Below are 57671 nucleotides of genomic sequence, written 5' to 3'. Positions count from 1 at the left end.
ACGTCCATATTCTCTGGTCGCCCAGCAAAAATCATCTCCGTGGTAGTCGGGCAACTGACGAATATCTCTTGCTAACTGAACATAATTTTCGAATTCTTTATCTCTTCCTAGACGTTTCAACCACCATTCATTAGGTGTGTAATAACTGGCGAAGGGTATGACGGCCATGCCTTGGATATACTCTACTGCGGCGCCAGGGTTGGTGCCCGCGTAATCGCCATAAATTAAGTTTATTGAGCCATTTAACTGTTTGGCCTCAGCTTGCCAAACAATATCGTGACATATGGCGGTGCTGGAGCTTCCTGATTGAGGTTTTTGACTAGGGAATGATGAGCTGATTAGGGTTGTACTATGAACTTCGTAGTTGTTTATGGTAGATAAAATGTGATCGAGAGTGCCGCCATTGATAGTGGATATTGGAGATCTATCTCCAAAATCCAAAATGACAAGTATGTTTTCTGGGGTTGATATGGCGTCTAGAATATTTATGACCCTGTCCCAGCTTGGGCCAACTATTTCGGTGGGACAAACAACCCTGACTGCGATGACGTTGAAGTCTATTAGCAATAGTCTTGCCAGTTGTATGATGTCTCGGGCGTTGTCAGTATCCAGCCAGGATACGACTGGGATTAATGAGTTGTTTTTTACTTTTACCTCTGCGAACCAATTGCGTTTATTTTCAAAGTGGTTGTTGGAGTTATGCAGGTCTCTTTCACCTATCACGTCGCTGGCAATGTCAAGCGGAGATCTAGATATATCCATCAAATAAGGGTAGTCACCCCAGTTCGCGAGAAAATCATTAAGATGACGCTCCATGCCTCTCATGTTGAGAAGAGGGGATATCAATTCTTTACGTGGATCTTCTAGATTTATCAGAGCTTTTACATCGTTTTGGCCTACCTTCATACACGGTGTATAAAGCATGGGTACCTTCCTTTGGTGGTGTGCTTAACCCGTCTGGGGTTGGATTGAGCGTAGATGCCTTTTCCGCCACCGAGATCCTAGTGATGTATCTGCGTATTTCTGTTCGGCTTCCCTAGCGAGTACATTAAAAAAAGCAATCTCACTGGCATCAGGTTCCGTTATTCATGCCTACGTAAATCCAATTACAATCCTCCGATTACGTCGTGTCCTATCCCCACCCGAGACGGAACCTCAATGCAAACCCCCACCACCCAACACCCCCTCTGGCAAACCTACCTCCTGTTCCTCGCCCCCATGGTCCTTTCCAACTTCCTCCAATCCATGTCGGGCACGATCAACAGCATCTACATCGGCCAAATGCTCGGCACCCAAGCTCTCGCGGCGGTATCAGGCATGTTCCCCGTGGTGTTTTTCTTCATCGCCCTGGTCATCGGCCTCGGCGCTGGCGCTGGGGTGTTGATCGGTCAAGCCTGGGGCGCTCGCGAGTTGCATTTGGTGAAGGCCATTGCCGGATCGACGTTGCTGTTGGGGGCGATGATCGGGTTGGTGGCGGCGGTGTTGGGCAGTGTGTTTGCCCGGCCGGCGTTGCAGGGTTTGGGCACGCCGGTGGATGTGCTGGACGATGCGGTGGCGTATGCGCATGTGATGATGTGGATCTTGCCGTCGCTGTTGGTGTTTGTGTTGTTCACGCAGTTGCTGCGTGGGGTGAGCGATACGGTGTCGCCGTTGTTGGCGCTGGTGGTGTCGACGTGTGTCGGGCTGGCGCTGACGCCGGCGTTGATTCTCGGGTGGTTGGGGTTGCCGCCGATGGGGATTCAGAGTGCGGCGTGGGCGGGGTTGGCGGGTAACTTGGCGGCGATGGGGTGGCTGGCGTGGCGATTGATTCGCAAGGGGCATCCGTTGGCGCCGGATCGGGAGATGTTTGCGTCGATGCGGCTGGATCTGGAGATCCTCGGCAAGGTGTTGCGTATCGGGCTGCCGACCGGGTTGCAGATGGTGGTGCTGTCGTTGTCGGAGCTGGTGATTCTGGCGCTGGTGAATCAGCACGGTTCCCAGGCGACGGCGGCGTACGGGGCGGTGACGCAGATCGTCAATTACGTGCAGTTCCCGGCGCTGTCGATTGCGATCACGGCGTCGATTCTCGGTGCGCAGGCGATTGGGGCAGGGCGCATCGAGCGCATGGGGCCGATTTTGCGCACGGGGCTGTTGATCAACGTGTGCCTGACCGGTGGTTTGGTGGTGTTGGGTTACTTGCTGTCGCACTGGTTGCTGGGGTTGTTCCTCACGGATGATTCCACCCGGGCGATGGCGGAACACCTGTTGCACATCATGCTTTGGAGTCTGCTGGTGTTTGGCTTTCAGGCGATTGTCGGCGGCATCATGCGCGCCAGCGGCACGGTGTTGGTGCCGGTGGTGGTTACGATCGTTTGCGTGGTCGGGGTGCAGTTGCCGGTGGCGTATCTGCTGGATGCGCGCTTTGGGCTGCAAGGTGTGTGGATGGCGTTTCCGGTGGCCTATCTGGGCATGCTGATGCTGCAGACGCTGTATTACAAAATGGTCTGGCAGCATCAGAAGATTGAGCGGTTGGTGTAGGGCGTTCGTTTGAGTGCGAAATTGCACTCCACTTGACCACCTGTTTGCATTCGACCTGACCAATAATTTGCATCGCTTCTGACCACCGGTTGCATGGGATTTGACCGTCATGCTTCGTAACCGTGATCGGCAGAGAATTGCGCATTGCAGCCCTTCTCGACAGGCAGCAATCGGCCGAGGCTGTGTAAAAACGTTTTTGATCGTAATAGGTGGCTGGATTCGACACAAAAATTGCGCTCCTACGCAAATTTCAGGTCTGCTGAGTTGCCGAGTGCCAGCAATCCTAGAACTCCACTTTGTTGTTCGCGGACTGCGTCAAAAACTCGGTAATCAGTGACGTAACCTGCTGTTGGATTACCTCGCGCGGGCGAGCATTGTCGCCATCCCCGCAAATGATGCCATCGCCAGGAATGTCCTCTTCGAGCAATGCCACTGCACCTGGTTTGCAAATCGACAAGAAGCTGAAATGGCTGGCGTCACTGATCTCGACATAGCGGCTGGACGCTTGGGGCAGGCGTGTGGCCAGGTTGGCGGACTCCAACTGAGCAGGCAGTTCCACCGATGGTGCGCCGGCAGCGATAACTAGCACCGGCACCGGCAGTGCCGCAAGGCTCTCATCGGTCATCCCGCGCGAGAGTCCCAGGTCCAAAGAAACCACAGCGGTGACCCGTTGATCGCGCAAATCGCCGGCCAGAGCAGCCTTTAATGCCGGAGTACTCTCAGGGTTGATCTTTTGATAATTGGTGCAACTGGATAACTGCGGATGGAGTTTGCAGTCACGGGCAAACAGGGCCGGGTCGAAACGAGCACCGGCGATCTCCATTGCAGTCCAGCCGCCGAGTGAATGGCCCACTACAGCAATTTGACGCTTTGCGACCACGCCAAATTTTTCAGGTTGAGTGGTGACCGCCTCAATGGCCCGATGCAGGTCAATGGGCCGCTGCCATAACTGCGCCGCCGCTTGCGGGCTGCGATCATGGGTCGTGGTGCCGGGGTGGTTGACCGCTGCGACAATGTAACCCTTATGGGCCAATGCACTCGCCAACCAGTTCTGATTGTTCCAATTGCCTCTGAATCCATGGGAGAGCACCACCAATGGGTGCTCTCCAGCGGAGGGTGGCGCGTTGCGAACCGCAGAAGCACCGACAAACACCACATCGTCGCCGATCAACTGTGGGGTGACGGTCGTTGTACTGGGATACCAGACGACCATCTCCAGCGGACGCTTATTGTGTGGGTCCGGCAGGGTGGAGGATTGGAAGCCGACAGAGTTGACGTCAGCGAGAGCGCTGGTCGTCAGACCGGTTAAAAGCAGAGCGCCGAGAGCTGTTTTCAATGGGGTTTGTCTTCCTTGATTTAGATAGGGGTTCAGAACCTGAAACCCACCGATAGCGTGCATCACATCTCGCAAGTTATAGAAATCCAGCGCCGTGAGCAGGTGAATCTGCACCGACATTAAAGCCGATACTCCGACTGACATGCATAGTTTTCGTTATCTGCATTGACCGGTCAGCAGCCGGGCTTTCGGGGCAAGTCCGAAGGGCCGCGACGGCCAGCAATCGACCAAAGCTGACGGTCGACCAAGCAAGCTCAGAGCCAAAGATACATTCCCAATAGGAATGCATTGCATAAAATTAATGAATTTTTATTATCGCCCTGTATGACCTAACTTGATTCAAGGACATGGAGAAGCGCCTTGAAATCATTACCGCTCAACTCAGCTGAAAAATTTGATACCCATCGGGCCAATGAGTACGGAAGACAGAGTCGTATCGCATTAGCAGGCTATGACGCCTGCCACGATCTTGTTGCGTGCATGCTAGCGGCAAGCCTTGGCGATACAAATCCGGCGAAAGTACTGGTGGTTGGCGCTGGCGGCACTGCGCAGGAAATTGTTGCGATGGCAACGCTGGAGCCTGCCTGGCGCTTCACTGCCGTTGATCCATCCGCGCCCATGCTGGAGGCTGCGAAGCACCAGTTGGAGGCCAACGACTTGCTTGAAAGAACGGACCTGCATCTTGGGCATGTTGAAGACCTGGCAGCAGGCCCGTCCTACGACGCAGCCACCTTGATCGGTGTCCTGCATCATCTCGAAGGTGATGATGCCAAGCACCAGCTTTTACGTTCCATTCGGGCTCGTCTGAAACCCGATGCGCCACTGATTGTCGCGGGAAATCAGTACGCGTATGCCAGCCAACCGCTATTGCTGGCTGCCTGGGGCCAACGGTGGCGGCAGCACGGAGCCAGCCCGGATGAAGTGAAGGTCAAGCAGGGAAAAATCCTCCAGGGCGCTGACCCGCCACATTCTGAGGCGGCGGTTCAAAAACTGTTGAACGACGCCGGGTTCGGGGACGCTACGCGTTTCTTCAGCAGCCTGTTCTGGGGTGCCTGGTTGACGTGCAAAAGGGTTTGAAGGTGGACGCGACAGGCCGCAAATGGCCGTTCTCTACCAGTCGTGTGAGACAGAAAGCGACCCAATATAGATAGTCCGTGTCGAACGCGACAAACCGTCGGGATGAATTACTCCCCGGATTGCAAGCGCTCGATAGCTTCGAGAAGCTGGCCGTCGAAGTACTCGGTTTCATCTCGTTCCTGGTCTTTCATGCGGCGCTTCGCCTCGATGAGCAGGTGTTTGGTCGCGATGTTCTGATTCAAAAAAGTAGCGACCATAAGATCATTCAAACTCTCTAGAGGTGTGTCCCATGCCTCCCTGCAACGCTGAATTAGTCCTGTGGGGGCATCCCCACGCCATGGACCTAAAATATCCGAGACTGCCAGGGTGGAGGTCATGAGCCTGCCTTTGAGAGAAATTGAAGGGCTGGTAATTTCGCACGCTCGGGAGATTGATGAATAGCGAAATCGAATGCCCGCTTCTGGCCGATTTCTGCCTGTCGTGACGGGCAGCAATCGACCTAACGCTGCCCCTCTTGCAAGTGGCGATTTTTACGTTTTACTCATCATATTTATGTGAATTTGGTATTAGTGCTATGTGATTAGCGCGGTTTATCGATTAATCATTGAAAGGTAATTTGCTTCTCGGCGAAATCAAATCGAGAGCAAGTCATGATCCAGAGCTTCATCCGCCAAAACATGCCCGCTGCTGCAAAGGCCGGCAGTCTTTGTTTCGCACTGGGTGCCAGTGCGTTGGTCAGCGCTGACGATCACGCCCCGCTGATCATCAAGGATCAGGGCAGCGTCATAGCCGGCGGTGGATTGATCACCCAACCGGGAACCTTCGACCCCTACAAACCGTTGATGCCTGATGGCCAGACCTATCACGGCGACCATGTGTATGCGTTCTATCAGGTTCCCGTCGACGCTCGTCCGCTACCCATTCTCATGCTGCATGGCGCGGGGCAGTCCGCGAAGTCCTGGGAGACAACGGCCGACGGCCGTGAAGGGTTCCAGAACATTTTCCTGCGGCGAGGGTTCTCCACGTACCTGATCGACCAGCCGCGCCGTGGCGATGCGGGACGCAGCCTGGTTGAAACGACGATCAAACCGGTGCCGGATGAGCAGCTGTGGTTCAACCAGTTCCGCATCGGCCTGTGGCCCGAAAGTTTCAAGGGCAGCCAGTTTCCTCGTGGGCCGGCAGCCCTTGAGCAGTTCTTTCGGTCGATGACGCCCAATACCGGGCCTTACGACATTGATGTCGTATCCAATGGCGTTTCCGCGCTGCTGGAAAAGACCGGGCCGGCCATCTTGTTCACCCATTCTCAGGGTGGCGGCCCCGGTTGGCTGACGGCGATCAAGAGCCGCAACGTGCGAGCCATCGTGGCCTTCGAACCGGGCAGCAGCTTCGTGTTTCCAGAAGGTGAGGTGCCCGCACCGATTGCCAGCGCGTTCGACACGCTCGCGGGTCAGGCCATATCGGCGGAACAGTTCAAAGCACTGACCAAAATCCCCATCGTTATTTTCTACGGCGACAACATCCCCGACCAACCGGTTCGGTTACCGGCCCAGGACAGCTGGCGCGCGCGGCTCGAGATGGCGCGCGTGTGGCGCGATACGGTGAATCGACAGGGCGGTGACGTGAGGCTCGTTCACCTGCCGGAGATCGGTATCAAGGGCAATAGTCACTTTCCCTTTTCGGACATGAATAACGTCGAGATCGCTGATCTGGTTTCGCAGTTTCTCGCTGAAAAAAATCTGGATTGATCAAGGACGCGGCGATATCGGCCAGCCCTCTCACACACTTGAAATATCAGGGGTATTCCTAATGATGCGAACTACGCTGAAGGCCACGTTGATGGCGGCCATGATCGGAATGTCGGGCGTCGAAGCCGAGGCGGCGGACTACAAGCAGAACCCATTCACATTGACCTACGGCGGCGCGCTGACCAAGAACGAACCGGGCAAGGTCAACATCCACCCGGTCACCTACAAACTCAATGGACTGGACATTGCTGCCAACGTTTACACCCCGGCGAACTATGATGCGGCGAAAAATACCCGGTCGTCGTCGTGGCGCACCCCAATGGTGGGGTGAAGGAGCAGGTCGCGGGCCTGTATGCCCAACGCCTGGCAGACCAGGGCTACATCACGATCGCGGCGGATGCGGCGTATCAAGGGGCCAGTGGGGGTGAGCCGCGCAATGTGGACAAACCGACGCATCGCATTGAAGACATCCATGGCATGGCTGATTTCATTGCCAGCTATCCCGGCGTCGACAGCAAGCGTCTGGGCTTGCTCGGTATTTGCGGCGGTGGCGGTTATTCATTGGCGGCGGCGCAAACCGACAAGCGCTTCCAGTCAATTGCGACCTTGAGCATGTTCAACTCTGGGTTGGTTCGCCGTAATGGCTACCAGGATTCGCAGCTGTCGACGATTCAGGAACGCTTGCAGCAGGCGTCCGCGGCCCGCGCCCAGGAAGCGGCGGGTGGAGAAGTCCTCTACGTCGGTGATGCCAGGCTGACTGATGAACAGATCGCCAAGCTGCCGTTTGATCTGTATCGACAGGGCTTCGAGTACTACGGCAAGACCCACGCTCACCCCAACTCGACTTTCCGTTACACCCAGAGCAGCCTGATGGACCTGATGAGCTTCGATGCCACGGATCAGATCGAGCTGATCGACAAGCCGTTGCTGATGATCGCGGGCAGCAAGGCCGACAGCCTGTACATGTCGCAACAAGCCTTTGCCAAAGCCACCGGCACCCAAGATAAAAAACTGTTCACCATCGATGGCGCGACCCATATCGACACCTACTGGGTGCCTGCGTATGTGGACGTCGCCATGGACCAGTTGACCGCGTTTTACGCGAGAACGCTCTGACTAGAAGGGATACGTCCTCATGAAGAACACCTTGATAGGCATCGCGGTGTGCGCCGCCGCGCCCTTCGCCGGCGCCGCAGACAATGCCAGTGAGTCCCGCCGGACCGAGCAGCAGATCAGCCGGGCGGGTACTCAGGCGGCGGTTGCGGGACCTGCGGACTATTTCACCGGGCGGGTACGCGTCGATCCTTTGTTTCCCGCCACGGACGAGATTCATGCTTCCGGCGCTTATGTCAGTTTCGAACCGGGCGCACGCTCGGCCTGGCATACCCACCCCGCAGGACAGCGACTGGTGGTGACTTCCGGCGTGGGGCGGGTCCAGGAATGGGGCAAGCCGATGCAGGAAATCCACCCTGGCGACGTCATCGTCTGCCCTCCGGGCGTCAAGCACTGGCATGGCGCCGCTCCGGCGAGCGCCATGACGCACCTCGCCGTGACGGGCTCGGTGGATGGCAAGAGTGTGCAATGGCTGGAGAAAGTGACCGAGGAGCAATACAACGCCCAAGGTTCGGTGGCACCGAAAGCCGAGCCTGCAAGCCAATCGGTGTCCGAGACGCTGTCTGCCAAGCAACAGGCCATCCCGTTGATGGCCGCCGCCATGGCCACGAGCAACATGTCCGGGCTCAATGCCGCGTTGAATCAGGGGCTTGATGCGGGCCTGACGGTCAGCGAGGCGAAGGAAATCCTGGTGCAACTCTACGCCTACAGCGGTTTTCCACGCAGTCTCAATGCACTTGGCGAACTGATGAAGGTGGTCGAGGCACGCAAGCAACGTGGCATTCAGGACGATCCGGGGCGTGAGCCCGGTCGGGTCATACCCGTCGGCGATGAACTCCTGGCGGCGGGCAAAGCCAATCAGACGCGAATCGCCGGTGCGCCGGTTCAGGGCCCGTTGTTCGACTTCGTTCCGGTCATCAACCAGTACTTGCAGGCGCATCTGTTCGGCGACATCTTCGAGCGCGATAACCTGGACTGGCAAAGTCGTGAGTTGGCCACCGTCGCTGCTTTAGCCGTCACTCCCGGTGTCGAGGCGCAACTGCGCTCGCACATGGCCGCCAGCCTGCGGGTCGGCCTGACGGCTGCGCAGTTACGTCAGCTGGTTCAGCTGCTGGCTGAGCAAGGTGATGCCGCCGCGGCCAAGCGTGCCGGTGAAGCGCTGGATAGCGTCCAGGCCAATCAACCCAAATAGCGCAGGGCTTCGCGCAGCAAGGTGAAGGCCGGTGAACTCTGGCGCCGGCTCGGATAATAGAGGTGGTAGCCAGAGAAGGGTTCGCACCAGTCTTTGAGCACGTGAACCAACCGACCTTGCGCCACATGCTCCAGCACCAGGTCCTCCGGCATGTAGGCCAACCCCAGTCCCTGAAGGGCCGCCTCCAGGCGCATGGCGATGTTGTTGAAAACCAGCTGGCCTTCGACCCGTACTTTCAGTTCTTGCCCGTCTTTTTCGAACTCCCAGAGGAACAGGCCGCCGTAAGTCGGCATACGCAAGGTGATGCAGTTGTGCACCGTGAGATCACTCGGGATGACCGGCTCGGGATATCGGGTGAAATAGGCCGGGGAGCCCACCACTGCCATGCGCATGTCAGGGCCGATGCGCATGGCGATCATGTCCTTGGCCACTTGCTGACCCAGCCGTACGCCAGCGTCGAAACCCTCCGCCACGATGTCGGTAAGGCCGTAATCGACGATGATTTCGATATTCAGATCGGGATTATCGGGCAGCAGCTTCGCCAGCACCGGATGCAACAACGTGATCGCCGCGTGCTCACCGGCCGTGATGCGTAATTTGCCGGCCGGTTTGTCTCGGAACTCGCTGAGCAACGCCAGTTCACTGTCGATTTCTTCAAACCGGGGGGCGATAACCCGCAGCAGATGTTCGCCGGCTTCGGTGGGGGAGACACTTCGAGTGGTGCGAGCAAGCAACCTGACCCCCAATCGCTCCTCCAGCTGGCGCATGGCCCGGCTCAAGGCCGGTTGAGACATGCCGAGCCTGGCCGCCGCGCGGGTGAAACTACGTTCTTGGGCCACGGCCGAGAAGATCGCGAGTTGGTCGTAGCTTTCGACGATCATTTATACGCCCCTGTTATAAACAGTCTGCGATTATGCCATCAATGCGATTTATCGTCCGTTCCCTTAGGGGGCGAAGAATAAAATATACCGATCATGACCGTCCGCTTTTGGCCGTTTTCTGCCGGTCACGAAGGGCTACAATCGGCCAGGAGCGGACGGCTCCCGGAAAACATTGCTAGCATTTTGCTACTATTAGATACTCTTGCCATTGGCTCGGTATAAACACTAGGTTTTTCCATGTTCGACAGAAGCGACTTTGATCAACTCTCCAGCGAGCAACTGATTCACCGGAAAGCGCACAATAATTGTCCCGGTTTCCATTATGTCACCTATCCATCCATCGCTTTTCTATTCTCAGAATCTGAGGAGACCATCAGGGTAACCCGTGCCCACAAGCGGCAAGGCGAGAACGGATTAAACTTCTGGCTTCGCGCGGAATGGATCGATTGGCGGCCTGGAGGAGAAAGTTATTTCGCGGGATACGTTTCCGACGCTAAGTTTGAGGAAATCTCGGAAGCCGTTTTCAATCAAATGGTTGCGGATCAGACGATCGATTTGATCGCTCCGCTCAAACAACCGTTGCATGAGCCCATCGGTTTCGTAGGAGCGCTATTGATGTACTCAATGAAAACCGATTTCATCGTTTCGCTGTTCGCGGAGTATGAAGATGAGTACATCCATTTCCATTGGGACACGACTGCATGAGTGGCAGTTAAGGGGCGTTTTCAGCCGGTGGCGACCGGCAGAAATCGGCCAGAAGCGGACGTGTTGACGCTTGTTACTCTCATTGGAGGTTGTCAACCGACCACGACGCAGGGAAGCTACAGTGACGTTTACCATAAGGACATGCTGAAATGAACGCGCGAAAAATTTTAATCACAGGTGCTGCGGGCCGAATCGGCAGCGCTTTTTGGAAAGCGCATTACGATAAGTCAGATTTGCGTTTAGCCGATATAGATGTATCAACACTTCCGCAATCGGCACAACGTTTCGCTCTCGACATCAGCGTTCAAGCCAGTTGCATTGAAGCTTGCGAAGGCATACATACAGTGATTCATCTAGCTGCTGACCCTCGCCCAGACGCCGATTTCATGACATCCCTGCTCCCTGTGAATATTGTGGGCACCTACAACATGCTATTCGCCGCAAAGGCTCAAGGCTGCGAGCGCTTTATATTTGCGAGCAGCGCTCAGGCTATCGAAGGTTATCCAGAGGATGTCCAGGTACATGAATGTATGGCACCTAAGCCAGGCAATCTATACGGGGTCAGCAAAGCGTTCGGGGAAGCTCTGGCTTCGATGTATGCAAACGATGGTCAAATGACAACAATCGCAGTCCGTATTGCAAACGTAGCTATATTTCACCAAGGGGAAAACCACAGTCACAGGGATGTAGCTGCTTTTATTAGTATCAGGGATGTTGTCACACTACTTAGTAATTGCGTCGAGGCCGAGCTGAGCGGATTTCATGTTATCCACGGGGTCTCAGATAACAGATATAAGCGACTTTCTATCGAGAAGACCAGAAAAGTTGTGGGGTACGCTCCCTTTGATGATGGATTTGAGATTCTGGAAGGACACGCTCAACCTGACTGAACTACTTCATTAATTGCTGCCCCTTCGACTGTCCGCTTCGGGTCGTTCTCTGCCGGTCATGGTCACGACGCGTGATGGTCACTTCCGATGCAAATGACCGGTCAGGTCGAATGCAAATGGGTGGGCAAGTCTGTGCAATTACCCATTTGCGTATCAACCGCTGCTCTTGAGCCAGGTCTCGAAGCGCGTCGGCCCGATGATGGGGTGTTCTCCTGGCGTGAGCGAATGATCATCGATGGGCGCACCGAAGTAGGGGACTGTGTCGTCCGCTTGGGCCTGGCGCGGGTCGTTGGTGTGTTGCAAAAACAGGCGCACGAATTCCACCAGCGGCCAGCGCTCTGGGCCGGCTACTTCCAGGGTCTTATTGCTCGGCGCTTGCACGGCGACCTTCGCCAGCGCCGTCGCGACATCGACCGCGGCAATCGGTTGTAGCTCGGCGGAGGTCAGGCGGACGGTGTCGCCGTCCTGAGCGCCCGAGTGCGAAATCGCCCCGATGAATTCGAAGAACTGCGTGGCCCGCAATATTGTGTAGGGAATGCCTGAGTCCTTGATGAGTGTTTCCTGGGCCATTTTCGCCCGGAAGTAACCGCTGTCGAGCATGCGCTCGGTGCCCACCACCGACAGGGCGACATGGTGTTTGACGCCGGCGGTTTTCTCGGCGGCGAGCAGGTTACGCCCGGAAGTTTCGAAGAATTCGAGCACGGCAGCGTCTTCGAAGGAGGGCGAGTTGGCCACGTCGACCACCACGTCGGCGCCTTGCAAGGCGGTTTGCAGTCCTTCGCCGGTGAGGGCGTTGACGCCAGTGCTCGGTGATGCGGCCAGGGTTTCATGCCCCAGGTCTTGCAGGTTTTTGCACAGATGTTTGCCGATCAGCCCGGTACCGCCCATGACGACGATTTTCATGACGAATCTCCCGATGCGATGTCAGTCCCGAGTGTCGTGTTGGTGGACAGATCGAGGGGCTGACGTTGAATCCTGCAACCATTAAAGACCCGCAATGGAACTGCTTCGTGTTGTCCGATAGGTGGTTCGATCAGATGCTGTTCGAATTATCTGAAAAAAATGCAGAGATGCGCACAAAAAGACCGGAAAAACAGATTGGCGGGAATGTTATATTGCCAGCCTTTGTATCTCGTCATGTTTTGAAACATGACGGTGTGTTTGAGGCGACTCAAACGGCTTTTCAGTATCCAGCAGTAAGATTAATAACGCGCCGAGGATCGGGCGCAAGGCTTCGTTATGCATGGCAGGAGGCGTTACATGCGTTGTGTTCTTTCACTGCTGATCACGCTGGTCTGCGCCCAGGTGGCATGGGCCGAGCCCACGGCCGAGTTGTCGGAACCGGTGGGCGGCTGGCGCTATCACGGCCTGCTGGACCGTAGTGAAAACCCTCGAGTCGCCTATCCCACGCCGCCCATCGACCGGGGCGTGCAGCGCAATCGCACGATGATCGAAGGCCAGCTCAAGGCTCTCGGCACGTTGCGTCCGCCCCATAGCCTGGCGGTCAACGGCAATCCCCTGAATCTGTACACCGACGACCAAGGGCGTTTCGCCCGGCCGTATGCGTTCGGCGCCGGGTCCAACAGCGTCGAAGTGCGCAGTTCCGAGGGCAAGTCGCTCAAGCGCGTTCAATTCTACGAAGCCAACAACCTGCGCACGCCGGCACGAATTCGCGTGGTGCTGGGTTGGGACGACCCCAAGGCCGAACTTGATCTGCACATCATTACCCCCGACGGCCAGCATGCGTTCTGGGCTCGCCCGGCAATGAGCAATGGCGGCGGCCTGGACCCGGACGGGGTCGATGGCCCCGGCCCGGAAATGTTCACCATGACCGCGCCGATGCATGGCACTTATCTGGTTTACGTGAACTATTGGGGCAACTTCGGCAGTGGCGGCTATAACTTCGATGAGACCAGCAACCAGAACGAGGTGATCACCTCGCAAATCAATCTGGTGCTCAACGAAAACACCGTCGACGAAAAACGCGAGACCTTCATCGTGCCTTTGCGGGCGATCGGCGACCTGCTGCTGGTTAAGACTTTCAACTATTAAACATCCCGCACCACGGATGAATTGGGTTTGTGAACATGAGTGATAACACTGTTTCCCCGGCCGTCTCCCCAGCCGTCAACACTTCCCGTCGCTGGCCGGCGCTGGTCATCGGGCTGTGCCTGGTGGCCGGCGTGGCGGGCGGGTTGGGGTGGTTCCTGAACAAACCCAAGGCTCCGCCTGCGGAACTGGCCAGTGACAAACTGGGCATGGGCCGGCCGGACGGTTTGCTCGAAACCCACTCCCTGAGCCAACTGCCCAAGGATCTGTTGGCGGTGCCGTTTCTCAAGGAAACCCTGACCGAAGATTTCGTCTTCTATTACCAAGCCCACGCCGACCGCCTCGGTTTGATCGGCAGTCTGCGGCGGATCATTTACGAGCATGACCTGAAGTTGCAGGACAGCCTGATCGAGCAGCTCTTCGATCAACCGGCAGACGTGGCGTTGTGGCGAGGGGCGGATGGGCGTCTCAAGGATTTCCTGTTGGTGATGGATCGCGGCGGGCTGGCCAAGGTGCTGGAGCCGCTGGCGAAAGTGGCGCTGGATGATACGCAGCTGAGCAAGCTGGCTGAAATCAAGGTCGCCGGCGATGTGGTGCCGCTTTATCAACTCACCTACAACAACAGCAAAGCGCTGCTGTTCGCCTCTCATGGCGACAAACTGGTGGTGCTGTCCAACCCGGCCAAGCTTTATGACGCCGGCCACGGTCCAGTCGAAGAACCCGGCATGGTCTCGACTGAATCGCTGGAAGCACTGCTCGGCGGCCAGAAACTGTTCCCCGAAGCCTTCGGCCTGCAACCCCGCGCGCCTGAGGTAAAACAACGCCTTTCGGTCAACTCCAGCGTTCTGGCCATGGGTTACCAGCGCTTCATCCCGAATTTCGCCGGCCTGCGTTTCGACATGGACGACAAGGGCTGGCACAGCTTCCTCGCCATGGATGAACTGGAAAACCAGCCAGACTTCGACTTCAAACCGATCTGGCAAGCCATGCCGATGGGCGCCAGCGCCTGCGTGACCTTGCCACTGGCCGCCGAACAACAGAAACCGCTGCTGGTGAAACTCGGTGCCGACGACGCCGTGGCCCAAGCCCTGACCGAACACATGGCCGGTGCCGCCGGCTTGTGCTGGTACGCCGACTCGCGGCTGTACACGCCGCTGCTGGTGGCCAGCCTGAATGACGATGACAGCGCCAAGCTCGACGGCGATCTGGGCAACTTGTTCGGCTCGATGGTCGGCGCCTACGAAGGCAACGTCGCCGAGCACGCGTTCCCGGTGGTCGAGAAACAGGAAGGCCAGACCCATCAGTGGCAGCGCCAGGTCAGCTCCAATTTCGGCCCCTATAAAGCCAAGGATGCCGAGCAACCGGACGCGATCACCGGCAAAGCCTTTATGCGCGTCAGCCTGGCTCGCCACGGTTCGACGCTGCTGTTCTCCCTTGACGACAAACTGGTCGACAAAGCCCTCGGCACCCTCGACAAACGCTTCCCGCCCATGGCTGACGTCGTGCCGAAAGACCTGCTGATGCCGATCTATTTCGGCCCGGACTCCATGGCGCAACTGATGCAACAGGAAACCCTCGACAGCCTGCCGCAAGACATGGAGCCGGTGTTCTACAACGCCGCGCAAACCTACCTGATCCCGAAACTGCGCACCCTCGGCGGCTATGGCAAATATGCCCTGACCTTGCCTAAAGGCAGCGAGCCCGACGGCCACTGGCAATGGCTGCCGCTGGAGTGGAAAGCCCTGTGACAGCACTTATCCGAGGCCTCGGCCTGCTGGCGTTGCTGCTGGGGACTCGCACCTTTGCCAGCGAAGCCGCAGCGCTCGACCCGCAGCAATCCCAGGTATTCCGCGCCTGGTTCGTGCGCATCGCCCAGGAACAACTGACCCAAGGCCCGAGCCCGCGCTGGTATCAGCAGGACTGCGCCGGGCTGGTGCGGTTTGCCGCCAACGAAGCGCTGAAAGTCCATGACGACAAATGGCTGCGCAGCAATGGCTTGTCCAATCGCTACCTGCCGCCCGAACTGCAACTGAGCGATGCCCAACGCAGCCTTGCCCAGCAATGGCAGCAGGGCGGTGGCAAGGTCGGGCCTTACGTCAACGCGATCAAACTGATCCAGTTCAACAGCCATTTGGTTGGCCGTGATCTGGCCCAGGCCCGACCCGGCGACTTGATGTTTTTCGATCAGGGCGACGACCAGCACCTGATGATCTGGATGGGCCGCTTCATTGCCTATCACACCGGCACTACCACCCCCACTGACAACGGCATGCGCTCTGCAAGCCTGCAACAACTCATGACATGGAAGGACACCCGATGGATACCCGACGCAGCCAACCCCAACTTCATCGGCGTCTATCGACTGAACTTCCTCTCCCAATGATCGGTGCCTGCATGCTGCGCATTTGCTCTCGAATTCCACTGTTGCTGGCCCTTCTGGCGCCTTTAGCCACGGTCAACGCCGAAGACACCGTCGAGCCAAGCGGCTATACGCCGGTGGCCGGTGAAAGCTTTTTCCTGCTGGCCGACAGCAGTTTCGCCAGCGACGAACAGGCGATGGTTCGTCTTGAAGCGCCGGGCCGCGATTACCGCCGGTTCCGCATGGAACCTTACGGCGGCGCGGACATTCGCGTGTATCGCATCGACAAGCCGCTGGATTTCCTCAAGCGCCAGAAGAACCTGCACCGCGTGGTCAGTGACGGCCAGTTCAAGGGCGAAGGCCTGTCGAACACCCTCGCGTACCTGTGGGACAACTGGTACCGCAAATCCCGTCGGGTGATGCAGCGGGCGTTTTCCTACGAGTCGCGTAAACAAGTCACCGAGGAAGTGCCGGAACTGAAGATGGGCACCGCCATCGCCGCGCCAACGCCCTACGACGCTCAGCCGCAATTCGCCTTGATTCCAGGCCTGCCGGTGGTCAGTCAATTCCGTTATCCGCTGTGGCAAGCCAAACCGATCCAGCCGCCTGAAGGCGTGAACCTGGCCGGTTCTTCCAGCGAGTTCGTCAGTGTCTCGCCGGGCAATGTGTACATCCCGTTGGGCAACCTGAAGCCGGGCCTGTATCTGGTGGAAGCGCTGGTCGGCAAATACCGCGCGACCACCATGGTTTTCGTCTCCAACACCGTGGCCGTGAGCAAGATTGCTGGCGATGAATTGCTGGTGTGGGCCGCGCGCAAACACGAAGGCAGTTCGGTGCCCAAGGTCAATGTGCTGTGGACCGACGGCCTGGGCGTGATGAGCAGCGGCGCGACTGACGCCGATGGTTTGCTGCGTCTGAAACACGTCAGCCCCGAGCGTTCGTTCGTGATTGGCGAAGACGAAGAGGGCGGGGTGTTCGTCTCCGAGAACTTCTATTACGACAGCGAAATCTACGACACCAAACTCTATGCGTTCACCGACCGGCCTCTATATCGGCCGGGGGATTGGGTGTCGCTGAAAATCGTCGGCCGCGAGTTCAAGAATGCGCGGGATTCCGTGGCACCGACTGCTGCCGACGTGAATGTGACTGTGCTCGATGCTACGGGTACGGCGCTGCAATCGTTGGCGCTGAAGCTTGATTCCAAGGCCGGTACTCAGGGCCGTTTCCAGTTGCCGGACAACGCCGTGGCAGGCGGCTATGAGCTGCGTTTCAGCTACAAGGATCAGGCCTACAGCAGCGCCTTCCGCGTCGCTGAATACATCAAGCCGCACTTCGAAATTTCCATGAACCTGGCCAAGCAGGATTACCGCACCGGCGAACCGGTGAAGGGCAGTCTGGTGCTGTTGTACCCGGATGGCAAACCGGTGGCCAACGCCAAGTTGAGCCTTAGCCTGCGTGCCCAACAACTGTCGATGGTCGATAACGAGCTGCAATACCTCGGGCAATTCCCGGTGGAACTGACCAGCGCCGAACTGACCACTGATTCCAAGGGCAACGCCAGCCTCGACCTGCCCGCCGCCGAGAAACCGAGCCGCTACATGCTCACCGTGTTCGCCAGCGATGGCGCGGCGTATCGGGTCAAGACCACCAAGGAAATCCTCATCGATCGCGGTGCTGCGAGTTTCCGCCTGAGCGCGCCGCAGCGGTTCAGCGCGGTGGGCGGCAAGGTTGCCTTCAGCTATGCCAACGAAGGTGGCAGCGAGCAGAGCAAAGCGGTCAACCCGAGCAGCTACAGCTGGGTGCGACTCGAAGATCAGACCACTGGCGAAGGTAAACTTACCGCCAAAGATAAAGGCTTCACCCTGGCCTTCGACCGTCCGGGCACTTACAACCTGACGCTGAAAGATGATCACGGCCGGGTGCTTGGCGCGACCGGTCATTCGGTCACCGGCGACGGCGTCAAAGCCGTGCCCGGCACCGTGGAAATCGTCCTCGATAAACCCGAGTACAAGGCCGGCGACGAAGCCCTCGCGTTGATCACTTTTCCCGAGCCGATTATCGATGCGCTGTTGTCGCTGGAACGCGACAAGGTCGAGGCCACGGCGCTGCTGTCCAAGGGCAGCGACTGGCTGAAGATGGAAAAAATCAGCGAAACCCAGTACCGCGCGCGCATCCTGGTGAAGGACAACTTCGCGCCGAACCTGACGTTCTCGGTTCTTTACACCAAGGGTGGCCAATACAGCTTCCAGAACGCCGGTATCAAAGTTGTCGCGCCGCAGATCGATGTGGCGATCACCACCGACAAAGAAGCGTATCAACCAGGGGATACCGTTACCGTCGATCTCGCTACCCAGTTCGCCGGCAAAGCCATTCCGGCGCACCTGACGGTCAGTGTCGTGGACGAGATGGTCTACGCCCTGCAACAGGAAGTCGCGCCGACCATCGACCAGTTCTTCTATCACCCACGCCGCAACAACGTGCGCACCAGCGCCAGTTTGTCGTTCATCAGCTACGACTTGGCATTGCCGGGCAGCCCAGGCGCGCCGGGCAAAGCCAACCGCAGCGAACGTGGCGTGAAAGTGTTGGAGCGGCCGCGTCGAGAAGACGTCGACACCGCCGCGTGGCAGCCTGAATTGATCACCGATGCGAATGGCAAAACCCGCTTTACCTTCAAAATGCCAGACTCGCTGACTCGCTGGCGCATCACCGCCCGGGCCATCGCCGATGACGGTCAGGTCGGGCAGAAGAAGCAGTTCGTGCGCTCGGAAAAACCGCTGTACCTGAAGTGGAGCGGCCCGACCAAGTTCCGCAACAGCGACAAACCGGACCTCGGTGTGTTCGCTTTCAGCCAGGCCGAGAAACCGGTCAAGGCTGAGCTGGTGATTCATTACGGTGGCGCCGAGCAACGGGTGCCGGTCACGTTGAACAACGGCATCAACTACATCGCATTGCCAGCGTTCACAGTGGCCAATGGCGAGTGGACTGCCGAGTTGGTGCAGGACGGCAAAACCGCTGATGCCCTGGCCGTGCGCCTGACCGCGACCGGCGAAGGCTGGCAGGTAACGCAAAGCCAAAGCCTGGACGTGGCCAGCGGTGATACGCCGTTGACCTTGCCGGCAGACGCCACGGATATTCGCCTGCGTCTGGATGACAGCCCGCAAGCGCTGTTCCGTTCGGCCCTCGATGATCTGCTGAGCTATCCGTACGGCGGCGTCGAACAAACCGCCAGCCGTTTGCTGCCATTGAGCATCGCTTATCCGACCTTGTCGTCGAACCCGCAGATCCGCGATCGCTTGCGCTTGATCATGCAGAACAGCCGTCTGCGGCTGGTGCAAATGGCCGGTCCGTCGGCGAGCTTCACCTGGTGGGGCTTTGACGGTGAGCCGGATGCGTTCCTCACCGCGTATGCCTATTACGCCGACTGGCACGCCAGCAAAGCGCTGGAACTGAGCCTGCCGCCGGAGCATTGGCAGCGGGTGCTGGAGGTGTACGCCAAGCAGTCGCAGAACACGCCGCTGTTGCAGCGTGCGTTGATTCTGTCGTTTGCCAAGCAGATGCAATTGCCGGTGAACACGCTGCTCAGCGGTTTGATCGACGATTTGGTGAAAGCCGGCGAAGGTCATGGGGCGAGCGTGATGGACGATGGCGAAGAGAGCCTGGTCATGAACGATCCGGACTCGGCATTGGGGCTGGCCAGCGCTCGGCTGTTAACCGCATCGTTGGCGCGTCAGGCCAAGGTCAATCTGCCGGAGGCGTTCAATCGTCAACTGGACGCTGCGCAACAACAAGTGGCCGCTAGCTCTCAGCCGTTTGTCGAAGCCTTGAACCTGTCGCTGCAAGCCTTCGATCAGGCTCACGCGCAAGCGCTGTTGCAACGCCTGTTACCACAGCAATCGACCCTGGAACGCGCCTTGGCGCTGACCTGGTTGCAACGCAGCATCGAACAGGCCTCGCCCACCATCGCACTGGCTCCGGGTGAAGGCTGGAAGAAAAAGTACGGTGATACCGGTGAGATGTATTGGACGTGGCAGGGGGCTGCAACCGTGCCTGCAACGTTGTCGCTGAGCGGGACGCAAGAACGCCCGCTTCGCGCTGCGTTGAGCTTCCAGAGCAAGCAACCGCCGGTAGACCCGATGGCCGTGACCATCACTCGTCGTCTGTCGCGTCTGGTGCCGGGTGACGAAGCGTTCGAGTTCAAACTCGAAGCGGTCGGGACCAAACCGTTGTCCAGCGACAGTCTGTACCTGGACGAAGTGATCATCACCAGCAAAGCCGCAAAACCGCTGCGCTACGGCATGCTCGAAGTGCCGCTGCCTCCGGGCGCGGACGTCGAGCGCACCACGTGGGGCATCAAGTTGATGGGCAAGGCCGGCACTGAGCCGACCGCCCTGGAGAAGGCCCGTTTCGAACCGGGGCAAATGGCTTACGCGATCCCGGTGGATGCCTTGAGCGGTGAATTGCGCCTGCGTCATCTGGTGCGCTTCTCGCAAAAAGGTCAGTTCAACCTGCCGCCGGTGCGTTTCACCCAGGTCTATGCGCCACAGCATCAGGCTCTGGAACAGAAACCGGCGCTCGGCCAGGTCACGGTCCACTGACATGACCCGGCGTCTGGTCTGGTGGTTGTTGTGTTTGATGCCTGCGCTGGCGACAGCGCAGGACGAACCGTTGCGACTGGGCTTCAAGGATGAATTGCTTTCGTTGAGCCAGACTCAGGTGATCTCGCGTGAGCCATTGCCTGCTGATCTGCAAACCCCTCTGGGCAGCTTGTGGAAGCTGTTTGTCTACGGCTGGCTGGTGGACACCGGCGCGCGTGAACCGGCTTATGAATGTCGCGGGCAATCGAAGGAAGAAGTGTATTGCTGCACGGCGGGCGGCAGGATTGAGCGCGATCAGGCATTGGTGAAGTCTTGCGGGTTGTACTTTGAGCCTGCACGCTTGGGCATTGCCGGCGCTGAATGGCGCGAGTATTGGCAGGCGAGACAAGCACCGAAGTGGTTGCTGGATTTGCCGTCGTTGCAACCGCAGACCCGGGTTTCGGTGGCTGAGTTGCTGAAGGTCTTGGCCGTGATGCCGGCGCAGGATCAGGCGCGGCGAGTGTTGCTTGATGTGGTGCTGAATGCGGCTGACGGCAATGTCGTCGGTGAGCTTGGCGGCCGGTTGCGGGTGAAAACCTGGAGCTGGTTGGGGGATCAGGATCCTTCGTCGCGCCAGGGCGGGTTCGCTGGCTGGACGGCAGACGGCACGCCGATCTGGGCCGGTGGGCGCGGCACCAGTCAAATGGTCTTGCGCAATTACGGTCAGGCACTGGCGACGGTGTTGCCTTCGTCATGGCCTGCCGAGGCGGGGAAGTGCGTTGAGGTCGACCTGTTCGCGCGTTATCCGCTGAAACGCGTGCTGGCGGGGGATCGCGTGTTAGCGCCCGGGCCTTTGCAAGGCGACTATCGCGTCGAGTTCGCCAACGGCAATCAACTCGATATCCATAGCGACGGCGAGTTGTTCTTGCTCAAGGACAAGCTCGTTGCCCGCCTGAATCGCGAAGAGTACGTCGCCCGCGTCCTGCAGCGCGAAGCCAGACCCGAACCTGCCGAAGCCGCCAAAGCCCTGAGCGTCGCGATCCGCACCTACCTGCTGCAAAACGCCACCCGCAACGGCGACTGTCTGAGCATCGACGACAGCAGCAGCCGACAGCGCGTCGCCCCACGCCCGGCCGCGACCGAATCACGCAACATCGCCGCGTGGACCAGCGACCTGGTCCTTGCCGGCAGCGACGTCACCTATCACTCCGACCAACCGGGGCCGGACAAGCTCTCCTGGCTGCAAGCCGTCGAACAGGCCAATGCCGGTCAACGCTATGACGCCATCCTGCTGCACGCTTACCCGCGCGCGAGCCTCAGCCGCTGGGACAATCCAGTGGCTTCCTGCGATGCATTGCCCGCCGCGCAAGACTGGCTGCAAAAACAACGCCGCGGCTGGCGACCACGGCTGGAAAGCGAAGTTGGTTACAACGAAGTCAACACCTTCGCCGTCTGCCGCCTGGCTTTCGGCCGTCCTTTTGTCGATCGCGAACGCCAGCGCATTTACGTGCGCGGCGTGCTGTCGCTGCAAGACCGCCTCGACCTGACCCACGAATACCTGCACCTGGCCTTCGAAGCACACCCCAACGGCCAGGATGAAACCTACATCGAAGGGCTCGCCCGCCACCTCTTGCTGGATTAGGCCATGAAACTCCGTTACCCACAGGTCCTCCTGTTCCTTTGTTCCTTTTGCGTATGGCCGACCACGTTCGCCACCGACAGCGCGGTCAAACTCGACACGCCCGTCGGCGGCTGGCGCACAGGCGCGCCCGAAGGCGAAGGCGAAAACTTTCGTCAGACGGTTAATTACCCGGCGTCCTCGGTCAACACACCGGTGGGGCAGGCCAATACCGCTCGCATTACCGGCCAGATCAAATCCACGCCCAAGGGCAATGAACCCGGCAAGCTGATCGTCAACGGTGTCAGCATGCCGCTGAAGCTCGACCCCGCCGGCCGCTACGATCGCCCGTTCTCATTCCCCAACGGCAGCAACAGCGTTGAGGTCCGCAGCCCCGATGGTCAACAACGCCATCGCACGCAGTTCCTCAACACCAGCGGCGGCGCCACCCCGGCCAAGTTGCGAGTGCTGCTGGCCTGGGACAGCGACGGCACCGACCTCGACCTGCACCTTGTCACGCCTGACGGCGGCCACATCTGGTACGGCGACCGCGTTGCAGCCAACGGCGGCGCACTCGACGTCGACGTCACCACCGGCTACGGCCCGGAAATCTTCGCCATGCCAGCGCCGATCAAGGGGCAATACCTGGTGTACGTGAACTACTACGGTGGCGGGTATCGCAGTGATGAGGAGGGGCAGGAAGAGGCTGTTCAGCCCCTGACCACTGCGCAGATTACGGTGATTACGGAGGAGGGGACGCCGAACGAGAAGATGGAAACGTTCCTGGTGCCGATGCGGGCGGTGGGGGAGTTGACGTTGGTTAAGGGGTTTAGTTATCCGTGAGGAGATAACTGAGTTGTGAGTTATTCAAGTTTAGCTTTTTTCTGAGTCGGTCTTTTATCCAAAAGGCAGAGAAGGGCACCAATAACCGGGCTGACCACCGCTGTTTCTTGAAAGGATTGAACATGCTAAAGCGCTTGGCTCTTTCCGGGCTGTTTCTACTAATAGCGGCATTTGGGTATACGGCAGTCATGGGCCGCTTGGGCGGAGGTCCTGCTCCAACCCTGGAGCTTGATCAACCAAACAAACAGGCTGATTTGATAACCGTCAATAAACAAGAAAGGCGGATGTTTTTATGGCGAGAGGGTGTGGTATTGGCCGAATATCGCATAGCGCTTGGAGCTGCCGCGAATGACGGCGCAAAGCAACGAGAAGGGGATGAGAAAACGCCTGAGGGACGTTATTTCATCGATTGGCGCAATCCAAAATCAATGGCGTACCTTAGCTTGCACATTTCATATCCGAATCCGGCAGACGAAGCCGCTGCTCGTCATAACGGGTATTTGCCAGGCGGTAACATTATGATTCATGGTCTACCCAATGGATGGGCGTGGCTTGAACCGCTTCATCATCTGTGGGACTGGACTGATGGTTGCATTGCTGTAACTAACAGCGAAATGCGAAAAATCTGGATGTTGGTGCCTGACAGGACGCCAATTGAAATCAGATAGGACGCTGCCTGCACTTTCCAGCCCTTTAACTACCGAAGCCATGATGAACTTAACTCCGCCTCGTTTGAGATTGTTGTCGATACTGACCGTGACCCTGTTAGTGGTGGGCTGTGCGTCCTACTACCTGTTTCGCCAGAGCAGTGCGTCGACAAGTGAAAGCTTCACCGCCGAGGATATGAACGAAGGCGGCGTAGAGGACATCGGCACGCTGGCACTGCCTGACGTGGAAAAGCGTCTGAATTACTTGATCCACGACACCGGTGAAACACTCAGCGCTTTGGAGCTGGTAACGCACTCGGAATTTAGCCTGACAGTTGACGGAACCAAGCCCGCCGACGAGCAGAAGTTGCAATACGAGGAGCTGTTTGTCCCTTTCACCAGTGCGCAAGTGAAAACTGCGCTGGCGTCGGTCCAGGACCTGCGTTTTGTTCAGACGCTGTTTGCTGATGGTTCCGAAGTGAGGTTTGACACCAGCAGCCTTGATCCTCTCTGGAAGCGCGCCGCCACGCCGGATGAGCCGGTGGCCGAACAGTACCGTCCGCAGCGTTTGCGTTTTCGAGATGGCAGCGAGAAAGTCTTCGCCGATATAAAGGTGCAGTCCAAGGTTGAGTCGGACGATAGTGTGTCGTCCCGTGAACCCATCGCACTATCGGTCAACAAGCCCTTGGCTAGTCTCGGCCTGACGATCGCTTACCGCAGCTATCCGGCGTTCAAAAAAGTGGTCCTGGACAAGGATCACCCGCAGGTTACCCTGGACGACGGCCAATATTTTCAGCTCACAGCCCTTGGTGACGCAAGCGCCTCACTGCGGCTGAGTACGCCCAAAATGTCGACCTTCGTGGTGCAGGGTTTGACCGATTCGGGCAAGGCGCTTTACAGCAATGGCAACAACACCCGCTCCTTCCCCTCGGACGGCGATATTGCGGCGATGCGTGACTTTTACAAAGCCCTGCTGCAGACCAAGGATGATCTCGATCGGTTCAAGACCAGTCAGGCTGTGCAACAACGGCTGGAGCATTTGGTCAGTAATCTTTCCACTCAGGCGGGGCCGCTGAAAAACACCGAGGCCGACTACCAGTTCGAGGCCACGCCGCAACGTATCGTCATTCATGTGCTTGATCCGATGGAAGACAATACCGCCGTTATCAACGAGGTACACAACGTTCTTGCAGAGCAGACACGTTACATCGCCCGCGACCGGAAATCCGATCACTACGGCTTCATCGATCAGGCCGGACAGTGGTTGATCAAACCACGCTGGGTAGAGCTGCAAGATAGCGTGGTGGCGGATATCTACACGTTGTTTACGCTAGAAAAATCCAGCGACCCTCAATCTGACATGCAGGAATTGCGGAGCCAACTCGCCTATTTTCCCGCCGCCAGCAATAAGCTCGTCTACCTGCCGTTCGAAAACATAACGCAGACATTGGACGATGGCCTGCTGTTGGTGGAGCGTGAAACCAACGGACCTTATGGGCTCTACGACGCCAGGAATCACCGTTTCACGTTGCCGATGAAGTTCGTCAACCCCACCGTGACCGGCAACGTGTTCATCGCCCGTCTTGGCAAAAAAACCTATGCCATGGAGGGCCTCTACGGCGCCTATACCTTGGCCGGCAAGGAGATTCTGCCACCACAGTTCTCTGACATCGAGCAAAGCGGTGGCTACCTCTACACCCACTCAGCCGATCGGAGTCGTCAGGACGTTTTCGACCTGGAAGGTAAACGGATCAACCTCCAGGGTTACAACGTGATAGGTCGGTTCTTCGGCGAGCAGCCGCTGCTGGTGCAGGACGCTAAAAGTAAGAAATTTGCTTTTATCAACCGCCAGGGGACGCTGCTACCTATCAAACTACCGTATGACGAGGTGGAGCCGTTTTCCAACGGCATGGCGGTGGTCGGGCGTGATCACAGCTATGGAGCCATCGACCTGACCGGCACGTTGCAGATTCCGCTGGAGTACAACAGGATCAACTCTTTCCAAACCCGCTACGCAGCCGCCGTCCCGGCCGGCGGTGGTAGTGGACTGGTGTTGATCAGTCAAAACAACAAACAGGTCAAGAAACTCGGTTCCTACACCAGCCTGAAAGTCCCTGATAACAGCAACGAAGCCCGTTACTACGTGAATGATCCGAGCAATCCTGACGAGTATCTGGTCTATGACGCCGACGGCAATCTTGTGCGGAATGGAGAATAAGGACTGGTTTCAATAACAGTACCGACACGCAGCTGCGTCTGATCAACCTCAGGCACGTTGGTTAAGGGGTTTAGTTATCCGTGAATGCAATAGTCTCAGCAGTGCCTTGAACACCTGTTCGAGGGTGTTCTTGCGGGCCTCTTCGCGAGCAAGCCCGCTCCCACACTGGATCTACTGTGATCACGAAATTTGTGACCAACATCGATCAAATGTGGGAGCGGGCTTGCTCGCGAAGAGGCCGTCCCATCCACTACAAAACCCACAGTAAGACCGATAAACAGACAATGTTTAATCGACATCTCCAGCCGCCACCCCTGTCGTTGTCGGGGCATTGACTCAGTTATCGCCGACCCAAATCTGCGGCTTGCGCTCATGCCACGGCAGCGCCTGTTCCAACTGCCCGGCCAACCGTAACAACACCTCCTCAGCCCCGAATCGCGCGGCAAATTGCAGGCCGATGGGCAAACCCTGCTGGCGGGACATGGCCAGCGGCAACGACATCGCCGGCGTCCCCGCCACATTGAACACCGGTGTGAACGGTGAGTGCTCGAAGACCCGCGCAGTCCATTGCAAACCGTCCATGGTTTGCGCTCCACGGCTGTAGGTGTCGAGGGCGTGGGGCAGGCGCGGCAGGGTCGGCGTCAGCAGTACGTCGAAGTCGTCGAACCAACCGGCCACGCTGCGGGCGATGAGATTACGCACTTCCAGCGCGCCGGCGAACTCCACGGCGCGGGCCTGTAGGCCATAGGCGTAGCAGGCGAGGGTGGCGGGCTCCAGGGTACTCAGGTCGATAGGCCGTGAAGTGGTGGCGGCGAGCCCGTCGATCCAGCGCACGAGGGTGGCACACCAGATGTGGGCGTTAGCCTGGACGAATGAATCCCACGACGTACCGAGTGGTGCGGTCACTCGTTCCACGCGATGACCGAACGCTTCCAGTTCGCGGGCCACGGCCAAGGTGGCCTCGGCAATCTCGGGATCCAGTGCGGCGCCGTTCCACGGTGTGTCGAGCAGGCCGATGCGCAATCGTCCTGGATCGCGTCCCACCTGCGCCAGAAAACCTTCGGCCGGTGCGGCGGTGTAGTAAGGATCGCCCGGCGCATAGCCCTGGACGATGTCCATCAACGCCGCGCTGTCGCGGACGGTTCTCGACAGACCGAGTTGTACGCCGAAACCGGCAAATACCTCATCGAGCGCCGGGCCGTTCGAGGCTCTGCCGCGAGTCGGTTTCAGCCCGACCAGCCCGTTGTAAGATGCCGGTACGCGGATCGAACCCGCAGCGTCAGTGGCATGGGCAATCGGCACGATGCCGGCAGCGACCGCGGCACCCGAACCACCGCTCGAACCGCCGGCCGACAGCCGAGTGTCCCACGGGTTACGGGTCGGGCCCTGGAGCACGGATTCGGTCTCGGTGCTAAAGGCCATTTCCGGGGTGGTGGTGCGCCCCAGGGTGGCGAGGCCCGCGGCGTTGAAGCGTTGCATCAGGTACGAATCCGATTCCGCCACCAGGCCTTGGGCCAATCGGCTGCCCAGCTCAACGCGGCGGCCGGCCGAGGTAATCGCCAGGTCCTTGATCAGGAAGGGCACACCGGCCAGCGGCCCCGTGCCCTCGGTGACAGTGGGCGCCCAGTGTTCAATGACCGCGTTGATTTGCGGGTTGACCTGTTGCACGGCGGCAATGGCCAGCTCCGCCAGTTCAGCCGACGTGACTTCGCCAGTCGCCACCAATTGCGCGAGACCGATACCGTCGTAGGTTACATATTCGTTCAGATTCATGGGAGTTCTCCAGTTGAGAGCCCCGATGATAGGTGCCGCCCGCGGCGCTGATTAGCCCATAAAAGCGGTATGAAATGTGCCGTCAGTGGCACAATTGGGCCATCTTGATTTTACCCCGCAGGTGGCTCGAATGATCCGGGACTTGAATGACACGCTGGTGTTTGTGCGCGTGGTGAGGTTGGGCAGTTTCACCGCCGCGGCCCATGCCTTGCAGATTCCGAAGACGACCGTCAGTCGCCGCGTGCGCGAGTTGGAACAGGCCATCGGCGTGCAGTTGTTGCGCCGTACCACGCGCCAGTTGAGCCTGACCGAGGCGGGAGCGGTTTACTTTGACCAGTGCAAGGACATCGCCACCACCCTGGAACACGCCGAGCTGGCAGTGCATCAACTGCGCGATGATCCGCGCGGGTGGCTGCGGGTGACGGTGCCGTACTCGTTCGGGGTCAGTTGGTTTTCACCGTTGGTGGCCGGTTTTCGTCAGGCGTACCCACACATCAGACTGGAGATTCTGGCGTCCCACGTGCCGTTGGATCTGGTCGGCGAGGAGGTTGATGTGGCGCTGCGCCTCGGCGCCTTGCCGGATTCCAGTCTGGTCGCCCGCCGCCTGGCGAGTTACGCCACGGGCATCTACGCCGCGCCTGAGTACATCGAGCGCCACGGCCTGCCGGCGACGCCGGACGAACTGCTTCAACACCGCACATTGGTGCTGCATCAGGCTCGGCGCGATGTGGGTTACGTTTGGCCGTTGCGCAAGGCTGGCGCCAAAATGCGCGGTTATCGGGTTGAGCCGACCATCATCGCCAACGATCCCGCTCTGCTAAAAGATGCATTGTGTGCCGGCGAAGGGTTGAGCCTGGGCATGGATCAAAGCATGCAGGCCGATGTGGACGCGGGAAGACTGTGCCGGGTGCTGCCGGAATGGATCGGGCCGCCACAGGACCTGAATGCGGTGACGGCTCGGGAGCATTTGCCGTCGCCCAAGGTGACGGCGTTTATCGGGTTTTTGAAGGCGCACATGGCGGCGGCTGAAGCTCGGCCTGATTCGGTGTGATTTAACCGGAAACAGGAGGGTGTTCTTGCTGGCCTCTTCGCGAGCAAGCCCGCTCCCACATTTGATCTGCGGCGATCGCAAAAACGGGTTCACAGCAGATCCCCTGTGGGAGCGGGCTTGCCCGCGAAGAGGCCGGCCCATCCCACACAAAACCCATTAATGCACCACAGCGGCCTTCGATTTACTGAACCGATAAAACAGATTGGGCTCGCTCACAATGTAAAGCTCGCCATCGGCGTCCATGGTCATGCCTTCGGCTTGCGGTATGTTTTTTTCGAGATCATCCGTCAGGCCGAGCAGTGAGCGGATGCTGACGAAGTTACCTTTCTCGTCGAGTTCGGTCACGTTGTCGGACTGCTCGCTCAGCACCAGCAAGTGACCGGTTCGCGGATCGTAGTAACCCTCGGAAAGGTCCATGCCGAAGACGCTGCGGTCGATCCAGTTCGTCAAGTCCTTGATGCGGACCTGCCACGAGCCGTCGATGGACGCGAGCATGCCCGTGACCGAATACAGCTGCCGCGGATCGCGTTCCTTGACCGCGAAGATACGATCATTGGCCGCGTCATAGGTCACGCCTTCAAAGCCCTTGTTGTGTTCGCTCAGGTTGATCTCGATGGCGAGAAACGGTGCGTTTTCCGCATGGATAGGGCCAGGGGTACTCGGCAAAGTGACGACGTACAGTCGCTGCAACACTTCATCGGCGATCACCACTCGCCCCTTACCCAAGTAAGCAATGCCTTCCGTGTCCTGGAACCCGATCAGCGGATAACGTTCAAGCAGGTCGCCGTTACGGCTCAGCGTGACAATCGCCATGGAAGAACTATTGGTGATCCCCAACAGACGATCCCGGTCCGGGTCATAGGTGATGCCGGACAAATCGGTGACGCTCGCAACAGGCTTGGCCTGGATCACGGCTTTATAGTCCGGCAGCCAGATATTTTTGTCCGGCGCCTGATTGCCGTGCCAGAGGTTTTGCCAGTGAGCATACAGCTGCCGGTGGACCATAAAATGTACCGAAACCGCGTAGGCGCCAAGCAATACAACAATGAAAAATACTCCCGGCTTCCATGCCTTGCTCATGTCTTTTCCTTGTCCCAGCTGAAGCGATAGACCTTGGGTGGCTGCCCGGGATGGCAACGGCCGTTATCGGCATCGGCGCCTACGATCGACCACTGCGCACGAGACGTTTCGCCCAGCGCATGGGCGGCTTCAGGATTGAAACACTGGCTCAACACTCCGTCCGGCACCAGGGCGTATGCCTCACGGTGGTCGCGCAACCACTGTGCTGCTTGTTGGACCGAGGAGTCTTTCATCCCGAAATGCACGATTGGCTGCCGGGCGAATAACCAGTGGCCTTCGCGCCAGTTGACCAGCACCAGATCGGCACCGTGGGTCGTGGTCGCCGCCTGCGCCATGAGCGCTTCATGGGGGTTGCGACCGTCCTTGATCGTCTCGATGAAACCGCGGGCGAACCACAGAACAAACCAGGTCACCACCAGCGCCTGGAATATTCGTCGACCGCGCGGGCGTTTGCCGAACCAGCGCTTGAGCAGCCATGGAATCAGCGGCGCTGCCACCAGCACCAGCCCTGGCAGCGCCGGATAGATGTACAACTTGCGCTTGCCGCTGCTCAGGCAGAAGAACAACACCACCAGCACGACCCAGCCCAGCAGCACCAGCACTCGACCGTCGTGTTTGCGCAGTTGCCGGCGCCAGGCCGGCACCAGCCAAGGCAGGGCCAGCACCAACGGCAGCCAATATTGCGGGATCACGTTGACGAAGAAATACCAGAACGGTTCGCGGTGATCCCACGCGGCGGCATAGCGTGCTGCCGTCTGGCGCAGCAGGATTTCTCGCGCATAGGCAATTTCATCCGCAGTGCCATTGAGCACAATGGAAAGCGCCAAGGGCAGTAGCCAGATGGCGATGGCGCCGAGCGCAACCAAAAAGCCCAGGAACCACTTGCGCGCTTCGCCCGGCATGGCCACCACACCGGACCAGTTTTTGCGCACCGCGTAGGCATACGGAATCAGCATCAACACCGGGACGAAGCCGACCCCTTTGGTGATCACGCCAATGCCCATGGCGGCGCAGCCCACATAGAACCAACGCCACGCCGGCCCAAGCAGCAGATGTCGTACCAGCCCGTACAGGCCCAGCGACGTGAACAGAATCAAAAAGCTGTCGATCTGCCCGGTTCGCAAGATGCTGTAAGTCTGATAGGTGGCCAGGTACAAGAGCGCCGCCGTCCGACCGATGCGCTGATTCCATAATCTGCGGCCCAGATCGTAGACCATGGCCGTGACCGTTGCGGCCGACAAAAGCCCCGGAATATAAAGGGCGAGGGCAGGCAGGCCGGTAAGCCACGCGAAGAACGCCACCGTCCACATAAAGATCGGCGGCTTATCGCCGTATATCTCCGCGGCGCGGTGGGGGATGAACCACGCGCCGTTGTGCAGCATTTCCAGTGCCACGCCGAGGAAGCGTTCCTCGTCCACATTCTGCGGTTGACGCAGCCCCAGCCCGGCGCCGATCAACAGCAAGGCGAGCAGCATCAGGCCCAGGCATTCGATCCCGGGCGACAGGGTTTTGCGCATGGCTCAGTCCTTTAAATGTCTGCTGCGGGCAATCAATTGCAAGTTGCGCAAATAGACGATGGAGCCAAAGGCCTGGCCGACAATGAAGACCGGGTCTTGCCGGTAAATGGCGTACGCGAACAGCAAGGTGCTGCCGATGATGCTCAGGTACCAGAAGCTCACCGGGATCACGCTGCGTTTTTTGTATTCGCTGTACAGCCACTGCAAGACGAAGCGACCGGTAAAGGCGATCTGGCCACCGAAGCCGATCACCAGCCATAGGGTTTCGCGGGAGAGGTTCATCCTTCGATCTCCTGTGCGTTGGTATTCAGCCGTGTGCGCTTGATCAGCCACCAAACGCCGAACAGGTCGAGAATGCCCACCAGGGCACGGTCGATGTTGCCGTATTTGGACACCCCGGCTGTGCGGGGGCGGTGGTTGACCGGATGGACGATCATGCGGCCGTTGTGACGCTGGATCAGCGCAGGAATGAACCGATGCATATGGTCGAAGTACGGCAAGCGCAGAAACGCCGCACGCTCGATCAGTTTTAGCCCGCAGCCGGTGTCCGGGGTGGCGTCCTTGAGCAGGCGGCTGCGCAGGCCGTTGGCGAAACGCGAGGCCCAGCGCTTGCTGGCGGTATCACGGCGATTGACCCTATGCCCGGCCACCAACTGAACGTCGACCAGACCCTGTTCACCGCGCACCAGCGCCAACATCCCGGGGATGTCCGCAGGGTCGTTTTGACCGTCGCCATCGAGTGTCGCCAGCCATTGGCCCCGGGCATTCAGCGCGGCATGGTAGAGCGAGGTGCTTTGCCCCAGCGAGCGCTCATGACGCAGGATACGCAACGCGCTCAGACCGTTGTTTTTGATCTGCCGCAGTTCATGCAAGGTGGAATCGGTACTGCCGTCGTCCACGACAATGATTTCGTAAGCCTCATCGGCCAGTGCGGTGCGGATTTCCTCAAGTAAGGGCTTGAGGTTGTTTGCTTCGTTTTTTGCTGGAATCAATACAGATACAAAGATGTCTTGGCTCATAGAGTCCCCCTTGCGCCTTGGTCTTTTATTATCAAGGGCTCACGTTTCATATCTGATAGAAGTGGCGATACCACTTCACAAATTCCGCCACGCCTGTTTCAACCGTCACCTGAGGGCGGAAGTCGACCCATTCGGCCAGTGCCGAAATATCGGCCCAGGTCTTGATCACATCGCCTGCCTGTAGCGGCATGAAGTTGCGTTGGGCCTTGATACCCAGCGCCGATTCCAGGCAATCGACGAATTCCAGCAGCGGCACCGGCTGGCCGCGGCCTATGTTGAAGATTCGGTTTGCGCCATCGCCGGGCCCGTTCGGCACCGGTGGTTTTGAGCGCAGGCGGGCGATGCTTTCGACGATGTCGTCGATGTAGGTGAAGTCGCGCGACATCTGGCCATGGTTATAGATGTCGATCGGCAAGCCTTTGATGATCGCCTCGGTAAACTTGAACAGCGCCATGTCGGGGCGGCCCCAAGGCCCGTAAACGGTAAAAAAGCGCAGGCCGCTGGCCTTCAGGCCATAGAGGTGGCAGTAGCTGTGCGCCAGCAGTTCATTGGCTCGTTTAGTGGCGGCGTACAACGAAATGGGATGATCGACGCTGTCTTCGACGCTGAGCGGCATTTTGCTGTTGGTGCCATACACCGAGCTGCTCGAGGCATAGATCAGATGCGCGGGGCGGTGGTGTCGGCAGGCTTCCAGCATATTCAGGAAACCTACCAGATTGGACTGCGCGTAGACGTCCGGGTTGTCCAGCGAATAGCGAACGCCCGCCTGGGCCGCCAAGTGCACAACCTCGGTGAAAGCATGGTCTTCGAATAACGCCATCAAGGCCGGTTTGTCGACGATGTCCAGAGTCTGGAAACGAAAGCCCGGCAAGGATTCCAGCGCCTTGAGTCGTGCATGTTTGAGTTCCACGCTGTAGTAGTCGTTGAGATTGTCGATACCGACCACTTCAAGACCTTCCCGACACAATCGCTTGACGGTGTGATACCCGATGAAACCGGCGGCGCCCGTGACCAGAACCGTCATGAGGCCCGCGCCTGTGCGCGACCAATCCCCGCCGTGCGCAAAGGAGGCCTTTGCATGACATTCACCCCTGGGTGCGTGCTGATCAGCGTATGTGTTTGGGTCGATATCACCGTTGGCTCCATGCCTTGCTCCATCGTTTTATCAAAGGCCCGCGCGATGCTCATCATGAGCCGCTGCACCCGCAGCCACGCATAACGTGCCTGCTGGGTTGTAAAAAAAACGTTAAGCATTCATGTCGATTTTGTGACTGTCTCCTGATGCGCTGACCTTACAGCCCTGCACCCAGCATCTTCAGGTATAGGGGGCTTTCGGAGATCGAATTGTGGCCCGTGTCCGGTATCACTTGCAGCGAGGCCACGCCCTTGGCGAAATGGGTGTAGAGCTGGTCCGTGCTTGAGCGCGGTATGACTTCGTCGTGCCCGGCGGCAATCAACAGCGTCGGTACGGTGATGTGAGCGGCGTATTTCCAGGATTCGAACTTGTCCCGAAGCAGCCACTTCACCGGGAACCAGCGGAACTGGCGAGCGGCGAGGTCTTCAAGGCTGTTGTAGGGCGTGATCAGAATCAGCCGCGAGGCCGGGCGTTGGCTGGCGAGGCGCACGGCGACGCCCGAGCCCAGGCTGCGCCCGACCACGGCGATAGTGGGATGGGTGTTGTAGACCATATCAAACAAGGTCATGGCATCTTGCTGAATCGCCTCCTCGGACGGCGACCCGGAACTGCCACCGTAGCCTCGGTAATGCAGCAAGTAGATCGCATGATCCGCAAAGGCCTGCGAGAACCCGGGCAGGCTGCGGGAAACGTCCTCGGCATTGCCACCGAAGTAGATCAATGCCTTCGGGCCGTCGTGTGGCCTGACGGTCACCAGCACCCGCGCATCGGCGACTTGCAGCGTCAGCAGTGTTTCGGGTGAGTCGATGGCGCGTGGTTGCGGGTAGTAGATCAGGGCGCGCTGAAATACGAACAGCGCCGCGCAGAGCACCAGGTACGCAATTGCAATGAAAGCGAAGAGAGACATCAGGGGTCGCGACATTCGACTAAGTTTAGTGGACGACATTGACTGCTTTGGGCCTTGAGACAGCTATTGCTTGAGTGCCGCAAAGTGTAGTTCAGCAAATTCAGCTGTACAGGAGAGGTGCCCAATGCCAGTCAATCAAGCGCAATCCCTGTGGGAGCGGGCTTGCTCGCGAAAGCGGTGTGTCAGGCAGCATCAATGTTGACTGTGGCGCCGTCTTCGCGAGCAAGCCCGCTCCCACAGGGTTGCGTGTTACTGACTGGTCTTTGCCTATGATTGTTTTCAGCCGTAGAAAAATACTCACGCTGGCTGCCGGTGTTTCGGCGGTCTTCACCTTCGATCCGGCCTTTGCCGCATCGGCGTCGTCGACGGAAACAGGAGGCAAGAACATGCTGACCCGAGCCATTCCTTCCAGCAACGAGCCGTTACCCATGGTCGGGTTGGGCACCTATCGCGGCTTTGATGTCGCGCCTTCCGACGCCGCCTACAAGCAATTGCCCGCTGTGCTCAGAGCGTTGTTCGAGAAGGGCGGCACGGTGATCGACAGCTCGCCCATGTACGGTCGCGCCGAGCAGACGACCGGTGAATTGCTGTCGATCCATCGGCCTCGTTCGCCTGCATTTCTGGCCACCAAAGTCTGGACCCAGGGTCGCGAAGAAGGCATCGCGCAGATGGAACAGTCGTTCAAGCTGTTGCAGACCGACCGTATCGATCTGATGCAGATTCACAATCTGCTGGACTGGAAAACCCACCTGCCCACCCTGCGCCAATGGAAGGCAGAAGGGCGCATCCGCTACATCGGCATCACCCATTACACGGCGTCGGCGTATGACGAAGTGGAGGCCGTATTGAAAGCCGGGCCGATGGACTTTTTGCAGATCAACTACGCCCTGGACGACCGCGGCGTCGAGAAACGAATCCTGCCGCTGTGTCGCGAGCGCGGTGTGGCGGTGATCTGCAATCGGCCTTTCGGTGGCGGCGGTTTGCTCGCTCGATTGAAAGGCAAACCGCTGCCGGGATGGGCCGCGCAAGTGGGAGTCAATAGCTGGGCGCAACTGGCGCTCAAGTTCCTGCTGGCTCATCCGGCGGTGACCTGTGTCATCCCCGGCACCAGCAACCCGCGTTACATGGCGGAAAACGCCGGTGCGGGTTTTGGCCCGATGCTGACGGATGCGCAACGCCAACAGTTGATGGCCTTGGTGGGATAGTCGCGTTGGTGGGGCGATTAATACCAGTCAGTCAAGCGCAATCCCTGTGGGAGCGGGCTTGTGTGGCGAGGGGGCTTGCCCCCGTTCGGCTGCGTAGCAGTCGTAAAACCATTGCATGCGGTGTACCTGATACACCGCGATTGCAGGTTTTGGGGCCGCTTCGCGACCCAACGGGGGCAAGCCCCCTCGCCACAAAAGTCCGCTCCCACAGGTTTTGCGACTTAACTGACTGACATTCCAGCGGTCGGCAATGCATGCGCAGTCTCCAAAGGTATCTCCAGGGTGAAAACCGCTCCGTGGCCCGGTCCATCGCTATGGACGCGAAGATGCCCGTTCATCTCTACCGCCGCGAGCGCACAACTGTGCAGGCCAAAACCATGACCTTCCTTGCGCGTGGTGAAGCCGTGATTGAAGATGCGGGTGATGTTTTCGGCGGCGATCCCTTCGCCCTGATCCTCTACGCTGAGGCGCAGCGTTGTGTTATCGACAATCTTGACGCCCAGCGTCATCTGGCGCTGACGGTCGCTGACCTTGGACATTGCATATTTGGCATTGCTGATCAGGTTGATCAGGATCAACAGCAGTCGGTGTTTGTCGCCGATGATCGTCGGCGTGTCCTGATAGTCCTTGGTGACGACGACATGGTGACGACTCAACGCGCCGGAATTCATGCGTAACGCATCCTCGAACAGATCGACGACGTTCAACGGCTCAACCAGCCTGGCGGCGCCGGCATAGGCCTGTTGAGTGGAAACGATGTCCTTGATGTGATCGATGCTTTTGGTGAGTTGTGACAGTTCCTCAACGATGCTCGATTGCTCGGTCGCGATGGAGTCGACCAGTTGATTGAGGTAAAGGGGAAGCAATTTGCCTTTTTCATCGCACGTGATGAACTGCCCCAAGTCTTCGGCATGTTCGTTCATCATTTTCACCGCTTTACCCAGGCCGAGGGTTTTGCTGGCCGCCAATTTGCGGGTGATCAAATCTGCCGAGACGTTAACGCTGTTCAGCACATTGCCGACGTTGTGCAACACATTGGTCGCGATCTCCGCCATGCCGGCCATCCGCGCGGCATCGACCAGTTCGCGCTCGGCTTCCAGCAGTTCGCGGGTGCGTTCTTCGACGCGTTGCTCCAGTCGCTCATTTGCTGTTTGCAGCTCATTGTTCATCTTGTTGATCAGGGCATAACTGCGAATCAGGCGGCCGGCCAGATACAACAACAGCAGGGCCATGATGCCGGCGCATATGCCCAGGTAAAGGTGATATTGGCGGTCTGTCGCGCTGGTGCGCCGTTGTTTCTCGTTCAATAATTCGTTGATGCTGTCCAACTGCCGTGCGACCGGAATCACACTGATGCGATCAAGCAGATCATTGACGATGGGCTGTTCTCGAACAATGGCATTCACCGCGTCTACAAAGGTAGTGAAAGGCGGGCGCTGTTCGGGCGGCAGTTGATTGATGTAGTCATTCAGATACTTCATATGCCCGGAGATTTCCTCAGCCCTTTCGCTGGAGACATAGAGAGCGTATTCAAGGGTGTCCAACGTAACATCGAACACCACTGAGGCCGCCACAGCATCCACTTTCGGGCGTTTGTCGTTGAAATCTTCCAGCAACACCCGAATGTTATCTTCCAGCTCAGGCAGGGCCTCGAATGATATTCGCAAGGCCGTGTTGTGCTGTTTGAATTGCTCAACCAGTCGGGTTTTGTTTTCTACCGCATCCAGATAACCCTCGCGTCGAGTTTGCCAAAGAGTCGAGAGGGGGCCGGTCGCATTGAGGTTGTCGAGCTGCGCCCATCGCTGTTCTGCTTCAGCGGGTGCTCCCAGAAACAAATTGTCGTTCAGGCCGATTTTGGCTCTCAGAATCTTCACGTTCCAGTTGGCATCGAACTGCTTGAGTTGGCGAACGAAGTCGCGCGACTCGAAGTAGGTCGATGTGTCGTAGGAATAGGATTTGATCAGCAAAAATATCAGTACGCTGAAAAGAGTCAGCGCAATGGCGCCCAAGGCAGTCCATTTGTAATGATTGGAAAGCTTCATTGCGGCATTCCTCCCTGGGCCATCCTGAGGGAGAGGTTTTGCCAACGGTTAATGATTTCCATTTTTGCGCTCCCTGCAAAATGGCGATGATCACCACATTGTTTGTAAGCCTAGCGTTGTTGGCGGACACCGTTGAAAAAAACACCGAACGGCGGGTCGGCACTCGTTGTTAGAGCCCTGAGTGTTGAAACACCCCTCGGCGGATCCAATCACGCCGAGGGGCGTTTTTTTACAGATAGAGGCTATGAATGACCTGACGACTGTCATCGGGATCGTGACGGGTCTCAAAGCCCAGGGCTTTGGCCAAATCGCGCATGGGGGCATTGCTGGCGGCGTCGACGGAATACATCTGACGAAAACCATTCTTGCGCGCGGCCTTGATCAAATGCTCCATCAGCGTGGTGCCCAAGCCCAGATGCTGGTACTCATCGGCAACCGTCACGGCACATTCACACTCGGTGTCGGCGGTGGCGGCATAGCGGCTGACACCGATTTCAATCAGTTTGCCGTTGTCATGGATCAGGGCGATGTAAGCCAACCGGTTCTTGCCGTCGACATCCATCAACTGGTCGAGCATGGCCGTGCCGGGCTCGTTGACTTGCGCCAGAAAGCGCATGTGCCGCGACTCCGGGGACAGCTGCTTGATAAAAGCATATTCACGTTCGCGGTCTTTTTCTGTCAGCGGCCGGATCAGCACATGGCGCCCGTCCCTGAGCGCTTCAATCCAGTACTGTCCGGAGACGGCAGCGTAGGCGACGGCCGCTCGGTCATTGTGGTCTTTAACAGTGAGCATGGTGCAATTCTCCATTCGGGTTGAAAGGCAAGCGCGTCGCAACGAACCACGCGGTTCATTTCTTTTTTACGCCGCTGGCGGCGCTTGAATCTGATCTGGATCAGACACTCGTGACAGGCAGGCTCAAACGCTTGCATCTGATGTAAATCAACCGGGCCAGGGGGTAACGAGCGCAGTCTGGGAACATACCGGCGCTTTGGACCGGCACCGAATCGAGGTGTGTGATGGGTCAATATCAACGTGTGTTGCTGATCGCCGACCGAACCCTGTACCAATCCCCGGCCTTGCAGCGCGCCGTTGCCCTCGCCAAGGTCAGCGGGGCGATTCTGGATGTGCGGGCGTTCATAGAACCGGCCCCGATCATCCATTTGTGGGAAGAAAAAACCGATGAGGCGGAGAACCAGCGCTATCTGCGCCGCTATCGCCGCTGGATGGCGGAAGAAATTCAGCGCCTCAGCGGTGAGGGACTGAAAGTGAGCGTGGAAGTGGTCTTCACCACTCATCCATTGCTGGACATCCTGAGGTGCGTCGACGAGCTCAAGCCCGACCTGCTGATCAAGGACGTCACGCTGGAGCCGCTGCTCAAGCGCGTGTTTGTCACCCCTCTGGATTGCCATCTGCTGCGCGAATGCCAAGTGCCGGTGCATCTGGTCAATCAGGCCCGTCACGCTCTGCCGCACCGGATCGTGGCGGCAGTGGACCCGTTCGACCCCTCGACGCAAATCAGTGGCCTCAACGACACCATCATTCAATCGGCGAATGCACTGGCCCTGCAATGCGATGCACCGCTGCATCTGCTGTACGCGTATGACTTGTCGCCGGCCTTCAATGGCGATGCGCCCTTAGTCAGCGGCGGGTGGAACGTGGACTTCATGGAGGAGCTGCGGCAATCCCTGCACCAGGCGTTTGTCAGCCTGGCCGATCGCTATGGCGTGCCACCGGAGCGCCGGCATTTCATCATGGGCCTGCCGGCGCCGGTGCTGAGTGAGTTTGTCGAGGAGTATCTGGCCGATGTCGTTGTAATGGGCACGGTGCATCGGGTGGGGTTCGATCGGTTGATCGGCAGCAACACGGAACGAGCGCTTTACTCGGTGCCGGGCAGTATTCTGGCGGTCAAGCAGCCGGGATCGCGTGTCAGGGGATGAGCACAATCGCGCCTTTGACCTGACCGGCCCGCAGGCTGGCCAGTGCCTGATTGGCATCGTCCAGGGCGAAACAGGTGACATCGCTGTGCACGGGCGTATGACGCAGCTCTGCAAAAAACGCCGTGCCGTCCTCGCGAGTCAGGTTTGCCACTGAACGGATGCTGCGTTCGCCCCACAGCAATCGATAAGGGAAGCTGGGAATGTCGCTCATGTGGATGCCCGCGCAAATCACACAGCCACCCTTGACGGTGGCTTCCAGCGCCAGTGGCACCAGCGCACCGACGGGGGCGAAGATCAGGCTGGCGTCGAGCGGGTGCGGCGGCGGTTGATCCGAGGGACCTGCCCATTCGGCGCCCAGGGTTCGGGCATAGGCCTGGCCCTCGCTGTCGCCCGGTCGGGTGAAGGCATACACCTGCTGCCCCCGGCCCCGTGCCACCTGAATCGCCAGATGCGCCGCCGCGCCGAAGCCATAGAGACCCAGATGACGCGCCCCTTTGGCCATTTGCAAGGCGCGAAAACCGATCAGCCCGGCACACAGCAGCGGTGCGGCTTCGGCGGCCGAGAGCGCGTCCGGGATGGGAAAACAGAAATGGGCGTCGGCAACGGTGTACTCGGCATAACCGCCATCCAGGTGACAGCCGGTGAACCGGGCGCGATCGCAGAGGTTCTCCCGGCCCGAGCGGCAGAATGTGCACTCACCGCACGTCCAGCCGAGCCAGGGAACGCCCACGCGCTTACCGACCCAGTCGGGCGCGACGTTGGCACCCACCGCCGTCACTTCACCGACGATTTCGTGGCCCGGCACCCGCGGCAGCACTGCTTGCGGCAATTCACCATCCACCAGATGCAGGTCGGTGCGGCACACGCCACAGGCCAGGACTTTGATTAACAGTTGGCGTGCGTCGGGTATCGGGATGGCACGCTCCTCCCGTTGCAGCGGCTGGCCGGGGGCATGCAAAACCATCGCGCGCATGACGATTCTCCAAAAGCCGATGCACCTGGGGCGTCAGGGGGGCGACTGCCGGTGACAGCCGACGACCAATTGCTTGAGCCCCTCCAGATTCAGGACTTTGACATTACGCCCGGAAATCTCGACCAACCCCTGATCCCGCAGATGAGCGATGCCCCGACAGATGGTTTCCAGGCGCAGGCCCAGATACGAGCCGATCTCTTCACGGCGCATTTTCAGCACGAAGTCTCTGGACGAGTACCCGCGAATGCTCAGCCGTTGCGACAGGTTCAGCAGGAAGGCTGCCAGGCGTTCATCGGAGTTCATGTTACCCATCATCATGAGCATGCTGTGATCACGCACGATCTCCCGGCTCAGGAGCTTGTTCATGTTGTGTTGCAGTGAGGGCAGTTCCTGGGCGAGTTTCTCCAGTTGTGCGTAGTGCAGGGGGCAGACTTCGCTGTCTTCCAGGGCAAAGGCGCTGCAGGCGTGCCGATCGTCGCTGATGGCGTCCAGACCGAGCATTTCGCCGGGTATCTGAAAACCGGTCACCTGCTCGCGGCCATCGACCGACAGCATGCTGGTCTTGAATGCACCAATGCGTACTGCATACAGCGAGCGCAACGGATCACCGGCCCGGTACAGGGCGGCGCCTTTTTTAACCTTTACCCGTTGAACGATCAGGGTATCCAGCCGCTCGACCTCCTGGCCGGTCAAGCCGATCGGCAGGCACAACTCCAGGACGCTGCAGTTGGAGCACGCGGCCTTCAGATAATGATGTTGATAGGGTCGGGTTTCGGGCATCGCATGTAGCCCCTGATAGTGGGTAAAGGATAGTTTGGATCGCAACTTCAATCGGGCGTTTACGGGGGCAATCGACGAGCGGGAAAAGGCTCGTCCTCGTCGGGACGGGGCGGCCGGCGCAGGACTTGATGTAAATCAAGTCTTGCGCGTTGCAGACTCCCAGAATTGGCGCATGTTTATCGGTATACCGAGCCCCTTGCGGAGAACGTCATGAGCGATTTTTTGAGTGCCGAGCAACTGGAAGGGCTGGATGCCTACTGGCGGGCCTCCAACTATCTGGCGGTCGGGCAGATCTACCTCAAGGACAACCCGCTGATGAAGGAGCCGCTGACGCTGGCGCATGTAAAGCCACGGCTACTGGGGCATTGGGGCACGACGCCGGGGTTGAACCTGATCTATACGCACCTCAACCACCTGATCACGACCCACGACCTGAACATGATCTTCATCGCCGGCCCCGGGCATGGCGGCCCGGCGGTCGTGGCCCAGACCTACATGGAAGGGACGTACACCGAATTCAATCCGTCGGTGGGGTGCAACACCAACGGTCTGACCCGACTGTTCCGGCAGTTTTCCTGGCCCTACGGCATTTCCAGCCATGTTTCAGCGCAGATTCCGGGGTCGATCCATGAAGGAGGCGAGCTGGGCTATAGCCTGGCCCATGCCTACGGCGCCGCGTTCGATAACCCGGATTTGATGGTGGCGTGTGTCATTGGCGACGGCGAGGCCGAAACCGGGACGTTGGCGGCCAGTTGGCACTCCAACAAGTTTCTCAACCCGGCGCGTGACGGGGCGGTGCTGCCGATTTTGCATCTGAACGGGTACAAAATCGCCAACCCGACCGTGCTTTCCAGCATCAGCGAGGAGGAGCTATCGGCGTTGATGTATGGCTATGGCTACGATCCGTATTTCGTCGAGGGCGATGACCCGGCAGAGGTTCATCAAGCCCTGGCCAGGACGCTGGACACCATGGTGCTGGATATTCGTGAAATTCAGCGGATCGCGCGCCAACGGCCGCAAACCCGCCCACCGGAACGGCCCTTGTGGCCGATGCTGGTATTACGCACGCCCAAGGGCTGGACGGGACCGAAATTCGTCGATGGTCGTCGGGTCGAAGGCACCTGGCGCGCGCATCAAGTCCCGCTGGCCGATTTCCAGCAACCCACACACTTGCGGCAATTGGAGGAATGGCTCTACAGCTACCGCCCTGACGAGCTGTTTGACGCCAATGGCACCTTGCTCCCCGAAATCGCCGCCCTGGCGCCGACCGGCCATCGGCGAATGAGTGCCAATCCCCACGCCAACGGTGGGCTGCTGTTGCGACCGCTGGAGCTGCCGCGGTTCACCGACTATGCGGTGAACATCGAGGTTCCCGGTGGTTTGCGCGCAGAAGCGACACGGGTGCTGGGGACGTTTTTGCGAGACGTGATGAAAGACAATCTGACGTCGAGCAATTTTCGTCTGTTCGGTCCGGACGAAACCGCCTCGAACCGGCTGGATGCGGTGTATGAAGTCAGCGCCAAGGCATGGATGGAGCCGCTGGGCGTCGACGACGTCAATCTGGCAGCCGATGGCCGGGTAATGGAGATTCTGAGCGAACAGGTTTGCGAAGGCTGGCTCGAAGGCTATTTGCTGACGGGCCGGCATGGGCTGTTTTCCTGTTACGAGGCGTTCATCCACATCGTCGACTCGATGTTCAACCAGCATGCCAAATGGCTGAAAACCGCCGCTGAAGTGCCATGGCGCAAACCCATTGCCTCGCTCAACTATTTGCTCACGTCTCATGTCTGGCGCCAGGACCATAACGGCTTCTCCCACCAGGATCCGGGGTTCATTGATCTGGTGGCGAACAAAACCGCGGACGTGGTCCGGATCTATCTGCCGCCCGACGCCAATTGCCTCTTGTCGGTGGCCGATCATTGCCTCAGAAGCCGCAATTACGTCAACGTGATCGTGGCCGGCAAGCAACCGGAATGGCAATGGTTGAATATCGATGCGGCGATTCGTCATTGCCAGGTCGGTATCGGACGGTGGGACTGGGCCTGCCAGGATGATAGCGATCCCGACGTGGTCATGGCCTGTGCCGGCGACGTTCCGACCCTTGAAACCCTGGCCGCGGTCACCTTGCTGCGCGAATACGTGCCGGATTTGCGGGTGAGGGTGATCAATGTCGTCGATCTGATGGTCCTGCAACCGTCGTACCACCATCCCCACGGTTTGGCGGACAACGCATTCGATGAACTGTTCACCGTCGACCGGCCCGTGATTTTCGCCTTCCACGGCTATCCCGCGCTGATCCACCGACTGCTGTACAAGCGCACCAATCACGAAAACTTTCATGTCCGCGGCTTCAAGGACGAGGGGGCTACCACCACACCGTTCGACATGGCGGTGCTCAACAACCTGGATCGGTATCAGCTGGCACTGGATGTCATCGAGCGCGTGCCCCGGCTGCATGATCAGCTCCAGACCGCCCGGGCGCGCTACTGGGCGACGATGGAGAAGCACAAGCTTTATCTCATCGAACACGGGCAAGACATGCCCGAAGTGATGCAGTGGCAATGGACACCGGCGCCGGATAACCGGGCTTGATGGTTATCACAGTTTCGGTAATGCCGGGGCAGGCTTGAGTGGCATCAGCGGCGGGAATTCCTCGGGGGTGAGGGTTTCCTTTTCCAGCAACAGGCGGGCCCCCTCATCCAGGTCGGCCCGACGACTCTCCAGCAATGCCTTGGCCCGTTGGTAGGCTTCATCGAGCAGGGCGCGGATACCCAGGTCGATTTCCCGGGCGGTCTGTTCCGAATAATCCTTCTCGCCCACCGTGGCCATGCGGTCTCCCAGGTACGTTGCGTTTTGCCGCTCCAGCACCGATTGTCCGAGTTCGGCGCTCATGCCGAACCGGGTGATCAATTGGCGGGCGATATCAGTCGCGCGGCCCAGATCATCGGCGGCTCCGGTGGAGATCTGGCCATAGACCAGGTCTTCGGCGGCGCGCCCGGCCATCAGCACGACAATCCGGTCCTTGAGGGTCTGGCAACTGATCAGGAAGTGATCCTCGGTCGGTCGTTGCAGGGTATAGCCGAGCGAGCCGATGGCGCGGGGCACGATCGACACTTTATGCACCGGATCCATCGCCGGCAGCGTGCTGGCGGCCAGAGCATGCCCCATTTCGTGATAGGCCACTACTCGGCGCTCGTCGGGATCGAGCAGGCTGCTTTTGCGTTCGAGCCCCGCGATGAGGCGCTCTACGGCCGCGGTGAAATCGTTCAGGCTGACCGCTTCGGCGCCGCGTCGAGTGGCGACGATGGCCGCTTCGTTAACCAGATTGGCCAGGTCGGCGCCGGTGAAACCGGTGGTGATCTCGGCGATACGTGCGCCATCAAGCCCTGGCTCCACAATGACTTTCTTGAGATGGACCTTGAGGATCGCCTCCCGCCCTTTGCGATCGGGGCGGTCGATCAGAATCTGCCGGTCGAAGCGCCCGGCCCGCAACAACGCCGGATCGAGGACCTCTGGCCGGTTGGTCGCGGCCAGCAACACCACGCCCTCACGGGGATCGAAGCCGTCCAGCTCGGCCAGTAACTGATTGAGGGTCTGTTCTTTTTCGTCATTGCCGCCCAGCGTACCGACGCCGCGCATCTTGCCCAATGCGTCGAGTTCATCGATGAAGATGATGCAGGGCGCCGCCTGCCTGGCCTGCTCGAACAGGTCGCGGACCCGGGCTGCGCCGACCCCGACGAACATCTCGACGAACTCGGAGCCGGAGATCGAGAAAAACGGCACACCGGCTTCCCCTGCGATGGCTTTGGCCACCAGCGTCTTGCCGGTGCCTGGCGGGCCCACCAGCAAGGTGCCTTTGGGAATGTGTGCGCCCAGGCGTGCGTACTTGGCCTTGTCCTTGAGGAACGAGACGATCTCCACCAACTCGGCCTTGGCTTCGTCGATGCCCGCGACATCGGCGAAGGTGACCCCGGTGTCGCGTTCTACAAACACCTTGGCCCGGGACTTACCGACATTCATCAGCCCGCCAAGGCCTTGTTTGTCGGCCATCCCGCGAAACAGGAAATTCCAGAACACCATGATCAGGACAAACGGTAACAACCAGCCCAACAGGCTGTTCAAAAAGGTGTTTTCGGTGGTTCCGGTAAAACCGACGCCCGATTGAGAGAGTTCGGTCGCCAGCGCCGGGTCGACCCGCACGGTGGAGAACCGCTCGCGTCCGTCGATGGGCTCTTGCAACTTGCCGCTGATCTGGTCCTTATCGACCCGCAAATCACTGACTTTTTGCTCGTTCAACAGTTGCAGGAATTGGCTGTACGGGAGGGGCTGCACCGCCTGGCGCTCACCGAAGAAAATCTGTGCGAGGCTCAGCACGATAAAAGCGATCGCGAAGTAGGACAGATTCCACTGGTCGTTCTTTTTCATGGCCTTGGCTCGGAGTGGGAACGCAGGGTCGTTTATAACGGGCCGCTACCGCGCGGTCAGGGTTGTTCCACGCCCAGGGGATGAAAAGTCATTGAAAAGCGACACCCTGTTTCTGCAGGCCAGCGACCGACCCCTTTACTAAAGATAGCCTGCTTCAGCTTCTCCCTCGCGGGTGAAGCGCTGCGCCATGACGCAGCACTTCAATGCAAAACTCCATTTCGTAGGGCGGCACGTTGCATTCGACGATGTCATGGGCGGCAACTTGCAGGTGCACGCCGACAACATCGGCATGGATCGGCTGCTGGCAGACATGCCGGTCGACCAGTACTGCCGTGTAGACCTGACGAGCACCGAGTTGCGCCAGGTACGCGCAGGTGCGCAGGAGCGAATGGCCTTCAAACAGCACATCATCGACAACCAGCAGGGTGGTATTGGCAAGGTCCAGCGTGTTGAGAAGCGGGTTCTCGGTCAGTGCCGTGTGTGCATGCAGCACCTTGAGGTCATCGGCATAGCGCTTGACCTTCAGTGGGTAGAGAGGCAGTTCTGGCTGGCCGGTCTGACGTGACAGATGTTGCCGTAAACGCTGTGCCAGAGGCTCACCACGGCGCTGGATGCCGACCAATGCCGCTTGAGCGGGCGGCAACAGGGTTGCGGCCTGGCGCGCCATTGCCTGCAGCACCAATTCGAGTTCATCGCTGTCGTACAAGCGCAACCGCTGACTCGCAGGCAGGTCAGGCATGGCAGTCTCCCGTCCAGAGCCGATGGGTGAATCATAGCGTAAGGGCTGTGTGGGGCATGCGCCTGGGAGGACCAGTGGACAGCAACGAATCTTCAGGAGCGGAATCTAAACTGGTGATTCAGTGAAGACGTCGGCTGCCCACAGGCTGGAGAAGAGGATTGAAATGATTGAGGCTCGCTATCGAAAGCTGGACCTGGGGGACGTGGCGCTGTCTGCCGACCTGCGTCTGCCCAAGAACGCTGTCGGCCTGGTGGTCTTCGTCCATGGCAGCGGTAGCAGTCGTTCAAGCCCGCGTAATCAACAAGTTGCCGAGTCGCTGGCCCGGCGAGGGCTGGGCACATTACTGTTCGACCTGCTCACGGAACCGGAGCAACACTTGGATAATCAGACACGGGAGCTGCGTTTCGATATCGCACTGCTTTGCGGGCGGTTGGTGAAGGTGATCGACTGGATTGGCCAGGATGCCGAACTGCAACAGCTTCGGATCGGATTGTTCGGCGCCAGCACCGGTGCCGCTGCGGCGCTAATGGCAGCGGCCGAGCGTGCGGACCGGGTGCATGCCGTGGTGAGCCGAGGAGGGCGGACCGACCTTGCGGGTGCGGCGCTGGCCCGCGTGAAGGCTGCGACCCTGCAGATTGTCGGTGAGCAAGATCCGGTGGTGATCAATCTGAATGTGCAAAGCAGTCATGCCTTGCGGTGTGAGAAATGTCTGGAAGTCGTGCCGGGCGCTACGCATCTTTTTGAAGAAACAGGCGCGATTGAAACAGTCGCCAGGCTGGCTGGCGACTGGTTCGAGCGGTATTTGCACGGTAGTCGTCCAGCGTCGACCCCCACCGTCTGATGCTTGTCATACGCCAAATGGAAAGGTGAATACAGCGTCAGCAGCAGGAACAGTTGAATGCAGCCATTGGTGATCCACAGCGCATTGGCCGGCACACCCTGGCTGTTCTCCACGGCGAGCGCCCCGGCATGACGTTTTCCCTGGCCGGGGTAAACACCGATTCGGTCGCTAGCAGCGTCCAGGCGAGCAGGGCGCCACCCACCGAAATAATCAAGCCGATACTGATCAATACCGATGACGCATTGCGAACATGCCGGGCATTCGAGTCCTAAGCTCTATCCATTCATGTCGCGTGTAGGAACTCACATCAATGCTCGGTAAGTGGCTGGATCCGGCTCTATTGCTGCTCACCACCCTGACCCTGCTGGTCGGGGGCATTGCGCAGGTCGTCGGGAAGTCTGACTGGGCATCGACTTTCTGGGCCGCAGGCAGTCTGGTGATGGCCCTGGTGTTGCTCGTCGAGATTGCCAGGCGCCTGGCCCGACGCGAGGCCGGTGTAGATCTGATTGCACTGCTGTCGATTGCAGCGGCGTTGTTTTTTGAACAGACGCTGGTGGCGGCGGTGATTGCCTTGATGCTGGCGTCAGGTCGCATCCTGGAGTTTTTTACCAAACAACGCGCCGAACGCGAGCTGCGTGCGCTGGTAGACCGGGCGCCACGCTTTGCCTGGCTGCAAGAAAGTGGCGATTTACGGCAGATACCGGTTGAGCAGATCCAACCGCAGCAGACACTGCTTGTGCGCTTGGGGGAGGTGGTACCGGTCGATGGCTGTCTCCTCAGTTCTACAGCCATTCTGGACGAATCGGCGCTCAGCGGTGAGTCACTGCCGGTCACCCGCCAGGCAGGGGAGCAATTGCCCAGTGGCGTGACCAATGTCGGTGCACCCATTCTCCTGGCTGCCACGCGAACGGCAGCGCAGAGCACCTATGCCGGGGTGGTGCGCCTGGCCGAAGCCGCACGACGCTCGCGCGCGCCTTTCGTGCGTCTGGCCGACCGTTATGCATTGCTCTTCATTCCTCTGACATTGCTGATTGCCGGGATCGCCTGGCACATGAGTGGAGATTCTTTGCGAGCGCTGGCGGTTTTGGTGGTGGCCACACCTTGCCCTTTGATTCTGGCGGTGCCGATCGCGATCATGTCAGGTATCTCCAGGGCGGCGCGGCGCGGGATCCTGATCAAGGACGGCGTGACCCTGGAAGCGCTGGCCGGGGTCAAGCAGGTGTTTCTCGACAAGACCGGCACGCTGACCAGCGGCCATGCCCGTCTGCAGTCGATTGAAACCAACGGAGCGTTCGATCCGCAGCGCCTGCTTGGCCTGGCCGCTTCGCTGGCGCAGGCCTCGACGCACCCGATTTCCCAAGCCATTGTCACAGCGGCCTATCAGCGTGGATTGCCGCTCAGCCTGCCGCAGGACGTTGAGGAGATTCCGGGCGCGGGTCTTTGCGGGCTGATCGATGGCCTGCGAGTGCGCTTCGGCACCTTGTCGTTTGTTCATAAAGACATGCCTGTGCCTGGCTGGGCCACAACCATGCTGCGCCACATGGATTACCTGGCGTGCAGTGGCAGTTTCATTGAAGTGGATGGGGCACTCGCCGGTTTGCTGGTTTTCTCGGACAACCTGCGTCGGGAAACCCCGCTAACCCTGCGTCGACTGCGCAACAGAGGCATCCAGAGAATCGTCATGCTCACGGGTGATCGCCTGGAAACCGCCGAGATGATTGCGCTGTCTGCCGGTATTGACGAGCTGCGTGCCGGGTTGACCCCTGAGGATAAAGTGCGTGCGGTCCAGGAAGGCTGCCTGCGCGCCAGCACGCTGATGGTGGGCGATGGCATTAACGATGTCCCCGCACTGGCGGCGGCCCATGTCGGTGTGGCGATGGGGGCCAGCGGTGCCACGGCCTCTGCGCAAGCCGCGGGGGTTGTGCTGCTGGTGGATCGCCTGGATCGCCTGGTAGAGGCGCTGGACATTGCCCGCCGCACCCGTCACATCGCCCGCCAAGGCGTGTTGGTCGGCATGAGCATGTCCGTGCTGGCCATGGTTGTGGCGGCCTTCGGTTACCTGCCGCCGCTTATCGGCGCCATTGTGCAGGAAGGCATCGACGTGGTGATCATTATCAATGCTCTGCGTGCATTGATGCCGTCGCGAGGTCTGCACCAACAGCTTGCCGGGGAGCATATCGATCGCCTGCAGGATGAACACGATCAGCTTTCCACGGTGCTGAGCGATCTGCACAAGATGGCAAATGACTTTGCCCTGCGTCCACTTGAGCAAGCACAGGCCGACTTGGGTGAACTGGTGGATAAGCTGCAAGCCTCACTGGCCCTCCATGAACGCGAAGATGAAAAAAACCTGTACCCGCTGCTGACACGAAGCATGCAGGGTGAGGACCCCTTGTCGGCATTGAGCCATGCCCATCGAGAGATCTTTCGCCTTATCCATGTGCTGGCGCGCATGAGCGCTGACTTCAGTGCCGACCCTGCAACGGCTTGCGCCGATGAGATTCAGCACCAGTTGATTCGTCTGGATACCCTTGTGCAACTGCACTTTGACCAGGAGGAGGAACTGTTCCGTTATCTCGACAGACGCTAAGGAAAAGCCGGTCTCAGTCGATCCGTGCAAGGGAAGGGCTGCGGGTTATTTGCGCTTCCAGTACTTCTGCATTTCGATAAACAGAAAGGATGCCGTCCAGGTGATGAGTACCAGACCGGTCAGGGCCTCCAGACCCGTCAGGTACTTGAGGTTGCCCACGGGTGAAATATCGCCGAAACCGATTGTTGTGTACGTGGTGAATGAAAAGTACACGCAGTCCATCAGTGAACCATCGAAGTTGCCAATCAGGCTGCCCCATTCTCCGGAGCGCACCATCAGGTAATAAACCAGCGCGAAGCACCACACCTCTATGGCATGGGCCAGCAGAGCACCGAACACCCCGACGACAATCCTGAAGCGGCTCCAGAGTTTAAGCCTCGGCAACCAGTCATTGAGGCGTAACAGGCATTCGTAGTGGATCACCACGGCGACGATCACCACCAGCGTATTGATCAATGTGACCGCGAGCATCATGCCCCTCCAGTGAAACGCGGCCGGTGCGATCCACGATTTCCCCAGATCATTGACTCAGGCGAGCAGCAAATGATCTGACCTGAATTTCCTCGGCCAGCGCGCGTACTCCTTTGATGCTTTTTACCGCGCGTTCTGCGTTGATTTTCTGCATGTAGCTCTTGACGTGCCCGGAGAGCGTGACGACGCCGTTGTCCACGGTCACACCGATGTTGGCAGCATCGATATCAGGCTGGAATTCAAGCTCTTCCAGAATATGTTGACGCAAACTCAAGTCGCTCATGGTGATGCCCTCTGTCTGATGCGTGGATTACAACGGACGCAAGCCTGGCCCGATCAGTTTTTTCTACACTGGAACGACATCAAGACATTGAGCTAAATCAACAAGGCTTCTGTGAGTGCGTCCGGCTATCACTCGCCAGTCATTAGTTGACAAAAATCAGAGCCCCGCGGCGATAACGCCAGATACTGTTCATCACAGCCTGACACTTCCCTGCGGCGATGAACCGAGGGAAAACCATGGATAAGCGTTTATCCGTCGGGTAAAGCGTTACCTGGCTTGAGGAAATGACGATGCGAATGACATTTCTCGGTGCGGCGGGCACGGTGACCGGCAGCAAGTACCTGCTGGAACATCACGACCACCATGTGCTGATCGACTGTGGTTTATTCCAAGGCTATAAACAACTGCGTCTGCACAACTGGGACCGTTTCCAGGTACCGATTCGCGACCTCGACGCCATCGTGCTGACCCATGCCCATCTGGATCACAGTGGCTATTTACCGGTGCTGGTGCGCAACGGTTATCGCGGGCCGGTGTATGCCACCCCCGCGACCTGTGAATTGGTGAAAATCCTGCTGCGTGACAGTGGCCGCTTGCAGGAAGAAGAGGCCGAGTTTGCCAATCGCCATGGCTTCTCCAAACACACTCCGGCGCTGCCGCTTTATACCGAGCAAGACGCCGAGCAGGCGCTGAAACTGTTGCATCCGGTGGAGTTGCACCACCGGGTCGGGATTGTTCCGGGCATGAGCATCCTGTTGCGCTGCGCCGGACACATACTGGGCGCCGCCACGGTGGAAGTGGTGGCCGATGGCATGACGCTGGTGTGTTCCGGGGACCTGGGGCGGCCGAACGATCCATTGATGTTCGCCCCGGAAATCATCGAGCAGACCGATTACCTGCTGGTGGAGTCGACTTACGGTGACCGACAGCACCCTGTTGAATCCCCGGAGGAGCAACTGGCGCAGGTCATCACCCGCACCGCTTTGCGCCACGGCATCACGCTGGTGCCATCGTTTGCAGTCGGACGTGCGCAATTGCTGATGTATTACCTGTACAGGCTTGTCCAGAAGCGAGCGATCCCGGACCTGCCGATCTACCTCAACAGCCCCATGGCCACCGACGTCACGCGCCTGTACCAGCGTTTTCGCAGCGAGCACCGGTTGTCACCGCAGGAATGCGAAGGCATGTGCCATGTCGCGCATTTCGTGCGCTCGACCCAAGACTCTATCGGACTGGACCAGCAACGCACCCCGGCGGTGATCATCGCCGCCAGCGGCATGGCCACCGGTGGGCGCGTACTTCATCACCTCAAGGCACTGGCACCCAACCCGTTGAACACGTTGCTGGTGCCGGGCTTCCAGGCGGGCGGTACCCGTGGTGCGCAGATCATCGCCGGTGCGCCATCGGTGCGTATCCACGGCCAAGACGTGCCGATCCGGGCTGAAGTGGTACCGATGCAAACCCTGTCCGCGCATGCCGATGCGGATGAAATCATGCAGTGGTTGCGCGGGTTCAAACGGCCGCCGAAACACACCTATGTGGTGCACGGGGAACCGAATGCCTCGGATGTACTGCGTCGGCGTATCAGTCTGGAACTGGGCTGGTCGGTTTCGGTGCCGGAGTACCGCGACAGTGTTGAATTAACCCCCCTCGATCAGCCCTCAAGCTCATCACTCTGACAATAAACCCCTTGGCCGGTTTTCCGGCAAAGGGCCGGGGAAAAGATGAGCAAGGCAGTTGAGTCTGGCAGCCACACTATCGCTCGCCCTCACCTTGAAGACGTGGTCCGAGCGCTGTCGCAGCGTCTCTCTACAGATCTTCAGGTGAAACCACCCATACACTGCACGGCATTTTGTACAGCAGATGCTCCACGGTGCTGCCCACCAGTCGACCCATGCCACGATGGCCGACCCGGCCCATGACAATCACATCGACGTTGTACGCATCGGCGTAATGGGTAAGGACCTTGGCCGGGTTGCCCATGATCATATGCTGTTGCTCCGGCGCAATACCGTTGCGTTCGGCCAATTCGCGGAAGGCATCGCCCTGTGCGTCGAACAGAGTCTTGGCTTTGCCTGAAGAGAAAAACGTCGAGCTGTTGTCGAAATCGAACTCGTCCGCGCTGATCGATGACAGGTCATGGGCATAGATAACATCGAGCTCGGCGTTGCAGGTACTGGCCAGTTTTGACGCCTCGCGAAGAATCCTGTCGTTGAAATCCTTGTACTGAGTATTGCTGTGGAAGGGATCGACCGCGGCGACGATCTTGCGTGGCAACGCGTGCTGCACATGGCTGACAAAATGCAGCGGAACCGGGCATTCGCGCAGCAGATGAATATCCAGGGGCGTGAACATGATCCGTGACAGCAGCGACTCGTACTCCAGAGCCTTGATCAGGACTGCCATCGGCTGTTCTTTGAGGTGAACGAGGATTTCCTGCAACGGTCTTTCTACCCAAACCACCTCAGTGGTGACAGGCACACCGATTTTACGCAAGGGACGGGCCTGTTCTTCGAGCCACTGGCGATGGCGCTCGACATACCCGAGCCGCATCTGCTCCTGCACTTGTTCATTGACCAGGCTGGCCGTTGCCAAGCCTTCCAGGTAATCGAAGGCGACGATGTGCAGGGCCGCGCCCGCGGCCTTGGCCAACGCGGCGGCCCGATCGAACGCGGGGCTGTTTTCCATGAGCGGCGAGACGACCAGCATGAAGCGTAATTGCTCAGACATGACAAAGCTCCTGTCAAAAACTGCGGAAACACCTGTGCTCCATGGCACCCATGCGTTTGGGCACCGAGGCCCTGTTTTTTATCCTGTCACTGACGGGGGAAGCGGGATTGATCTTTATCAACCTGGCGAGTGATGCAGCATGCGCCCCGACGTGTGGTGGGGGGGCGTTGTAGAGCCGCTTTCGGGTTTGTTTCCAGCAAACTGACGATTCAGAAGAACGGTCGACCCTATAGCTGACAAAGATCAAATCCCCTGGTTCTGAAGCGCTCACTCTGTGGTTCTACCCATTGCATCGAGATGGCCGTGCGCCGAGGTGCCCTATGTCGCAGACACAGCGTTTACTGCTGATCGCTCCTTTCGCCATGACTCGTACTCCGGCGTTCGACCGGGCCGCCATGTTGGCCCGCGCGATGCAATTGCCGATGTTGCAAGGAGAGTAGTGGTGAAAATTCAACGTCTGCTATTGATTGCCCCGACCGAAATGGTCCGCACCCCGGCTTTCGATCGGGCGCGAGCCCTGGCCTGTGCAACCGGTGCAATGTTGCATATCGTCGCTTTCGATCATGTCCAGGCACTGGCGGTGGCCGGCCTGTTTGACCACGACGCGATGGCTCAGGCGCGGGAAGGTTACTTGCAGGTGCATCGTCACTGGCTGGAGCAGCAAGCCCGGTTTCAACGATGCGAAGGGTTGCAGGTGACCACTGAAGTGGTCTGGGCCAGACCGAGCCTGGCGCATCTGCTTGAGTACGTGAACGACTTCCATGCGGACCTGGTGATCAAGGACACACATCGCGTGTCGGCACTCGATCGCGCCTTTCACCGGCCTCTGGACTGGCAGTTGCTGCGCAACTGTCCGGCCCCTTTGCACCTGGTCACCGATGCCGCAAATCCAAACCCGTTGAGCATACTCGCAACCGTCGACCTGTCCCATCTGGAGGCGCTGACCCAAGGGCTTAATGACCGGATTCTCGACCTGGCCTCGACGCTGGCTGAATCCTGCGGCGCCACCTTGCACCTGCTCAACGTCGACGGCTGGTCGGAGTTGGGGGAGTCTGAGGTGAACGTGCCGACAGCGACACTGGATGGCAGTTTGAGAGACGCGGTCATCGATGCTCAGCTGGAGGCCTTCGAGGTGCTTGCCGAGCGCTACGGAATCGAGAAACAACAGCAACATCTACTGCCTGGGATCCCCCCTGAGGTGATCGCACATTTTGCACAACGACATGCCTTCGACATGGTAGTACTGGGGACAACCTACCATCGCGGGATCGATATTTTCATCGGCAGTACGGCCGAAAGTGTGTTGAACCGGTCGCCCTCCAGTCTGACGATCGTCAAGCCATTGCCCCGGGTCGACTGACAGGTTCTGCCTGGCGCCGTCGCGACCACAAAAAAGCCCCTGGCCGGTTTCCCGGCAAGGGGCTTTCTGTCGCGCGAAGGGCGATTCAGCTTGATTTGATTTGCACCTTTTTGTCCGCGTTCATGGCTTCGGGCTTCTTCGGCAGCGAAATGCTCAGCACACCTTTACTGAAGTTCGCTTCGATCTTGTCGGCATCGACGCCTTTGGGCAGGCTGAATGCCCGCTGGAAGGAGCCATAGTGACGCTCTGACAAGTGATAGCCCTTTCTTTTTTCTTCCTTGTCCTCTTTCTTTTCACCCTTGATGATCAGGTTGCCATTGGACAATTTGATGTCGATATTTTCCTGATCCATGCCCGGCAGTTCGGCGGTGATTTCGAAGCTTTCATCCTTCTCGGTAATGTCCACCGCAGGCAGGCTGCGGCCGATAAAATCCCGACTCCAGAACGGTTCGACATCGAACAGCCCCCGCCGGAAAGGGGTCAACCCCGAGCCACGATTGAAGTCTTCGAACAGGTGATCGACCTGCTGGCGCAGTTTTTCCAGGGGCCGCCAAGGGTCTGCCACCGTCGGTTGCTGATCGGTTTTTTCGTCGTCGGTCTGCACCGGCATTTTCTTCTCGAAATTGGCCATTTTTCATTCCTCCTATCGAGCACTGCGGTGGGCCGGGAACGTCTCGGAGGCCGGTCCACCACGACAGATTCAGGCCTTACCTTAAAAGGTTAGTATTCCTGCGGCCGCCAGGCCAACCAACAGTCGGTTTGTGGCGGCGAGCCGTCTATCTCGAGAACTTGCGCGCACCGGTCACGCAAAGAATCACCGCAACAGTCACACCCAACATGCCAAGGCTGACCTGCTCATGCAGCAGCGTGGCCGCCAGCGCCAGGCCAAAAAACGGCTGTAGCAGCTGAAGTTGACCGACGGCGGCAATCCCGCCCTGGGCCAGCCCGCGATACCAGAACACGAAGCCGAGAAACATGCTGAACAGCGAAACATAAGCCAGGCTGAACCATGCGGTCGGGGTGATTCCCGAGAGCGAAGGAGGGGCCAGGAACCAGGTCAGCGGGACCATGACGGGAAGCGACAGTACCAGGGCCCAGGAAATCACCTGCCAGCCGCCCAGTGTTCTTGAAAGCTTCGCGCCTTCTGCATAGCCTAATCCGCAGGCGAGGATGGCCAGCAACATCAGAATGTCCCCCGCAGGAGAGGCGGTCAGGCCTTGGGAAACGGCAAAACCCACCACCAGCAGGCTTCCCAGCACCGAGAAGAACCAGAACACCGGCCGGGGACGCTCGCCACCGCGCCAGACCCCGAAGGCTGCCGTGGCCAGTGGCAACAGGCCTACGAAGACGATGGAGTGCGCAGACGTCACATATTGCAGCGCCAGCGCCGTCAGCAGCGGAAACCCGAATACAACGCCCAAGGCCACGATTGCCAGGGAGAGAAGCTGACTCTTGGCTGGCCGTTTTTCGTTGAAGAGCAGCAGCATGCACAGCGCCAGAAGGGCAGCGATACTGGCTCGGGCAACCGTCAAAAAGACCGGGTCAAACTCCAGAACGGCCACCCGTGTCGCTGGCAGCGAGCCGCTGAAAATGAGCACGCCGATGAACCCGTTGAGCCAGCCGCTCGCGGTCTTTTCCGTGGTGTGGGTTTGCAGATTCGATGTGCGTTCCATTGAGGACTCCCTTTATGCCGGTTGCATGGGAGGCATCCTATGGACGAAACTCAATACAATCAAAATATTGTCATGGATACACTTGCGCATGCCTCGTTCACGCTACAAATCACTGGTGGATGAATTCGCCGCGGATATCCGCTCAGGACGATTGTTGCCAGGCACGCGCCTACCGACCCACCGCCAGTTGGCGGCAACGGAAGGCCTGGCGCTGGTGACAGCTAGCCGGGTTTACGCGGAGCTGGAAGCCATGGGCCTGGTCAGCGGGGAAATGGGGCGGGGCACCTTTGTGAGGGAAACCTCGTGGTCACCGGGTCAGAGTATCGACCAGCATAGCGTTGCCGCTGGCATGACGGACCTGAACTTCAACTATCCAGCGCTTCCCGGGCAAGCAGAACTGCTACGAAATGCCCTGCGCCAGCTCTCATCGGCCGGCGATCTGGAATCGCTGCTGCGCTACCAGCCACACGCGGGGCGCCCACATGAACGCGCCTCGGTGGCGCGCCATCTGCGCGTCCGAGGCCTGGCGGTTGAGGCGGAGCAGGTGCTGATCGTCACCGGTGCCCAGCAGGGGCTGGCCGTGACCATGATGGCGCTATTGCAACCCGGTGACGTGATTGCGGCGGATGCCTTGACCTATTCAGGATTCAAGGCCCTGGCCGACTCACTGCACCTTGAAATCGTGCCCATTCTGGTGCTCGATCATGGCCCTGATCTGGAGGCGCTGGAAAGCCTGTGCCGGCACAGGCGCGTGCGGGCCGTGTACACGATGCCGACCCTGCACAATCCGCTGGGATGGGTGATGAGTGCCGATCAACGCGACTGTCTGGTGACGATTGCTCGCCGTCATGGGCTGCTGATCATTGAGGACGCCGCTTACGCCTTCCTGGCGGAAAATCCCCCCGCACCGCTGGCGGACCTAGCCCCTGAGAGAACGGTTTACGTGTCAGGCCTCTCCAAAAGTGTGGCCACCGGACTGCGCGTCGGCTTCGTCGTCGCCCCCCTTCAACACGTGTCCGCGCTGGAGCGCACGATCAAAGCGACGACCTGGAATACTCCGGGCGTGATGACGGCAATCGCCACTGCATGGCTCGACGACGGCACCGTCATGCAACTGGAAGCCGAGAAGCGCCAGGACGCGCAAGCGAGGCAAGTCGTGGCCGGCGAGGTACTGGCGGGGCTGCGCTGCATTCGCCATCCCTCGTCGTATTTTCTTTGGCTGCCGTTGTCGGAAGACGCAAGGGCCGATCAGATCGCCATGGCGTTGATGCGCGAAAACGTCTCGGTTTCCACCGCCGAACCGTTCGCCACTTCGGCCAACGTCCCACATGCGTTTCGTCTGGCGCTGGGCTCGGTGGAGATGGGGGCATTAAGG

The 57671-nt window shown here is 58.9% G+C and carries 45 protein-coding genes and 2 pseudogenes (2 of these 47 only partly in view); 24 read left to right on the top strand and 23 right to left on the bottom strand.

The window, feature by feature from the left end; genetic code table 11:
- On the bottom strand, window positions 1-924 hold the 5' portion of the coding sequence (locus tag ACQKPC_RS00980) for a beta family protein (protein WP_427622806.1). It extends 135 nt beyond the left edge of the window; the window shows 924 of its 1059 coding nt (coding positions 1-924); it begins with the start codon at window positions 922-924; the stop codon falls past the left edge of the window.
- 234 nt (window positions 925-1158) lie between these two features.
- Between ACQKPC_RS00980 and ACQKPC_RS00975 the strand changes: the two genes are divergently transcribed.
- The gene (locus tag ACQKPC_RS00975) at window positions 1159-2517 is read left to right on the top strand and encodes an MATE family efflux transporter (RefSeq protein ID WP_427622805.1); all 1359 of its coding nucleotides are present in this window, start codon (window positions 1159-1161) and stop codon (window positions 2515-2517) included.
- A 283-nt stretch (window positions 2518-2800) separates the two neighbouring features.
- Here the strand turns inward: ACQKPC_RS00975 and ACQKPC_RS00970 are convergent, their stop codons facing one another.
- Window positions 2801-3853, bottom strand: a complete 1053-nt coding sequence (locus tag ACQKPC_RS00970; RefSeq protein WP_427622883.1) for an alpha/beta hydrolase family protein — start codon at window positions 3851-3853, stop codon at window positions 2801-2803.
- 360 nt (window positions 3854-4213) lie between these two features.
- Between ACQKPC_RS00970 and ACQKPC_RS00965 the strand changes: the two genes are divergently transcribed.
- A complete protein-coding gene (locus tag ACQKPC_RS00965) occupies window positions 4214-4930 on the top strand; it encodes a class I SAM-dependent methyltransferase (RefSeq protein WP_427622804.1) in 717 nt (238 codons plus the stop codon).
- A 107-nt stretch (window positions 4931-5037) separates the two neighbouring features.
- Here ACQKPC_RS00965 and ACQKPC_RS00960 read toward each other — a convergent pair whose 3' ends face one another.
- The gene (locus ACQKPC_RS00960; RefSeq protein ID WP_427622803.1) at window positions 5038-5307 is read right to left on the bottom strand and encodes a hypothetical protein; all 270 of its coding nucleotides are present in this window, start codon (window positions 5305-5307) and stop codon (window positions 5038-5040) included.
- A 273-nt stretch (window positions 5308-5580) separates the two neighbouring features.
- Between ACQKPC_RS00960 and ACQKPC_RS00955 the strand changes: the two genes are divergently transcribed.
- The 3 genes and pseudogenes from ACQKPC_RS00955 to ACQKPC_RS00945 all read left to right on the top strand — a co-directional run bounded on the left by ACQKPC_RS00955 (window position 5581) and on the right by ACQKPC_RS00945 (window position 8980).
- Entirely contained in the window at window positions 5581-6675 is a 1095-nt protein-coding gene (locus ACQKPC_RS00955) for an alpha/beta hydrolase (protein ID WP_427622802.1), read from the top strand.
- Window positions 6676-6736: 61 nt separating this feature from the next.
- Window positions 6737-7791: pseudogene (locus ACQKPC_RS00950) on the top strand (alpha/beta hydrolase).
- A gap of 19 nt (window positions 7792-7810) precedes the next feature.
- On the top strand, window positions 7811-8980 hold the full coding sequence (locus tag ACQKPC_RS00945; protein ID WP_427622801.1) for a (R)-mandelonitrile lyase: 1170 nt from the start codon (window positions 7811-7813) through the stop codon (window positions 8978-8980).
- Here ACQKPC_RS00945 and ACQKPC_RS00940 read toward each other — a convergent pair.
- Window positions 8968-9861, bottom strand: a complete 894-nt coding sequence (locus tag ACQKPC_RS00940) for a LysR family transcriptional regulator (protein WP_427622800.1) — start codon at window positions 9859-9861, stop codon at window positions 8968-8970. The two genes, ACQKPC_RS00945 and ACQKPC_RS00940, sit on opposite strands and share 13 nt — an antisense overlap.
- 237 nt (window positions 9862-10098) lie before the next feature.
- Here ACQKPC_RS00940 and ACQKPC_RS00935 point away from each other — a divergent pair, with 237 nt between their 5' ends.
- Both ACQKPC_RS00935 and ACQKPC_RS00930 read left to right on the top strand, forming a co-directional pair.
- Complete coding sequence (locus ACQKPC_RS00935) at window positions 10099-10566, top strand: hypothetical protein (protein ID WP_427622799.1); 468 nt, start codon at window positions 10099-10101, stop codon at window positions 10564-10566.
- A gap of 149 nt (window positions 10567-10715) precedes the next feature.
- The gene (locus tag ACQKPC_RS00930; protein WP_427622798.1) at window positions 10716-11456 is read left to right on the top strand and encodes an NAD-dependent epimerase/dehydratase family protein; all 741 of its coding nucleotides are present in this window, start codon (window positions 10716-10718) and stop codon (window positions 11454-11456) included.
- A gap of 153 nt (window positions 11457-11609) precedes the next feature.
- On the opposite strand, the gene ACQKPC_RS00925 is transcribed toward ACQKPC_RS00930, so the two are convergent.
- Window positions 11610-12359, bottom strand: a complete 750-nt coding sequence (locus tag ACQKPC_RS00925; protein WP_427622797.1) for an SDR family oxidoreductase — start codon at window positions 12357-12359, stop codon at window positions 11610-11612.
- A gap of 357 nt (window positions 12360-12716) precedes the next feature.
- Here ACQKPC_RS00925 and ACQKPC_RS00920 point away from each other — a divergent pair, with 357 nt between their 5' ends.
- From ACQKPC_RS00920 to ACQKPC_RS00885, 8 genes are all read left to right on the top strand, one after another.
- Complete coding sequence (locus tag ACQKPC_RS00920) at window positions 12717-13508, top strand: YfaP family protein (RefSeq protein ID WP_008008415.1); 792 nt, start codon at window positions 12717-12719, stop codon at window positions 13506-13508.
- Between the two features lie 35 nt (window positions 13509-13543).
- On the top strand, window positions 13544-15253 hold the full coding sequence (locus tag ACQKPC_RS00915; protein ID WP_427622796.1) for a DUF2138 domain-containing protein: 1710 nt from the start codon (window positions 13544-13546) through the stop codon (window positions 15251-15253).
- Window positions 15223-15888, top strand: a complete 666-nt coding sequence (locus ACQKPC_RS00910; RefSeq protein WP_256348518.1) for a DUF1175 domain-containing protein — start codon at window positions 15223-15225, stop codon at window positions 15886-15888. Before ACQKPC_RS00915 ends, ACQKPC_RS00910 begins: the two co-directional genes overlap by 31 nt.
- Window positions 15885-20459, top strand: a complete 4575-nt coding sequence (locus ACQKPC_RS00905; protein WP_427622882.1) for an alpha-2-macroglobulin family protein — start codon at window positions 15885-15887, stop codon at window positions 20457-20459. Before ACQKPC_RS00910 ends, ACQKPC_RS00905 begins: the two co-directional genes overlap by 4 nt.
- A gap of 1 nt (window position 20460) precedes the next feature.
- Entirely contained in the window at window positions 20461-22080 is a 1620-nt protein-coding gene (locus ACQKPC_RS00900; RefSeq protein WP_427622795.1) for a DUF2300 domain-containing protein, read from the top strand.
- Between the two features lie 3 nt (window positions 22081-22083).
- A complete protein-coding gene (locus ACQKPC_RS00895; RefSeq protein WP_427622794.1) occupies window positions 22084-22899 on the top strand; it encodes a YfaP family protein in 816 nt (271 codons plus the stop codon).
- 122 nt (window positions 22900-23021) lie between these two features.
- Entirely contained in the window at window positions 23022-23567 is a 546-nt protein-coding gene (locus tag ACQKPC_RS00890; RefSeq protein ID WP_427622793.1) for a L,D-transpeptidase family protein, read from the top strand.
- Between the two features lie 43 nt (window positions 23568-23610).
- On the top strand, window positions 23611-25764 hold the full coding sequence (locus tag ACQKPC_RS00885) for a WG repeat-containing protein (RefSeq protein ID WP_427622881.1): 2154 nt from the start codon (window positions 23611-23613) through the stop codon (window positions 25762-25764).
- 336 nt (window positions 25765-26100) lie between these two features.
- Here ACQKPC_RS00885 and ACQKPC_RS00880 read toward each other — a convergent pair whose 3' ends face one another.
- The gene (locus tag ACQKPC_RS00880; protein WP_427622792.1) at window positions 26101-27537 is read right to left on the bottom strand and encodes an amidase; all 1437 of its coding nucleotides are present in this window, start codon (window positions 27535-27537) and stop codon (window positions 26101-26103) included.
- Between the two features lie 130 nt (window positions 27538-27667).
- Here ACQKPC_RS00880 and ACQKPC_RS00875 point away from each other — a divergent pair, with 130 nt between their 5' ends.
- On the top strand, window positions 27668-28588 hold the full coding sequence (locus ACQKPC_RS00875; RefSeq protein WP_427622791.1) for a LysR substrate-binding domain-containing protein: 921 nt from the start codon (window positions 27668-27670) through the stop codon (window positions 28586-28588).
- A 156-nt stretch (window positions 28589-28744) separates the two neighbouring features.
- Here ACQKPC_RS00875 and ACQKPC_RS00870 read toward each other — a convergent pair whose 3' ends face one another.
- From ACQKPC_RS00870 to ACQKPC_RS00845, 6 genes are all read right to left on the bottom strand, one after another.
- Complete coding sequence (locus tag ACQKPC_RS00870) at window positions 28745-29668, bottom strand: SdiA-regulated domain-containing protein (RefSeq protein WP_427622790.1); 924 nt, start codon at window positions 29666-29668, stop codon at window positions 28745-28747.
- Window positions 29665-31185, bottom strand: a complete 1521-nt coding sequence (locus ACQKPC_RS00865; RefSeq protein ID WP_427622789.1) for an ArnT family glycosyltransferase — start codon at window positions 31183-31185, stop codon at window positions 29665-29667. Before ACQKPC_RS00865 ends, ACQKPC_RS00870 begins: the two co-directional genes overlap by 4 nt.
- Window positions 31186-31188: 3 nt before the next feature.
- Complete coding sequence (locus tag ACQKPC_RS00860; protein ID WP_427622788.1) at window positions 31189-31467, bottom strand: lipid-A-disaccharide synthase N-terminal domain-containing protein; 279 nt, start codon at window positions 31465-31467, stop codon at window positions 31189-31191.
- A complete protein-coding gene (locus ACQKPC_RS00855) occupies window positions 31464-32204 on the bottom strand; it encodes a glycosyltransferase family 2 protein (protein ID WP_427622787.1) in 741 nt (246 codons plus the stop codon). Before ACQKPC_RS00855 ends, ACQKPC_RS00860 begins: the two co-directional genes overlap by 4 nt.
- A gap of 46 nt (window positions 32205-32250) precedes the next feature.
- Window positions 32251-33228: an NAD-dependent epimerase gene (locus ACQKPC_RS00850; RefSeq protein ID WP_427622786.1), complete on the bottom strand. Its 978-nt coding sequence runs from the start codon at window positions 33226-33228 to the stop codon at window positions 32251-32253.
- A 268-nt stretch (window positions 33229-33496) separates the two neighbouring features.
- Window positions 33497-34285, bottom strand: coding sequence for an alpha/beta hydrolase (locus ACQKPC_RS00845; RefSeq protein WP_427622785.1), 789 nt, complete (start codon window positions 34283-34285; stop codon window positions 33497-33499).
- Window positions 34286-34632: 347 nt separating this feature from the next.
- Between ACQKPC_RS00845 and ACQKPC_RS00840 the strand changes: the two genes are divergently transcribed.
- Entirely contained in the window at window positions 34633-35451 is an 819-nt protein-coding gene (locus ACQKPC_RS00840) for an aldo/keto reductase (protein WP_427622880.1), read from the top strand.
- 221 nt (window positions 35452-35672) lie between these two features.
- Here the strand turns inward: ACQKPC_RS00840 and ACQKPC_RS00835 are convergent, their stop codons facing one another.
- Both ACQKPC_RS00835 and ACQKPC_RS00830 read right to left on the bottom strand, forming a co-directional pair.
- Window positions 35673-37493, bottom strand: a complete 1821-nt coding sequence (locus ACQKPC_RS00835) for a DAHL domain-containing protein (RefSeq protein ID WP_427622784.1) — start codon at window positions 37491-37493, stop codon at window positions 35673-35675.
- Between the two features lie 229 nt (window positions 37494-37722).
- Window positions 37723-38286, bottom strand: a complete 564-nt coding sequence (locus ACQKPC_RS00830; protein ID WP_427622783.1) for an N-acetyltransferase family protein — start codon at window positions 38284-38286, stop codon at window positions 37723-37725.
- Between the two features lie 224 nt (window positions 38287-38510).
- On the opposite strand from ACQKPC_RS00830, the gene ACQKPC_RS00825 reads away from it, so the two are divergent.
- Window positions 38511-39431 (top strand): universal stress protein, encoded by a 921-nt coding sequence (locus ACQKPC_RS00825; protein WP_427622782.1) that lies wholly within the window; start codon window positions 38511-38513, stop codon window positions 39429-39431.
- Here the strand turns inward: ACQKPC_RS00825 and ACQKPC_RS00820 are convergent.
- Together ACQKPC_RS00820 and fnr are read right to left on the bottom strand one after the other, a co-directional pair.
- Window positions 39421-40404: a zinc-dependent alcohol dehydrogenase family protein gene (locus ACQKPC_RS00820; protein WP_427622781.1), complete on the bottom strand. Its 984-nt coding sequence runs from the start codon at window positions 40402-40404 to the stop codon at window positions 39421-39423. The genes ACQKPC_RS00825 and ACQKPC_RS00820 overlap by 11 nt on opposite strands.
- Window positions 40405-40437: 33 nt before the next feature.
- Window positions 40438-41184, bottom strand: coding sequence for a fumarate/nitrate reduction transcriptional regulator Fnr (fnr, locus tag ACQKPC_RS00815; RefSeq protein WP_218394541.1), 747 nt, complete (start codon window positions 41182-41184; stop codon window positions 40438-40440).
- A 210-nt stretch (window positions 41185-41394) separates the two neighbouring features.
- Here fnr and ACQKPC_RS00810 point away from each other — a divergent pair, with 210 nt between their 5' ends.
- Window positions 41395-43776, top strand: coding sequence for a phosphoketolase family protein (locus ACQKPC_RS00810; protein ID WP_427622780.1), 2382 nt, complete (start codon window positions 41395-41397; stop codon window positions 43774-43776).
- Window positions 43777-43782: 6 nt separating this feature from the next.
- Here the strand turns inward: ACQKPC_RS00810 and ftsH are convergent, their stop codons facing one another.
- Both ftsH and ACQKPC_RS00800 read right to left on the bottom strand, forming a co-directional pair.
- Window positions 43783-45609 (bottom strand): ATP-dependent zinc metalloprotease FtsH, encoded by a 1827-nt coding sequence (ftsH, locus tag ACQKPC_RS00805; protein WP_401173320.1) that lies wholly within the window; start codon window positions 45607-45609, stop codon window positions 43783-43785.
- A gap of 154 nt (window positions 45610-45763) precedes the next feature.
- Window positions 45764-46348, bottom strand: a complete 585-nt coding sequence (locus ACQKPC_RS00800) for a phosphoribosyltransferase family protein (protein ID WP_427622779.1) — start codon at window positions 46346-46348, stop codon at window positions 45764-45766.
- A 163-nt stretch (window positions 46349-46511) separates the two neighbouring features.
- Between ACQKPC_RS00800 and ACQKPC_RS00795 the strand changes: the two genes are divergently transcribed.
- Both ACQKPC_RS00795 and ACQKPC_RS00790 read left to right on the top strand, forming a co-directional pair.
- The gene (locus ACQKPC_RS00795) at window positions 46512-47189 is read left to right on the top strand and encodes a dienelactone hydrolase family protein (protein WP_427622778.1); all 678 of its coding nucleotides are present in this window, start codon (window positions 46512-46514) and stop codon (window positions 47187-47189) included.
- A gap of 310 nt (window positions 47190-47499) precedes the next feature.
- The gene (locus ACQKPC_RS00790) at window positions 47500-49779 is read left to right on the top strand and encodes a heavy metal translocating P-type ATPase (protein ID WP_427622777.1); all 2280 of its coding nucleotides are present in this window, start codon (window positions 47500-47502) and stop codon (window positions 49777-49779) included.
- 45 nt (window positions 49780-49824) lie between these two features.
- On the opposite strand, the gene ACQKPC_RS00785 is transcribed toward ACQKPC_RS00790, so the two are convergent.
- Window positions 49825-50250, bottom strand: a complete 426-nt coding sequence (locus ACQKPC_RS00785) for a potassium channel family protein (RefSeq protein WP_427622879.1) — start codon at window positions 50248-50250, stop codon at window positions 49825-49827.
- 76 nt (window positions 50251-50326) lie between these two features.
- A pseudogene (locus ACQKPC_RS00780) lies at window positions 50327-50533 on the bottom strand (BON domain-containing protein); the annotation flags it as partial.
- A 290-nt stretch (window positions 50534-50823) separates the two neighbouring features.
- Between ACQKPC_RS00780 and ACQKPC_RS00775 the strand changes: the two are divergent.
- Window positions 50824-52212 carry an MBL fold metallo-hydrolase RNA specificity domain-containing protein gene (locus tag ACQKPC_RS00775; RefSeq protein WP_427622776.1) on the top strand — a complete coding sequence of 463 codons (1389 nt, stop codon included), beginning with the start codon at window positions 50824-50826 and terminating at the stop codon, window positions 52210-52212.
- 130 nt (window positions 52213-52342) lie between these two features.
- Here ACQKPC_RS00775 and ACQKPC_RS00770 read toward each other — a convergent pair whose 3' ends face one another.
- Window positions 52343-53263, bottom strand: coding sequence for a universal stress protein (locus ACQKPC_RS00770; protein WP_218394550.1), 921 nt, complete (start codon window positions 53261-53263; stop codon window positions 52343-52345).
- Between the two features lie 442 nt (window positions 53264-53705).
- Between ACQKPC_RS00770 and ACQKPC_RS00765 the strand changes: the two genes are divergently transcribed.
- The gene (locus ACQKPC_RS00765; protein ID WP_427622775.1) at window positions 53706-54623 is read left to right on the top strand and encodes a universal stress protein; all 918 of its coding nucleotides are present in this window, start codon (window positions 53706-53708) and stop codon (window positions 54621-54623) included.
- Window positions 54624-54708: 85 nt separating this feature from the next.
- Here the strand turns inward: ACQKPC_RS00765 and ACQKPC_RS00760 are convergent, their stop codons facing one another.
- On the bottom strand, window positions 54709-55254 hold the full coding sequence (locus ACQKPC_RS00760; RefSeq protein ID WP_427622774.1) for an Hsp20/alpha crystallin family protein: 546 nt from the start codon (window positions 55252-55254) through the stop codon (window positions 54709-54711).
- Between the two features lie 145 nt (window positions 55255-55399).
- The gene (locus ACQKPC_RS00755) at window positions 55400-56296 is read right to left on the bottom strand and encodes a DMT family transporter (RefSeq protein WP_427622773.1); all 897 of its coding nucleotides are present in this window, start codon (window positions 56294-56296) and stop codon (window positions 55400-55402) included.
- A gap of 88 nt (window positions 56297-56384) precedes the next feature.
- Here ACQKPC_RS00755 and ACQKPC_RS00750 point away from each other — a divergent pair, with 88 nt between their 5' ends.
- A protein-coding gene (locus ACQKPC_RS00750; RefSeq protein ID WP_427622772.1) for a PLP-dependent aminotransferase family protein crosses the window boundary here: on the top strand, window positions 56385-57671 show its 5' portion. The gene runs 45 nt beyond the window's last position; only the first 1287 of its 1332 coding nucleotides appear in the window; the start codon lies at window positions 56385-56387; its stop codon lies off the right edge, out of view.

Origin of the sequence: Pseudomonas sp. NPDC089918, assembly GCF_050280605.1 — a bacterium.
In the GTDB taxonomy this organism is placed as follows: domain Bacteria; phylum Pseudomonadota; class Gammaproteobacteria; order Pseudomonadales; family Pseudomonadaceae; genus Aquipseudomonas.
Note: the sequence above shows the minus strand (reverse complement) of the source record. Positions and strands in the feature narration are given on the sequence as shown.

What these genes read in the sequence shown, in the direction of transcription:
- ACQKPC_RS00810 (WP_427622780.1), top strand. Translation starts at nt 41,395, where the DNA reads ATGAGCGATTTTTTGAGTGCCGAGCAACTGGAAGGGCTGGATGCCTAC.
- ACQKPC_RS00785 (WP_427622879.1), bottom strand. Translation starts at nt 50,250, where the DNA reads ATGCTCGCGGTCACATTGATCAATACGCTGGTGGTGATCGTCGCCGTG.
- ftsH (WP_401173320.1), bottom strand. Translation starts at nt 45,609, where the DNA reads ATGAAAAAGAACGACCAGTGGAATCTGTCCTACTTCGCGATCGCTTTT.
- ACQKPC_RS00960 (WP_427622803.1), bottom strand. Translation starts at nt 5,307, where the DNA reads ATGACCTCCACCCTGGCAGTCTCGGATATTTTAGGTCCATGGCGTGGG.
- ACQKPC_RS00900 (WP_427622795.1), top strand. Translation starts at nt 20,461, where the DNA reads ATGACCCGGCGTCTGGTCTGGTGGTTGTTGTGTTTGATGCCTGCGCTG.
- ACQKPC_RS00915 (WP_427622796.1), top strand. Translation starts at nt 13,544, where the DNA reads ATGAGTGATAACACTGTTTCCCCGGCCGTCTCCCCAGCCGTCAACACT.
- ACQKPC_RS00755 (WP_427622773.1), bottom strand. Translation starts at nt 56,296, where the DNA reads ATGGAACGCACATCGAATCTGCAAACCCACACCACGGAAAAGACCGCG.
- ACQKPC_RS00825 (WP_427622782.1), top strand. Translation starts at nt 38,511, where the DNA reads ATGGGTCAATATCAACGTGTGTTGCTGATCGCCGACCGAACCCTGTAC.
- ACQKPC_RS00775 (WP_427622776.1), top strand. Translation starts at nt 50,824, where the DNA reads ATGCGAATGACATTTCTCGGTGCGGCGGGCACGGTGACCGGCAGCAAG.
- fnr (WP_218394541.1), bottom strand. Translation starts at nt 41,184, where the DNA reads ATGCCCGAAACCCGACCCTATCAACATCATTATCTGAAGGCCGCGTGC.
- ACQKPC_RS00850 (WP_427622786.1), bottom strand. Translation starts at nt 33,228, where the DNA reads ATGACGGTTCTGGTCACGGGCGCCGCCGGTTTCATCGGGTATCACACC.
- ACQKPC_RS00860 (WP_427622788.1), bottom strand. Translation starts at nt 31,467, where the DNA reads ATGAACCTCTCCCGCGAAACCCTATGGCTGGTGATCGGCTTCGGTGGC.
- ACQKPC_RS00975 (WP_427622805.1), top strand. Translation starts at nt 1,159, where the DNA reads ATGCAAACCCCCACCACCCAACACCCCCTCTGGCAAACCTACCTCCTG.
- ACQKPC_RS00865 (WP_427622789.1), bottom strand. Translation starts at nt 31,185, where the DNA reads ATGCGCAAAACCCTGTCGCCCGGGATCGAATGCCTGGGCCTGATGCTG.
- ACQKPC_RS00880 (WP_427622792.1), bottom strand. Translation starts at nt 27,537, where the DNA reads ATGAATCTGAACGAATATGTAACCTACGACGGTATCGGTCTCGCGCAA.
- ACQKPC_RS00910 (WP_256348518.1), top strand. Translation starts at nt 15,223, where the DNA reads ATGGCTGCCGCTGGAGTGGAAAGCCCTGTGACAGCACTTATCCGAGGC.
- ACQKPC_RS00870 (WP_427622790.1), bottom strand. Translation starts at nt 29,668, where the DNA reads ATGAGCAAGGCATGGAAGCCGGGAGTATTTTTCATTGTTGTATTGCTT.
- ACQKPC_RS00905 (WP_427622882.1), top strand. Translation starts at nt 15,885, where the DNA reads ATGATCGGTGCCTGCATGCTGCGCATTTGCTCTCGAATTCCACTGTTG.
- ACQKPC_RS00800 (WP_427622779.1), bottom strand. Translation starts at nt 46,348, where the DNA reads ATGCCTGACCTGCCTGCGAGTCAGCGGTTGCGCTTGTACGACAGCGAT.
- ACQKPC_RS00835 (WP_427622784.1), bottom strand. Translation starts at nt 37,493, where the DNA reads ATGAAGCTTTCCAATCATTACAAATGGACTGCCTTGGGCGCCATTGCG.
- ACQKPC_RS00885 (WP_427622881.1), top strand. Translation starts at nt 23,611, where the DNA reads ATGAACTTAACTCCGCCTCGTTTGAGATTGTTGTCGATACTGACCGTG.
- ACQKPC_RS00760 (WP_427622774.1), bottom strand. Translation starts at nt 55,254, where the DNA reads ATGGCCAATTTCGAGAAGAAAATGCCGGTGCAGACCGACGACGAAAAA.
- ACQKPC_RS00940 (WP_427622800.1), bottom strand. Translation starts at nt 9,861, where the DNA reads ATGATCGTCGAAAGCTACGACCAACTCGCGATCTTCTCGGCCGTGGCC.
- ACQKPC_RS00820 (WP_427622781.1), bottom strand. Translation starts at nt 40,404, where the DNA reads ATGCGCGCGATGGTTTTGCATGCCCCCGGCCAGCCGCTGCAACGGGAG.
- ACQKPC_RS00845 (WP_427622785.1), bottom strand. Translation starts at nt 34,285, where the DNA reads ATGTCGTCCACTAAACTTAGTCGAATGTCGCGACCCCTGATGTCTCTC.
- ACQKPC_RS00790 (WP_427622777.1), top strand. Translation starts at nt 47,500, where the DNA reads ATGCTCGGTAAGTGGCTGGATCCGGCTCTATTGCTGCTCACCACCCTG.
- ACQKPC_RS00840 (WP_427622880.1), top strand. Translation starts at nt 34,633, where the DNA reads ATGCTGACCCGAGCCATTCCTTCCAGCAACGAGCCGTTACCCATGGTC.
- ACQKPC_RS00920 (WP_008008415.1), top strand. Translation starts at nt 12,717, where the DNA reads ATGCGTTGTGTTCTTTCACTGCTGATCACGCTGGTCTGCGCCCAGGTG.
- ACQKPC_RS00945 (WP_427622801.1), top strand. Translation starts at nt 7,811, where the DNA reads ATGAAGAACACCTTGATAGGCATCGCGGTGTGCGCCGCCGCGCCCTTC.
- ACQKPC_RS00830 (WP_427622783.1), bottom strand. Translation starts at nt 38,286, where the DNA reads ATGCTCACTGTTAAAGACCACAATGACCGAGCGGCCGTCGCCTACGCT.
- ACQKPC_RS00935 (WP_427622799.1), top strand. Translation starts at nt 10,099, where the DNA reads ATGTTCGACAGAAGCGACTTTGATCAACTCTCCAGCGAGCAACTGATT.
- ACQKPC_RS00795 (WP_427622778.1), top strand. Translation starts at nt 46,512, where the DNA reads ATGATTGAGGCTCGCTATCGAAAGCTGGACCTGGGGGACGTGGCGCTG.
- ACQKPC_RS00925 (WP_427622797.1), bottom strand. Translation starts at nt 12,359, where the DNA reads ATGAAAATCGTCGTCATGGGCGGTACCGGGCTGATCGGCAAACATCTG.
- ACQKPC_RS00890 (WP_427622793.1), top strand. Translation starts at nt 23,022, where the DNA reads ATGCTAAAGCGCTTGGCTCTTTCCGGGCTGTTTCTACTAATAGCGGCA.
- ACQKPC_RS00855 (WP_427622787.1), bottom strand. Translation starts at nt 32,204, where the DNA reads ATGAGCCAAGACATCTTTGTATCTGTATTGATTCCAGCAAAAAACGAA.
- ACQKPC_RS00895 (WP_427622794.1), top strand. Translation starts at nt 22,084, where the DNA reads ATGAAACTCCGTTACCCACAGGTCCTCCTGTTCCTTTGTTCCTTTTGC.
- ACQKPC_RS00930 (WP_427622798.1), top strand. Translation starts at nt 10,716, where the DNA reads ATGAACGCGCGAAAAATTTTAATCACAGGTGCTGCGGGCCGAATCGGC.
- ACQKPC_RS00955 (WP_427622802.1), top strand. Translation starts at nt 5,581, where the DNA reads ATGATCCAGAGCTTCATCCGCCAAAACATGCCCGCTGCTGCAAAGGCC.
- ACQKPC_RS00770 (WP_218394550.1), bottom strand. Translation starts at nt 53,263, where the DNA reads ATGTCTGAGCAATTACGCTTCATGCTGGTCGTCTCGCCGCTCATGGAA.
- ACQKPC_RS00875 (WP_427622791.1), top strand. Translation starts at nt 27,668, where the DNA reads ATGATCCGGGACTTGAATGACACGCTGGTGTTTGTGCGCGTGGTGAGG.